This window comes from Arthrobacter sp. 179, assembly GCF_052379645.1.
Classification (GTDB): domain Bacteria; phylum Actinomycetota; class Actinomycetes; order Actinomycetales; family Micrococcaceae; genus Arthrobacter_H.
Genome location: NZ_JBQSYU010000007.1, coordinates 1 through 55,961 on the forward strand (window position 1 = coordinate 1; position 55,961 = coordinate 55,961).

Sequence of the window (55,961 nt, forward strand, 5' to 3'; positions counted from 1 at the left end):
GTGGTGGCTTGGGTGCCTTCGAACGACGAGGCCAGCAGGAAGCCATCGGCGAACTCGTCTCCGCGGAGCTGGCTACCCAGGAGGGAAAGCTCTCCAGCGGGGGCTTGGTGTGCACGACCCCGCTACGCCAGAATGCCTCGTCCTGGCGCATCACCACACAGTTGCGGGGTCGTACATCAGTTCTGCAACTCTGGTTCGGGACCAACGAACGCGTCCTGTTGCTCGCAGGCCCCTCGGCCCATCAGCAACTTCAGGCCGATCCCGAGCTGGCAGCTTTCTCGTCTCACGCGCAGTTGGACTACATTGCCGCAGACGAGACCGCGGCCGTGGTCACTTCCTGGCTGGGTCTCGGCCCCTCCTGGTTCCGCCAGGAATCGGTTTCCATCAGTCGAATCGTCTACGACCAACGAGCTCTTGCCAACGATACCGATATCGCCAGGCCCGACGGTGTCACCCCGGAATTATGGGAGAGCCCGTGGTTGGTGTGGCAAATCGAGCAGCAGGGCGGCCAGCCGTCGACGTTCGTCAACGCCTCGGCTGCCGGCCACTATCAGGTACGTGCTGATTCTGGCCGGGCACTTCTCGAACGCGTTCCCGCCCGCAACGTGTACCGTCATCTGGTTCAACTGTTCTCCATGGATCAGACCGGCCTGAACGTAGGATAAGGCCAGAACCACACAAGAACCCGCGTCCCAGGACCCCTCCCATGGATCGTTTGACCCCCGAGCAGCGCTCCGCTCAGATGTCGCGCATCCGAGGTACCAACACGCGTCCCGAACTCGTTGTACGCCGGTTGGTCCACCACGCCGGGTTCAGATTCCGATTGCACAGGCGGATTTCTGCCGTGGCACAGGCCCAGGCCCGACGTCACCACCCGGATGTACGGTTACCCGGAGGAAAGCTCCCGGGACGTCCGGATCTCGTCTTTTCCGGGCAACGGAAGGTCGTCTTCGTCAATGGCTGTTTCTGGCACCAACACGGCTGTCGGGCCGGACGGCACGCACCAACAACCAATGCGGAGTTCTGGGCCCGGAAGCTCCAGACGAACAGGGAACGCGATGCACGTAACCACTCGGAACTCCATGAACTGGGCTGCAGTGTCCTGGATGTCTGGGAATGCGAACTAGAGGACGCCGACGTCGTCCTCTCGAAGCTCGTCGCCTTTCTCGATGGGGGGGTCGGGCACCCCGGTGGGCGACGGCGATAGATTGGACCGATGATCTACCGCATCCGCCAATCCACCCCCGAAGATGCCGAAGCCTTGGTGGACATGCACGCCGCTGCTCTCGAAGAGAGCTACCGGAGCCTCATGCCCCGGATCGCTTTCCACACCGTCGGCGCCGAGCGGAACGAGCGCGTTCAACGTCGCCGCTCCTTCCTCAACGGTACAGATCCCCACTTCCTTGCCCACGATGGCGCCGGTTCCGTCGTCGGGTTCGCCGAGTCGGGCCCCGGACGCGACGAGCAAAGACCCCGCACGGTGGAGCTATATCGCATCTGCACGCTGGCAGGAACCCATGGAAGCGGGCTCGGCTCCGACTTGCTCGAGGCCTGTATATCAGATGCTGCTGCGTACTTATGGGTCTTGAAGGCGAACCCGCGTGCCCAGGCGTTCTACGCCAAGCACGGCTTTCGTCCGGACGGGGCTCGGAAGCGGCTGCCCGCCGCATTCAACGAGCTGCCAGAAATCCGCATGGTCCGTCCTGCGGGATTTGCCCCGCGGGCCAGCCAACAGTCCAGCTGACCCCTTCCAACAACAGGAACCAGCCCCGGCGGGTCTACGGTGATTTTCCGCGACCTTACCCGTCTAACGCTCAGTGAGATCCGCGACAATGAGTAGCGTTTTTCCTGGAGTCGTTTCGTCCGCGGCAAAAGCCTCGGCGGCCCGCGCCAATGGGAGGGTCATTCCGATGCGCAGGATCACGTGGCCCGCGTCCACGGCGGCAACGAACTGGTCGAGTACGTCGGTGACCGGAACGCTCAGCTGGGTCTGTGCGCTAACCCCTGCGGCTGAAGCGGTGGCTTCATCATGCTGGCTGGATAGTGAGAGCATCGTCCCGCCCGAACGCAGAAGGCCGTAGTACGGTGCCGGATCCAGCCCCGGGGACGCATCCAGGATGACATCGACGGCGGGTAGGTCCTCCCACCATGATTGGTCGGCATAGTCGTGGACTTCCGAGGCCCCCAGCGCGAGAACATCTTCATGATCGGCCGGACCGGCCGTGGCGATGACTTTGGCACCGACGGCCTGTGCCAGCTGGACGCCCAGGCTACCGATGGCGCCCCCTCCCCCGAGGACCAGCACCGTCATTCCTGGAATGATGCGCAGTGATTCGATGGCTTGGAGGGCACTGGCTCCAACTAGTGGCAGGGCCGCGGCTTCGACCAGCGGCAAGGACTTAGGGGCATGGGCTGCGAACACTGCCGGACCCACGGCATATTCGGCGAAGCTACCGGAACCGCCCATGGCCACCCCGGCCTGTCCGATGACGAGGTCACCTACTGAGAAGCCCTCCACCCCGGGCCCGATCTTTTCCACGATCCCCGAATAGTCGGTACCCAGGGTGATCGGGAATTCCAACGGCATGTCCTCGGCCATGTACCCCAACGCAATGCCGGTATCGATCTGGTTGATGCTCGCGGCGGCCACCCGGACAAGAAGGTGCCCCTCGGATACCTCGGTCGGGCCCTGGGTGTCGGCGACAACAACCTGGTCGGTGGGTCCGTAGTTCTGGATCTGGATAGCGGTCATGCTCGGCTCCCGAAGTGGTTTTGGCCGACGGTCCCGAAGGACCATCGACGTGGTTGCTCCACCCTGCCACGATAGGACCATGGCCACCAGCCGTGGACTACTGGATCCCCCTTGGATTCATGAAAACTGCCGTTCGGCATGCCGTTCGTGGTGCAGGCACGGCTGACTCGGCAGTCTGCTCCCGGGGCGCAACCATCTCCCGTCGTTCCCGGTAATCATGGCGGGTGGCCTTTCCTCGCCGGGAAGACCGACGGGCTGGCGAGAGCCCGGCGTCGGCGTCGTCTTGAACAAACCCGACGGCGGGGACACTGTGGAGATCTGACCGACGAGGGAAGGCTGGACCTGACATGTTGCTCGATGGCATCAACCACATAGCGCTCATTTCGAAGGACGTCGAGAGGCTGGGGCGCTTCTACCAAACAGTCTTCGACGCCATCGTGGGCGAAACCCGGGATCACGGGCCGGGTGAGACGATGACCAATATCCGGATCGGACCGGCGACTGAATTGAACGTGTTCGTCATCGCGGGCAATATCGAGGCCGCCCGGCAGACCCCGATGTGGGGGCGTGGGCGTCTTGACCACGTCGGTCTGGCGGCAGCTTCGGCCGAGGCCTTCGAGACCATCCGTGAACGGCTGGTGCAGGCGGGGGCCGGCGACGGAACCGTCAATGACTTCGGCACACAGTTCAGCATGTTCTTCCGGGATCCCGATGGATTGGAGGGAGAGGTCCTGATTCCCAAGAAATAGGGGCTTCCCGGTCAGCCACCCGGATTATGCACGTGGGCACGGCGCTGAGCGACCAGCCGGGCAGCTGGCCTTCGCCTCGACGACCTCTCGGCTTCAGGATCATCCCGCGGGGCGATTAATCACGTCGCCGTCCGACGAGAGATCGGCCTCGGTTCGAATCGGCAGCACTTCGAGACCCGGCGTCCCCTTGAGCTCCTGGATGAGCTCGGTGCTCCCCGCCACCAGCGTGGAGTCGAAGTCGATCTCGGTGGCCAGCAGCCACGAGTGGTCATCGGGCCACAGGATGTTGGGCGACTGCACCCACAGGTCCTCGTCAACCCACGGTGCGCTGCCGGGCCACGTAGCATCGGCGAAGTCATTCGGCCCGGCCTCGAAGAGGACATACGCCCGCCCGGTTCCTTCCTGCAACTCGAATAGCGGCCCGGATGCGTCCCGCCGAGAAAGCAGTCCCGAGCCTGGTTCCGGATTGAATACGGTGTCCCCCCGAAGAGCTTCCACCATCGAACGAGTCCCGGCCATCCAGTGTCGCGCTGACGCCTTAAGCCGCTCGCGCAGCGTGTGATTAATGCCGAGCGCAGTACCCTCGACGGTGGGCCTGGACGGCGATCCGTTGTTCTCATCAACGGCATAGCGGGCAATCCCCGCCGAACTCACCAGACCGCCCCATCCCTCCCAGATCGCGGCGATGCCGGCATCCGGAGTCGAGGTGTGACGGCTAAGAACCGTGGCGACGACCGCCAGCGATGCGACATCAAGGCTGCCGTCGGATGTTCCGCAATAGCGCCAGCCGTCTGCGGCAATCACCCCGTCCGCTCCGCCATAGTCGCGCCGCACCAGCCGCGCGTACTGCGCTTCCGCGTGCATGGTGGTGCCGAACGATGCGGCAGTCTTCGCCCAGGTGGTCAGTTCCGTTTCGAGCGCCGCCCCGATGTCATCGAAATCGTCGAAGTACGTCTCCGCGTTGATATCCAGCCACGACTTCGTCTCATGCGGACGGTCGCGTTCCACGGGGTGGAAGATCCGTACGTAGGCCTCAAAGCCGCGGGGCACCACCGACAGGATGCTGCCGAAGGCCTCGGCTTCCATCGGTCGAAGCCACTTCCCCCGGGCAAGGTCAGGTACGCATTCGAATGTGGCTGGCATGTCATCCTTCTCCTCGTGCGTAGCTACCGACGGCGTCCACACAGCCTATCCGCGGCGCCTGCGCGGCAGCACCGTCCCAGAGCGGGAAGGCACGTACTTCATTCGCGAATTTCGCGTCTGCCCTCGAGAGATGGCGTATTTGGTCATCCGGTACCTTCGAGCTGGGCCTGGACATCCCGAGGTCAGCGGCAGCGGCCTGGAACAGGTCTGTACGACAGTGCCCGCTGACCTTCATGGCACCCAAAAACCTGGTCCCCAGAATTTGGTTGGTCCGAGCCGGAGGTGCACTACGCTGTGAAATACCTCGGAATGTGAAAAGGCCTGCCACACAATGAACCGTAAAAAACTCTCTCGCACAGCCCTCGCCGCCGGGGTCACGATCGCCGTGGTGGCCGCGGCCTTCTTCATCCTCGCGCCCGGGATCGTCGAGCGGGCGCATAATAAGATTGAGCCCGCAGAGTTGCCGACCGTCAGTGCAGAAACCCAGCGGCTGCACGATTCCCTGCAGATCGTGGACATGCATTCGGACACGTTGCTGTGGAACCGCGACATCCTCGAGCGGTCAAATCGCGGGCAGATGGATTTGCCTCGTCTGGACGATGGAAACGTCGCCGTCCAGGTCTTTTCCTCGGTCTCGAAGTCACCAAAGGGCCAGAATGTGGACAACAACACCGCCGAGACCGACAACATCACCCTTCTCACGATCGCCCAGCTACAGCCGCCTCGCACCTGGTTCTCGCTGTTGGAACGCTCGCTGTATCACGCAGGTAAATTGGAACAGGCTGCCGAGGATTCCAATGGCAAGCTCGTGTTCATCCGGACGCGTGGCGATCTCGATCGGGTGATTTCCGACCGGGAATCCGGCGGTGACCTGATAGGGGCCATGTTCTCCGTTGAAGGCCTGCACAACCTGGAAGGAGACATCGACAACCTCGATCGGCTCTACGATGCCGGTATGCGGATGGCCAGTTTTGCGCACTTCTTCGATAACGAAGTCGCCGGTTCGATGCACGGGGTCGACCGTGGAGGGCTGACCGCCCTCGGCCGTGAAGTCTTCGTCGAGCTGGAACGGCGCGGCGTCATCATCGATATCGCCCATACCAGTCACGATGCCGTCGGGGAGATGCTCGACCTGGCCACGAAGCCGGTGGTCCTCAGCCACGGCGGGGTGGACGCGACCTGTGATGTCAACCGAAACCTCAATGACGAGCAGATCCGCGGCGTGGCCGATACCGGCGGGGTTGTCGGCATCGGGTACTTCGACACCGCAGTCTGCGGGTTGACCATCGAAGCCGTCGTCGACGCCATCGACCATGTCGTCGATGTCGCCGGAATCCGGACGGCAGCACTGGGAAGTGACTTCGACGGTTCGGTGACGGTCGGTTGGGACACCAGCGAACTCGCCGCCATCACCCAGGAACTAGTGGACCGTGGCTATGCCGATGACGAAATTGCGTCGATCATGGGCGGTAACACGCTCAGGGTCATGGACAGCGTCCTCCCTCGATAGGGCTGGGGGCGATACGAGGCGGGATCTCGTCAGATTCTTGCGGGGGCGCAGCCTCAGAGGTCTTCGGATGATGGCACCTGCGGCCCGGCGGGGCACGGGTCAGAAGGGGATGTCGTCTCCACCCTCAGTTGGCTGGGCAGAGGCGTAGTGCCACGGATCCGCAGGACCATCATCTGATACCGACCGGGGGCGCTCCCCGCCGGCCAGACGATTCAGCCGGCGACGGCGAGCGCCCTGAGCCTGACTGGTCTTGGCGTAGCGGCCGAATTCCGGACGCTCACAGGATGGGTCGGGAACCTCTTCTGCCCTCCCCCAGGGGGCGCAGGGTGCTTCCGCCGCCTGCTCATCTGGCTCAGCTGGTCCGGGGGCGAAGGCTTCAGGGCATCCAGGGCCATCGGTTGTGGTGATCTCGGGTACGTCAGACCGGGTGGTGCTGGAACGCTCGCGGCTTCCGGTCGCCCATGGCGCGGCAGGGGTTTTTCCCTGCCGGGTACCGAAGAGGCTTCGTGCCACGACACTGCCGTCTGCGCCCTCCTCGAAATCGAGCAGTCCCCAGGACTTGAGCCGATGGCAGCGTCGGCACCTGAGATACAGATTGCCCAGATCAGTGCCGCCACCCTCCTGCCACTCCCGGTCATGGTCCACGTCGCAGTCCTCCACCCGGCCAGGGCATCCCGGGGTGCAACAGCCTCCGTCCCGGAAGCGCAGGGCCGCGCGTTGGGCGGCACTGGGCCGGTACTTGCTTTGTCCGAATTTCACGATGGCCCCGGTCATCGGATCGGTGACGACCCGCCACCAGGTCTTCGCTGCCGCCATGAAACGTGCGGCGGATTCCTGATCGACGGCTCCGCCGCCGAGCACTGTGGGAACTTCTGCCCCGGGCGGTAGTTCGGCCGTACCGACTTGGCTGGGTTTGCTTTCGGTTTCGGCGGTGTGGCCACCCGGCAGACCGGGAAGCATCGTGGCCGGGATCGTGACAAAGACTTCGGGCTGGATCGAGGCCAGCCCCTTCCCCGCGGGACCCTCGAGCAGCAGGTCCATGAACACATCGGCCCGCAATTGCTCCACGGTCCGCAGTTCGGTCGGGTCATCGGTGGCTTCAGTGATTGGCGTCCCCTGACCGGAAGCCGCCGCGCTCTGAGCGGCGGAGGTGCCGTTCCCTTCGGGATGCAGCAGATCGGCGGCAGAGGCCGGATCCGCTTTCAGCACCCTGGCCATGGCATCGATCCTCGAGAAGATGGCGTGGCAGCCGGCCGTGGGAAGGAAGGCGGAGAACCAGGACATCCCGTCAGCGTCTTCATCGAACATGATCCGCCGGTCCCGCATGGCAGTGCGCGAGCGCTTGGTATAGGAGAGCCCGTAGTACTTCTCCAGCAACTGCCGGCCCCGGGTACGCAATTGTGCAGGTGACTTCCCGGGAGCCGTGGCCAGCATGTCTGCGCCGAAATCCCGCCGTGCGGCCCGGGCCTGCTCGTCCAGCCGGGCCTTCTCCCGTTCCCATTCCTCCCGGGTGGCCTGATCGGCTTCCCGGGGCAATGCCGGGAGCGTTTCAGGGACGATGTACTTCACTTGTTCGAGGATCTTCTGGACATGGCCGCTCCCCAGTCGTCCCGAGGCCAGGGAGTCGATGACTTCCGGGGTCTGTAGGACCAGGGTTTCCGCCTGGTCGAGAATGCGCTGCCCTTGTCCGGGGGAGATTCCACAGACCAGCGCGACTTCCAGCGCGGCGCTTTCCGTGGCGGCCTGTTCGGCCATCCGACCGGTACGCAGCGACGTCCCCATCCCGGGTTCCTGGGCCAAATCATCCAACAGGGACGGAACCGCCTGTTGGGCTTCGGCATGGAGCATGGCGGCGGCCTTGAACTTCTCCGCCTCGGCAAACCGGGCCAGGGCCTCGGCGGCTTTCAACCGGGTGGAACCATCCACGGTGGGGCCGGCGGACCGGGAGATGTCCCATCCGTCGACCACCATGCTCGTGTTGTGTTCCATGCCTCCACTCTGCCAGCAGGCGGGACCCCGCTCGAGGGGGTCGTCGGGTGCTGGGGACAGGAGGCTTGCCGGGTGACCTGTGAGGGGATCGTGGGAGGGAAACCCGCATGATCCGAGGCATCCGGCCTCTGATCTCCTTGAATCAGGACAGGATGTCCTTGGTGCTCAGCCGCCCATAGGCCAGGGCGCCGAAAACCAGGACATAGCCGCCCTGCAGCAAGGCGTTCCGGCCGAAGGATCCCCACAGGATCGGTTCACGCAGCAGATCGGCGAATCCGAACCATTCATGGGTGAACATCCAGGGATGCAACCAGTCCAGTTGGGGCAGCTGGCCCAGGATCTGGGCAGCCACCGAGAGCACGGCGGTGGCTGCCATCGCCCCCACGGGAACATCCGTCAGGGTGGAGATGAACAGGCCTACCGCCGCCAGCCCGCAGAGCGATAAGGCAACATAGCCGGCGATCAGCACGATCCGCAGGACCGCGGCGCCGAGGGCAATGGTGTCCCCCGATAGCAAGGTCACCGGCCCCACCGGGAAGAGGGCCGCCCCGATCAGCAGACCACCGATTGCCACCGTCAACGCCGCGGCCAGGCAGAAGGCCAACGCCCCGAGGTACTTCACCAACAACAGGTGGGCCCGGGAGGCGGGAGCAAGCAGCAGATAGCGCAACGTTCCGTGCCCTGCTTCTCCGGCAATGGTGTCTCCCGAGACCACGGCAACGGTCAACGGCAGGAACAGCGGAATGCACATGAACATCCCCACGATCGCCACGAATAGTCCGTTGCCGGCCACCTGGTCCAGGAACTGCGGACCATGGCCCGCGGGAACCTCCGAGGAGGTGAGCCGGACGGCGACGGCGATCAGGACCGGAACAGCCCCCAGTGCCGCGAGCATCGCCCACGTGCGCCTGCGTCGAAACACCATCCCCAGCTCTGAAAGCAACAACGCACTAGTGGGCAAGATCGAACCCCTCCCCCGTCAACGCCACGAACCGTTCCTCGAGGCTGGGCCGCTCAATGGCGAAACCGCGCACCCGTACCCCGGCGGCCACCAGTTCCGCCACGATCTCCTCGGCGGTGGCAGCCCCCTCGGGCATGGCACCTCGCACGACAACGGTGTCCGTTGCCGGGCTCGCCTCCACGGCTGCGCCCCCTTCGGGAACGACGGCGGCGCCTCTTTCAGTACTTGTCGAGGTGCCTGCCGCGGCTTCCACGAGACCGAGACCCATGCGGGCCAGCACGGCGCGGGCGGCCTGTTCATCGGGGGTGTGCAGGACCGCGGAGGCAGTGCCGTCGGCCCGTAGTTCCTCCAGGGTCCCGTGGGCCACCCGGCGGCCGTTGCTCATCACCGCTGCGTGCGTGCACATCTGTTCGATCTCGCTGAGCAGGTGGCTGGAGATGAAGACCGTGGTCCCGGCTCCGGCCATCGAGGCGATCAGGTGACGGACTTCCCGGGTTCCCTGCGGGTCCAAGCCGTTGGTGGGTTCGTCCAGGACGAGTAGTTCGTGATCGGTGGCCAGGGCGTTGGCGATCCCGAGTCGCTGCTTCATTCCCAGCGAGTAGGCGTGCACGGCCAGCCCGGCGGCCTGGGCGAGGCCGACGGTCTCCAAGGCACGGTCCACGCGCCGTCGGCGATCTTCGGCATCGGCCCGGGGATTGGCGGCGTCCAGGCGCAGCAGGTTCGCCCGGCCGGAAAGGAACGGGTAGAAGGCCGGGCCTTCCACCAGCGCCCCGACCCGCGGCAACACGTCCTTGGCGGCGGTCGGCATGGGCCGACCGAGGACGTTGATGGTCCCGCTACTGGGGCTCGCGAGACCCAGCAGCATCCGGATGGTGGTGGTCTTCCCCGACCCGTTGGGACCCAGGAACCCGAAGACCGATCCGTGCGGGACGGCCAGATCCAGATCGGTGACCGCGTGGCGGCGGCCGAAGGATTTGCTCAGCCCGCTGGTCTCGATGGCCAGTTCGCCGGTGTGGGCCGTGCTGGCGGCTGCGTTGGCGCTGCCAGCCGTGGCGGCTGCGCCGGTCACCGGGCGTCGGCCCGGGCCACCGCCTGCAGCCGGGAGGGCTGCACGGCGCCGATGACGGCGCGGCCGTCGTCGGTGATCAGGACGTTGACCAGCGAGGTGTGCAGCAGTTTTCCGCCGTCGACCTCGGTGGCCAGGGCGTTGAGCATCGTGGAGTCCTTCAGCTCTGCCGGGACCTTGTCGGCGGGAATGGTGGTGACCGTATCCCAGCCCTCGCCGTCGACCCCGTCCTTCGCTTCGTCTGCGGGCCAGTGTCCGTCACCGTTCGGGGCGTCCGAGGGCGCCGGGCGTTCATGCGGTGCCCCGAAGGTGTGCTTGGGCCAGTTTGTTGATTTGTCGGTGTGCTTCGGCACCTTCTTCTCGGTCACCGTGGCGCCGGCCGGCGGGGTGAAGTCGAAGCGTGCCGCGTCGGGGGCCTTCGGGGTGAAGGAGGTGAAGGCGACGTTGATGGCCGGGGCGTCCTGATCGACGGCAGCGACGGTGACCGCCAGCGGAACCCCCGTTTCGGCGTCGACGCCGATGGTCACCTCGTCCACGAGGGTCTGCTTGGATTTCGGGTCCAGGACCAGGTTGTAGACGGCCCGTCCGGCAACGGTCGAGCCTTCCTTCACGGAAACCTGCGTCGATCCCTCGGCTGCTGACAGGAAGGTCTCGGCCAGCTCCGCCGGCGTCCGGGGCGCCACGTCGCCCGATGCCGCGGCACCTGACTTCCCTGCGCCGGGGCCCTCATGGGCCGCCGAAGGCTTCTTCGGCAGGGTCATGTGCACTGCCTTCTTCGCCGCCGAATCATAGGTCCACAGGCTGGTGCCATTGAGGATGACGTCCTGCTCCTCCATGTCTCCCAAGACCTGCAGCCGGGCCTGATCGGCACCATCGACAAAGACCCGGGCCTTATGGCTGTCGGAGACCAGGCTCAGTAGTTTCGCCAGTGGTGCGTCGCTGGAGTCACCGGCCCCGGGGGCCCCTGACGGTTCCGAAGCCGGGGCGGATTTCGCCGCGTTCGATGGCCCGTCATCGTCCGAGGGCGCCTGGGCCGGAGGGCCGAAGGAGGCGGGGGCCCCGGCGTCGGGCAGTGCCGGTAGACCCAACCGGGTGGAGGTGCCGAACTGGCCGGAATACGCCTCGAGATCGGACGCGGCCATCAGTTCGATGACCTGTTCGGGCGTTTTGGCCTCCAGCTCCGGGGCGGCCGAAGCAGACACATTGGCTCCGACTGCCACGGCGGCGATCGCTGCCGGAATGGCTACGGCGGGCATCCACTTCTTGCTGGCTGGTTTCATATCACTTTCCGATCGGCACTAACCCCTGCCCCTACGGTACGCCGGGAACCCGGCCGGGGCGAGGCCCGCGGGCCGCTGCTCAGCGGTTTCCGGAGCCCACCGGGGCCTGGGGCTCCGCGACCCGCTGGCCGATCGCCGGGCGGCCGGCCACGGCGATGACCGCCGCCCCGAACACCAGGGCCAGTGCCGCCATGATCCACAATCCGGCGTCCCAGGAGCCGGTGGACAGCCGCAGGGAGCCGACGACGGCGGAGCCGATCGCGGCCAGCACGAACCCGATCCCCTGGGCCAGGGCCGAGAGGGTTCCCGCGGCGGCGGGGCTGGCCGCCTTGGCCACCAGCAACGACATCGCCACCCCGAAGGCCCCGCTTTGCAGCAGTCCCAGCAGGGAGACCAGCGCGAACGCCTGCCCGGGAACGACGACGGTCAACCACAGCACGCCGCCGGCGATACCGACGCCGATGACGAGGGCGGTGACCCGCAGCATGACCGGACGGACCACGAGCATCGGGGTGATCATGGTGGAGATGAAGCCCACGACGCTGAACCAGGCCAGCAGGTTCGCCGCGGTTCCCGCATCCGTTCCTGCTTCGCCCAGCACCGTGGGCAGCCATCCGGCGACGAAGAAATACAGTACGGCCTGCAGCCCGAAGACCACCACGATCAAGGAGGTGGTCCAGCGTTGTCCGGCGGCCCGGGGGACGACTCCGTAACCGGTGGATGATCTACCCGTCCACGCCTCGGAGTCCTCCACCGTTCCGTGCGCTGCGGCACGGCGGGCCAGATAGAGCACGGCGCCTGCCAGGGCCGCCAGCAGGGCCCAGACCCCCAGTGCGACGGCCGCGGAGACCGCATCGGAGAGTTGCCGGGTCAGGGCGGCGCCCAGGGCCGCCCCCACGGCGAACATGGTGGTGGCCACCCCGATCGCCCGGGGGCTTGCCTGGAGTTGCTTGAGGTATTGCGGCATCAGCACGGAGCCGCCCATGATCGCCGCACCGGCGACCAGGGTCCCGGGCAGCAGGAGCACCGGGAAGAGGACCCGCAGCAGCAGGGCGGCGGCGAGCACCCCCATGGACAGCAGCAACGCCCCGTTGACCCCGAATCTGCGGGCCAGCCGGGGCACCAGGGGTGCGCTGAGCCCGAAGGCCGCCACCGGCAGCGAGGACAGGACCACGATGCCGGTATCGGAGACCCCCAGCTGGGCCGGCAACTGGTCCAGGACCGAGGCCACGGAGGTGATGGCCGGGCGCAGGTTCAACCCGACCGCTGCCGCGGCGAACAGTCCCAGCAGCCGGGCGGCGTCGGAACCGGTGGACGGCGGCGACGGGGGCGAGGTATCAGCTGACATGGAGTCCTTCGGCGACGACGCGGCCGTCGTGCAGTACGGTGCGGTCGGCCTCGCGGTCCATGATGGCGCTGGTCACCGTCTCGCCCGGGCAGAGCAGCAGGTCCGCACGGTCCCCCACCGCGAGTCCCGGGCGGTCGGCGACGTCTCCCAGTCGAGGGGCGGTGCGGTCCATGATCGAGGCCCCGCCGATGGAGGCGATGGCGGCGCAGTGGGCGATGTCCTCGTCGCGGCGCAGCTGATGGGTGAAGGCCAGTTGCCAGGTCCGATCCAGCAGATCGCAGTTCCCGTAGGGGCTCCAGTAGTCGCGTTGGCCGTCCTGGCCGAGCCCGACCCGGATTCCTGCCGCGCTCATCGCGGCCAGGTTGAACTGCGGGGCGGTCCGCGCGGGGGCGATCGTGGTCCAGGAGATGTCCAGTTCGGCCATCTGGTCCATCATGGCCGCGGTCACCGTGTCGGAGACGGCCCCGAGCTCGTAGGCGTGGGAGAGGGTGACCCGCCCCTGCATCCCCAGGGCCCGGACGCGTTCGAAGACCAGCTCGGCGCTGAAGACGGCCAGCTGGCCGGGTTCGTGCAAGTGGATGTCGACATCGACGTCGTACTTCTGTGCCAAATCGAAGACCACGTCCAGATGCTTCACCGGATCGCGGTCCAGCTGACAGGGGTCGATCCCGCCCATGACCGAGGCGCCGAGCTTCAGCGACTCCTCCAGCAGGTCGATGGTCCCGGGCTCGATGAGCAGGCCGGCCTGCGGGAAGGCCATGATCTGGACCTCGGCGGCGTGGGCGAACTTCTCGCGGGCGGCGAGCACGGCCTCGAACTTCTCCAGTCCGGCGTCCACATCGATCTGCGCGAAGCTGCGCACCCGGGTGGTGCCATAGGCGATCATGCGTTCCAGGGTTCCGGCGACGCGTTCGGGCAAGGGGACCTCGGCGTGGCGCCAGTTCGCCCGATCGTTCATCATCATCGCCCAGACCCCGGGCCCACCGGTGTGTTCGCGGAAGGGCAGTCCGATCCGGGTGGAGTCCAGATGGACGTGGACATCGGAGAAGGACGGCAGGAGCAGTCGTCCCCGGCCGTCGAGCTGGTCGGCTCCGGCGGATGGCGTCCCGGGCGCGGGGTTGCCGGCGGTCCCGCCTGCTGCCGTATGGGGCCTGATCGCCGTGATGCGGGCGCCTTCGATTTCCACGTCGGCGGCTTCCCCGCCCCATGGCCTGACATTGCGGATCAGCATCGCCGAAACCCCTCTCTTTTCCGTATCCCAAAAGTATCATTCCAAAATAGACCCTCGCGGGGAAGGGGGTCGGGGTGCCGGATATCCTGCGGTTCGGGGGCCGGGACTTCAGCCGGGATGCGGCAGGGCGCCGTCCACGGGCGGTTCGGCGGCGACGATGGCGGACAGCAGCCCGGGGAAGCGTTCGTCGAGGCAGGCGGTGCGCAGCGAGTTCAGGATGGCGGTGCCCCGGTAGCGCTGTTCGATGACCCCCGCCTGCCGCAACACCCGGAAATGGTGGGTGGAGGTCGACCGGCTGACCGGCAGGTTGAAGCCGATGCAGGCCTGGTCCTGATGTCCGTGGGCCAACTGGACCACGATCCGCCGCCGGATCGGATCGGCCAGGGCCGCCAGGACGGCATCCAGGTTCAGTTCACCGGTCTCGGGGTGCTCCAGGGTGCGGGGGGAAGTCATCAACCCATCTTCCGGTACGGGAAATGATTAGCTAATACGAGAACCATCGTACTACGCTGGTCATCGTACTTCATCCCCGATCGATTCGTTTCGTCCCCGATACCCACCGCCGCTCCCCCGGCGCGGCGCACCGCAAAGGACACCATGCTCACCGTCAACGCCTATGCCGCCCCCGCCGAGAACGAACCCCTGGTCCCCACCACCCTGCACCGTCGCGACGTCGGCGTGAACGACGTGCTCATCGACATCAAATATGCGGGCATCTGCCACTCCGACATCCACACCGTCCAGGGCGACTGGGGTGAGCAGCACTATCCGCTGACCCCGGGCCACGAGATCGTCGGGCTGGTCACCGAGATCGGTTCCGGGGTCACCAGCCACCAGGTCGGAGATAAGGTCGGCGTGGGCTGCCTGGTCAACTCCTGCCGCGAGTGCGAGAACTGCCTCAAGGGCGAGGAACAGTTCTGCACGGGCGGCAACGTGGGCACCTACGGCGCCGTGGACCGCGACGGAACCATCTCCCAGGGCGGCTACTCCACCGCCGTCGTCGTCGACGCCGACTTCGTGCTGTCCATCCCCGAGGCCCTGGACTTCGCCGCCGCCGCTCCGCTGCTCTGCGCCGGCATCACCACCTACTCACCGTTGCGGCACTGGAACGTGGGCCCCGGCTCCCGCGTCGCCGTCGTCGGGATGGGCGGGCTGGGCCATGTGGGGGTGCAGATCGCCCACGCCCTGGGAGCCGAGGTCACCGTGCTCTCGCAGACCCTCTCCAAGCAGGAGGACGGCAAGCGTTTCGGCGCCGACCACTACTACGCCACCTCCGACCCGGAGACGTTCACCCGGCTGGCGGGCTCCTTCGACTTCATCCTGAACACCGTCAGCGCCGAGATCGATCTGGATGCCTACCTCTCGTTGCTGGCCCTGGACGGGACGCTGACCAACCTCGGGGCCCCGCCGGCCCCGCTCTCGCTCAACGCGTTCTCGCTGATCGGGGCCCGGCGCTCCTTCGCCGGATCGCTCATCGGCGGCATCCGCGAAACCCAGGAGATGCTGGACTTCTGCGCCGAACACGGCGTCGAGGCGGCCACCGAACTGATCGCGGCCGAGCAGATCAACGAGGCCTACGACCGGGTCATGTCCTCGAAGGTTCGCTACCGCGCCGTCATCGACACCTCCACGCTGGACTAGGAAGGCCCCATGCAGAAGAAACTCATCGCCATCGTCGGCGCCGGACCGGGCGTCAGTGCCGGGGTCGCCCGCAGGTTCGGGGCCGAGGGATTCGCCGTCGTCCTGCTGGCCCGGAGTGCCGAGGCGTTGGACGAGCGCGTGTCCGAATTACGCGCAGCCGGCATCGAAGCCCACTCCCTGGTCGCCGATGTGACGGACCCCGAAAGCCTGCGCCGGGCCTTCGCCACACTGGAGTCCGAGTATGGAACCCCCGACGTCCTGCACTACAACGCCGGGGCCATCACCGTCGGCACGCCCTTGGAGGTGACAGCCTCCGACGTTACCCATGACTTCGCCGTCAACGTCGTCGGCGCGCTGGAATGCGCCCAACTGGTGGCCCCTGCCATGCGGGAGCGTGGGTCGGGCACCCTGCTGTTCACCGGAGGGATGCTGGGGGTAAACCCGGTGGCCTCGAGAGTCTCGGCGGCCATCGGCAAGGCCGGACTGCGCAACCTGGTCTTCACCCTGGCCGATGAGCTGGCCGGGACCGGCGTCACCGTCGGCACCGTCACGATCGGCGGCGTGGTGAAGGCCGGGACGTTCTTCGACCCCGATGCCATTGCCGGCTCCTTCTGGGACCTGCATACCGGGGCGGCCACCGGCGAAGTACAGTTCGTCGAGTCCTGAGCGACGGCGCCCCTAGCGCACGTAGCGCAGGGTGCGCCGGACGATCAGGAAGACGGGGATGGACCCCAGGATCACCAGCATCAGCGTGTAGGGGGCGGCTGCGGTGAAGTCCAGGGACTCCCCGTTGGTGGTGGCCCACAGGCCGGTGGCCAGGGTCTTGGAGTTATAGGGCAGCAGCATCAACGTGGTGGTTAGCTCCTTGCTGGCGTCCAGGCCCACCAGCAGGGCGCCGGTGACCACCCCGGGCAGTGCCAGGGGCAGCGAGACCCGGAAGAACCTGCGGACGCTGCCGGACCCCAGCGAGGCGGCCACGTCGTCGTACTTCACCAGGGCCGCCTGCATGCCGACCCGCTGGTTGCTGACCGCCAGCGGGAGGTAGAGGATCACATAGGCCAACACCAGCAGGGCGGCCGTCTTATACATCCCCGGCAGCAACCGGGTGGCCAAAAAGACCAGGGCGAGAGCCAGGATCGCGTTGGGCACCGAGTGGGCCACCCAGATCGAGCGTTCGGTCAGATGCGAGGACACCGAGGGTTTCCGACTGACCCACCAGCTCACCGGGAACGCCAGGATCGTGGCGAAGAGCGCCGCCCATCCCGCGTAGCCCAGGGTGGAGCCCATCGCGGCGAACACCTCGGGCCAATGCACGACGGCGTCCCGATGCGGCGAGGTCAGCCCGCGCACCGTCATCAACACGGTGGGCCCCAACGCCAGGCCGGGAACGACCAGGGCGGCGAGCATGACCACCGGTTTGGACCCGCGCAACCGCCAGCGGGAGGGCGGGCGGACCGACCCGCTGCCGACCGAGCCGGGGACCGTCCGTCCGGAAAAGGCCCGGTTCGCCAGCAGCACCCCGAAGGAGAAGACGGCCAGCAGCACCGAGATGGAGCGGGCCGAGGAGTAGTCGCCGTAGTCGATCATTTCGGCCATGATCGTCGTGGTCAGGGTACGTTGGCGCAGCTGGACCATGGCCCCGTATTCGGAGAGCACATGCAGCGCGACGATCAGCACCCCGCCGGCCAGGGCCGGGCGCAGCTGCGGGACGACGATCCGCCAGAACACGGAGCTCGAACGGGTCCCGAGGCTGCGGGCCACTTCCTCCTGCGCGGGGTCGGTATTGCGCAGGGCGATCACGGCCGGAAGGAAGACATAGGGGTAGAGCGTCAGCGAAAGCACCGCCGTCGCCCCGGCGAAATTGGTGACCAGATCGGTGTGGGGCACGAACATCAGGTTGGCCGAATAGGCCGCGTAGGCGCTGACGAACCCCGGAACGGCCAAGGGCATGGCGAAGAGCACGGTGAGCAGTTTGCGTCCGGGGATGTCGGTGCGCACCACCAGGCTGGCCGCCGCGACCCCCAGCAGGATCGACAGGACCGAAACCGACAGCGTCAGCCCGATGGTCCGGGCGATATCGGGCACCGTGGTGGGGAAAGCGAAGAGCTGGCGGATGTCGGCCAGGGAGAAACCGGCGATGAACAGATAGCTGACCGGCAGGAGTGACAGCACACCGACGGCGACCGCAAGGGATGCGGTCGCCGTCGGCTTTCCGGTGCGGGTGGGCAAGATCAGCTGGACATACCCAAGGACTTCAGCAGGTTCTCCGCCTCGGCCTGGTCGGCCATGATGTCCATGTCGTAGTCGGGGGACTTCACGTCATCGAGGGATCCGACGATCTTGCTTTCGGTGTCCTTGGCGACCGGGTACTGGGCCCCGGAGACGTCGATGTCGCCTTCGGCAATGAGCTTCTGCCCGCCGTCGGCGGCGGTGAGCCACTGGACGAAGTCGGCCGAGGCCTCCTGCTGGTCGGAGGACTTCATGATCGCGGCGCCCGAGGAGAGGATCAGGTTGCCGGCGTCGGCTTCGGGGAAGTGGTGGATCTTCGAGGTCATTTCATCGACACCGCCGACCTCATCGGCCTTGATCCACCAGTAGTAGTGGTTGGACAGGCCCATGGCGTGCTTGCCGGCTTCGACGGTGTCGCGGACGTTGCCGTTCTTCTGCTCGTTGACGCCGTTCTCCTTCAGCCCCTCCAGGAACGTCTTGGTCTTGGCTTCACCGATGGTGGAGATCAGGTACTGCGTGGTGGCCACGAACGCTCCCGAGGGGGCCCAGGCGAACTTGCCCTTGTATTCGGGGTCGTTGATGTCCATCAGGGTCTCGGGGAGGTCGGCTTCGTCGATCTTCTCCGGGTTGTAGTAGAGCACCCGGGTGCGGGCCGCGTAGGCCACCCACTGGTCCTTCTTCGAGTTCAGCTCGGGCTGGACCTGGTCCAGGGTCTCCTGGTCGATGTCGGTGAGCAGGTCCTTCTTGCCCAGCTGGGCCACCGGGCCCGGATCCTCGGAGAGGAAGACGTCGGCCGGGGCGGCATCGCCCTCGGCTTCGATCTGGCCCACCGTGGCGTCGGCCTGGATGTTGAACTTCACGCCGGTCTCATCGGTGTAGGCCTTCGTCAGGCCCTCGATGAGTTCGGCGTGCTGGTCGGTGTAGACGGTCAGTGTCGTATCTTCGCCCGCGGCGCCGGAATTCGACGCGTTGGATTCGGAATCGGCGCCACCTGCCGAACATCCGGTCAGGGCGGCCAGGGAAACAACTGCGGTGGCGGCGAAGACCCGCCGGGAAAGAGTGGAGAACATACGAATACGTCTGGACCTAACTCGGTTGTGTTGCATGGATGGGTACGGACCGCGCTGGCGCACGGAAGACAGCGGCGTCGTGTGCGCCTTAGTGGAGGGGGCTGTGGGGTGCCGGTGGGCCTAGTAGGTGCATACCGCCCGGTCCACCGACAGCGTCACGGATTGGCCGACGTCGAAGGCCTGGTCCCCCATGACCCGGACGGGAACCCGTTCGGGAAGCTGCGGGATGGCCACCTGCAGGACGCCGTCGTGGCCGTAGAAGGACTGGTCGACGACGGTGCCGACGACCCCGGGCAGGCCAACGCCCTCGCCGGCGCCGCGCACGGTGATGTTCTCCGGACGGATCAGCACGTCGCAGAGCCCCGGGCTGCCGTGCCAGGAGCCGATGGCGAGCTCGCCGAAGGCACAGGAGACGGTGGAGCCGCTGGTGCCGGTGGCCGCCCCGCAGGGAATGTCCCCGTCGACGACGACGGCGTCGCCCAGGAAGCGGGCCAGCTCGATATCGCAGGGACGGAAGTAGGTTTCGCGCGGTTTGCCGGCCTGGACCACTTTGCCCTCGCGCATCACCACGAGATGGTCGGCCAGGGTCATGGCTTCTCCCTGGTCGTGGGTCACCAGCACCACGGTGGCACCGATATCGCGCAACAGGGTGCGTACTTCCTCGCGCAGCGACTGGCGCAGGTAGGCGTCCAGGGCGGAGAAGGGCTCGTCGAGCAGGATCACCCGCGGGTTGGGGGCGATGGCGCGGGCCAGGGCGACGCGTTGCTGCTGGCCGCCGGAGAGTTCATGGGGGCGGCGGGATCCGAGGTTGTCCAGGCCGACCAGTTCCAGGACCTCGGCGACCCGGCGGTTGCGTTCGCGGCGGGGCTGGCCGGTGAGCCCGAATCCGATGTTCTGGGCCACCGAGAGGTGCGGGAACAAGGCCCCGTCCTGCGGGACGATACCGACTCCGCGTTCGTGGGCGGAGACCAGGGAGCGTCCGTTGGCGGCCACGTCGCGGCCGTCGATGCTGATGGTTCCCGCGCTGGGGTCCTCGAAGCCGGCGATGGAACGCAGCAGGGTGGTTTTCCCGCAGCCCGAGGGGCCCAGGATGGTGGCGAATTGGCCTTCGGCCACGTCGATATCGACCTGGTCCAGTGCCTGCGCCGGCTCTTGTCCGGCGCGTCCGGAGAAGGTCTTGCTCAACCCACGAATCTTCAACACGCCTTCAGGCTACCCGAGGAAGGTAACCCATACCTAACGAAGGTGACGCTTCCTACATCACGCCAGTGTGCACTTATTCGCTGACTTGCCGTTTTTTAACCGTGATAGGTGATTTCCACGCGACGGTTGGCCGCCCGGGTCGACGGATCCTTGGGGTCCTCGCGCTCCACCGGCTGGGTATCCGCATGGCCTGCGACCTTGGTCTTGAGATCCGGGCGCTTCGTGGACACCACCGTGGCCACGGACTTCGCCCGGTCGGTGGATAGCTTCTGATTGTCCACCTTCCCCTTCACCGAATCCGTATGCCCGTCGATCCGGATCCTGGCCCCCTTCGGAACGTCCTTCACGAGCTTCTCGATCCGCTGCGCAGCGGTCCCCGGCAACGTGGAGCTGTCGGGAGTGAAGAGGATGTCGGTCGAGAGGGTGATCGTCGTTTCTTCGTCCTTGGTCTCCACCTGTTCGACCTCTGAGACCGCCCCCTTGAGTTTCCAGGTGTGCACTCCTCTGGTCGGATCCCAGACATGCACCGACTTCGCCAGTTGACCCTTCGTGGGCTCGGGCAAGTCCTCGGACTGGGTGGTGTCCGCGACGGCGATCACCGGGGCCACCATCAACGTGGCCAGAACAACGGCGGATCCGCGCAGTGCGCGCCTGGTCATCGTCCTCATCGTTCGATCGGCACCTTCGTGAACTCGGGCATGTCACCGAACAGCCTCAGATCCACCTCGTCGATCTCGTCCTCGGGGGCGGCATACATCCCCCACCAGATCACCGGCTCGCCATTGGTGGTCTTGGTATGCAGGCGGTCGACGGTCCACAGGTCACTCAGCTGGCGAATGACCGAGTACTCCTTGAGGTTCTCCCGGTCGATCAGTAACGGATCCAACGCGCCCTCTCCAGTCAGTTCGTAGATGGGCAGGGTTTTCGACTCGCTCACGGAAGTGAAATGCGGAGTCAACACCAGGGTGAGCTTCATCGTCTCCCCCTGCACTTCCAGGGATTGGACCCCGAAGGTGACCTTGTCCTTGGTCCCGGGAAGCTGGTATTCCTGCTCGGCCAACACCTTGCTCGTATCCATCTCGGCGATACCAATGTCCGAGTCTTCCGCCACGTCCTGGCCATCATCGCCGGAGGTACCGGACGACGACGGGGACGAGGAACCGCTGGTCCCGGTGGTGGACTGCGGGGAGTCTCCAGCGCTGCAGCCAGCCAACAGCATCGCGGCGACGGCAGCCGTAGTGATCAGGGGCCAGGTCTTCTTCATCAGGTCTCCGGGGTTCGAGTGCAGATACGGGCCGTGCCACATCCATGGACTGTTCAAGGTACTAACTATTATGTTGCGGGTCACCATTGCTCCATCACGTCGCTGCCATGGACTGGCGGGTCATTGCTGGATGGGCACATTGGTGAAGTCGGGCATATCTCCGAAGATCCGGAGGTCCACCGAATCAATCCCGTCCTCGGGCGCAGCATAGATTCCCCACCAGATGATGGGCTCACCGTTGGTGGTATTGCTCATGGTGTCCACTTGCCACCGTTTATTGAACGTATCGCTAACGATCGAATACTCCTTATGGTGTTCCCGGTCGATCAACCGCGGGCTCAGGTACCACGGATCGGTGATCTTGGAGATCGACACCTGGTCCGTCTCCCCCAAGGAGGAGAACTCGGGCGTCAGCACGAGAGTGAGCTTCATGGTGTCCCCGTCCACGACCAGGGATTTAATCCCGACCGTGACCTGGTCATTGGTACCGGGAAGCTCGTATTCCTGCTTGGCCAGCACCTGATGCGAGTCCCCCGGGGCCGCTTCGCCCGCCGAGGCGGTCGCGGGCGCCGTCCGGGAGGAGGCTTCAGCATCTTCCGGATCGGAATCACCGCCGCTACAGCCGACGAGGAGGGCTGCGGACAATGTCACGGTGGTGATCAGGGGCCAGGTGCTTTTCATCAGGTCTCCGGGTCTGGGTGGTGGTGCGGCCCATCCGCACCCCAAGAACACTCAATATACTAACCTCGTCCACCGATTCAACCAGAGGGCCGTCGTCACCACGGTGTAGCGCGAAGCCCTTTCATCAGGAACGACGGCCGGCGGTGGCCTGCGGCGTGGTGAGGTCCCTGATGCGCTCCAGGGCGTGCTGCACCACCTCGGCATCGGGTCCCACCGGGTCGGTGACAAGCCGGTCGATCACGGGCATCAGCGCGGTGGCATCCTCGGCCACGAGCCGGTGGCCGGCGTCGGTCAGGATGATGTCGAAACTGCGGCGGTCGGCCTGGCTCTGGGACCGCGTCACGAGCCCTCGGGCCTCAAGCCGGTCGACCAAACCGGTCGTCCCGCTGGTCGACGTCGAGGTTTGCGCCGCCAGGTCGCGCATCGACAGGCGGTGCTGGTCACTGCGCGCGAGCCGAAGCAAGGCGTCGAATTCCTTGCCCAGCAGGCCATGGGCGGCGTGGACCTCGTCCATCGCCTTGGCCAGTCCGCGCTGGACTTCGAGGAGCAGGCCCACCAGGGTCAGGCGGTCGTCGGTCAGGGCGGGAGCCGTTCGGTTCGTCGGGGTGGAAGCCATGCTGCCATCGTCCCACAGGTAGTCCGTTGACGGACTACTCTTCGGCGTGCACACTGTTAGTACGCTAACGGACCATCCACCCAAGGAGCATCATGTTCAATGCACCCCGCCCCACCCCCACCGTGACCGTCTGGTCGGATATCGGTTGCCCCTGGGCGACCCTGGCCCTGGCCACCCTGCGCACGGCGATCGAGCAGCGAAACGCAGCGGTCGACATCGACCATCGGGCCTTCCCGTTGGAGTTGTTCAACGCCGGCCCCACGCCGCAGGACATCGTCGATCCGGAGATCGTCGCCATCGCCAGCCTGCTGCCCGAGTTGGGATGGAGTTGCTGGTCGGCCCCGGCATCGTCCTACCCGGTGACCACCCTCCCGGCCATGGCGGCGGTGCAGGCGGCCAAGCATCCCGACGTCGGCGGACTACGTGCCAGCGACCAGCTCGACGCCGCACTGCGGCAGGCGTTCTACATCGACCACCGCTGCATCAGCATCCATTCGGTCATCCTGGATACCGCGCGGACCTGCCCCGATCTGGATCCCGTGCAACTGGAACGACAGCTGGCCCAAGGAGCCGGCATCGCCGCGATCCACCATGACTTCGAGCAGGCCCGCTCCCTGCCGATCCAGGGCAGCCCCGTCGTCGAGACCGCCGACGGCGCGCGTCACCACAACCCCGGGGCCACCTATCATTGGACCAGCCCGCCCCCGACCGGATTCGCCCGGCTGGAGCACTACGATCCGCAATGGGCCGAGGACCTCCTGGATCAACTCACCCCCGGCCGGCGGTCCGAGGCCGACGCCGGCGCCCCTCCGGCCGGGGTCCCCTCACGCTGGTAACGTGACGAGCCGACGATCGACGGAGGATCCATGCCGCACCACCCCCGGGGCCGCACCATGCATATCGGTGAACTGGCCGAGCGGACCGGCCTATCGCTGCGCACCATCCGGCATTACGACGACGTCGGCCTCCTGCCGGCGAGCGCGCGCACCGAGGGCGGTTTCCGGGTCTTCGCCGAGACGGATTTTGACCGCCTGATGCACATCAAGGCCATGAAACCGCTGGGGTTCAGCCTCGAGGAGATCACCGAACTGCTCTCCGTCATCGAGGAGGCCGCCCCCGGAGCCCAGCGGGCCGAACGCGCCGGACATTTTCTGGAACGCGCCCGTCACGAACGCGAAAAACTGGCCCGCTATCTGGTCCAGGCCGATGAGCTCATCATCGAGCTCGAATCCCTGACCGGCCGATGAGCCTCCCCGACGATGCGAACCCAACCCTCACGTTAGGGTAGAGTTCGCTCCGGCCCTTTTCACGGTTGGTCCCCCGAAACCAGCCCGAGGCACCGCCGGTGCTTTCCCGGCCGCGCAGCGCAGCGCACCCCTGACATCCCCGCAGCATCCTGAACGCCGCACCGTGACGATGACCCGAACGGAGGCCCGCGTGGCCATCGACACCCCCAGCACGACGCTGACGCCCGAAGAGCGCCAGTCGGTCCTGCGCACCTTGAAGTCCCCGCGCCTGCTCAAGACCGAGATCCTGGCCGGGCTGGTCGTGGCCTTGGCGCTGATCCCCGAGGCCATCGCCTTCTCCATCATCGCCGGGGTCGATCCACGCGTCGGATTGTTCGCCGCTTTCACCATGGCCGTCACCATCGCCTTCGTGGGTGGGCGTCCGGCCATGATTTCCGGCGCCACCGGTGCCATCGCCCTGGTGATCGCCCCGCTGGTGGCCAGCCACGGGACCGACTACTTCATCGCCGCCGTCCTGCTGGCAGGACTCCTGCAAATCGTGTTGGCCGTCCTCGGGGTGGCGAAGCTGATGCGGTTCATCCCCCGCCAGGTGATGGTCGGCTTCGTCAACGCGCTGGCCATCCTGATCTTCTCGGCCCAGGTCCCCGAACTGCTCGGCGTTCCGTGGCTGGTCTACCCGCTGGTGGCCCTGGGCCTGCTCATCGTCTTCGGCCTGCCGAAACTGACCACCGCGGTCCCCGCCCCGCTGGTCGCCATCGTCGTGATCACCCTGATCACCGTGTTGACGTCCATGAACGTGCCCACCGTCGGTGGCAAGGGAGATCTTCCCGATTCCCTGCCGGGCCTGGTCTTCCCGAACGTCCCGCTGAGTTGGGAAACGCTACAGATCATCTTCCCGTTCTCCCTGGCGATGGCCTTCGTGGGTCTACTCGAATCGTTGATGACCGCCAAGCTCGTCGATGACGTCACCGATACCCGCTCGAGCAAGACGCGCGAGTCCTGGGGCCAGGGCGTGGCGAACATCGTCACCGGGCTCTTCGGCGGCATGGGCGGTTGCGCCATGATCGGCCAGACCATGATCAATGTGAAGGCCTCCGGCGCCCGAACCCGGATCTCCACGTTCCTGGCCGGTGCCCTGCTGCTGGTCCTGGTGGTCGCCCTGGGCGATATCGTGGCCCTGATCCCCATGGCCGCCCTGGTGGCCGTGATGATCTTCGTCTCCGTGGCGACCTTCGACTGGCATTCCATCAAACCCTCCACACTGCGGATGATGCCCAAGAGCGAAACCACCGTCATGGTCGTCACCGTGATCGGCACCGTGGCCACCAACAACCTCGCCATCGGCGTCGGCGTCGGCGTGCTCACCGCCATGGTGCTCTTCGCCCGCCGGGTCGCACACTTCGTCACCGTCGATCGTGATCTCGAGGAACACGACGGCGAACAGCTGGCCACCTACCGGGTCCACGGCGAACTGTTCTTCGCTTCCTCCAACGACCTGTACACCCAGTTCGACTACGCCGGGGACCCCGAGCGCGTGGTGATCGACCTGCATGATTCCCACCTCTGGGATGCCTCGACCATCGCCGCGCTGGACTCCATCACCGAGAAATACGAGAAGTACGGCAAGGCGGTCTCCGTCCAGGGGCTGAACACCGCCAGCCTGGAAATGCGCCGGCGGATGGCGGGCAAGCTCGGCGGCTAGCCGACCTTCCTCCAAGTCCGGTGCATGAGCCGGGGGCTAGAGTCCATAGCAGGCGTGGACATGAGGTTCATGCGAACTGCTCGTCTCCGGAGGTCCCGATGCCCAGCACATCCACGGTTTTCACGAATGCCCAGGTCTTCGACGGGGTGGCCTTCCTTCCGGAGCCGGCAGACGTCGTCTTCGTGGACGGCCGCGTGGCAGCTGTCGGCCCCGGCGCCGGGGATGCGGCCCCACATGCCTCGGCCACCGTCATCGACTGCACGGGCAAGACGGTGCTGCCCGGGATGATCGACCTGCACATCCATGTCACCTCCTCGAACCCGGGTTCGTTGCACGCCGTTGCCGAGCCGTTCTCACTGCAGTTCTACGAGTCGGTGCACAACCTCGAGGCCACGTTGCGGGCGGGGATCACGTCGGCCCGCGATGCCGGTGGTGCCGACCTGGGCGCCCAGGTAGCCCAGGCTTCCGGGCTCATCCAGGGGCCCCGCCTGCGTCTGGCGATTTCGATCATGTCCCAGACCGGCGGACACGGGGATTTCTGGCTGCCTTCGGGGGTCTCGGCCCCCGCCCTCGGTCCACACCCCGGACGGCCCAGCGGGGTGGCCGACGGGGTCGAAGAAGTGCGCAAAACGGTGCGCACGATGCTGCGCGCCGGGGCCGACCAGATCAAGATCTGCTCCACCGGCGGGGTCCTCTCCCCCGCCGACGATCCCCGCCACTCACAGTTCAGCCCCGAAGAGATCCGGGTCGTCGTCGACGAAGCCGAAGCCCAGGGCAAGTACGTCATGTCCCATGCCCAGGGCACCGCTGGAATCTGCAATGCCCTCGATGCCGGCGTGCGGACCATCGAACACGGCATCTATCTCGACGACGAGACCATCCAGGTCTTCCTGGACCGGGGCGCCTACCTGGTGCCCACGCTGGCCGCCCCGGCAGCGGTCATCAGGAAGGCCGAGGCCGGAAACAGTGGCCTACCGCAAACCGTGATCGACAAGGCCTACCGGGTCCACGAAGACCACCGGGGCTCGGTCGCCCGGGCCATTGCGGCCGGAGTAAAGATCGGCATGGGCACCGATTCGGGGGTCGGTATCCATGGCGAGAACCTCGAGGAGCTGGCCCTGCTGGCCGACGCCGGGATGTCACTGCAACAGGTGTTGGCTTCCACCACCTCGGTGGCGGGGGAACTGATCACCCCTGAGCACTCGGTGGGTCGGCTGGCCGAAGGCTATCTGGCCGACGCCGTCGTCCTGAACGGGAAACTGGAATCCACCGACCAGCTCGCGGATCTGCACTCCATGATCGAGCGGGTCTTCCAGGACGGCGTCGAGCAGTTCGGCCCGGAATCCCGGCCCCGGAACTGATGTCGCTGCGGTGCAGCGCGTGGCATGCTGATCACATGAAACGTGCCGCGTCGATCCTCCGGCACAGCCACCACCGACAGCGCCGCGGACCGGTTCCCCGAGGACGTCTCCACGGTCACCGTTCAAGGACGCGACCTAGAGAACGGTTACGGGGGCTCGACCCTGGAGGTCAGCCTCGGGAACTGAGGGGCGGGTGCGCTGGACCTTGCGTGCTGTCGCCAGTCTGGCCAGGACCAGGACGGTGACGACGGTGACGGCCACCGAGAGGAGCAGATCCAGGAGGCCGACATCATCGGCGTTGGCGTCGGCGACCCCGAAGGCGACGAAGGCGAAGATGCTGGCATTGGTGACGATATGCAGGGCGATCGCCGCCTCCAGTCCCCCGGTACGCCAGCTCAACCAGCCGGCGGCGATCGCGAAAACGGCGATGTCGAGCTGACCCAGCAGCTCGTAGTCGTGGCCGAGCACGAACAGCGGCACCGGCAGCAGGATCGCGAAGGCCGGATGCCGTAACCAGCCACCAAGGGTCTGCATCAGATAGCCGCGGAAGACGTACTCCTCGGCAGCTGCCTGAAACGGGACCACCAGCAAGGCGGCAGCCAAGACGGCCAGGGTCCTGCCGCCGTCGTACATGAATTCCCCGCCCTCTTCGGTGCCGGGCAGGAACTGTGCCACCAGTTGGGCGATGACGTTGATCCCCAGCGCGGCGCCCAGACACCAGAGCAGCCAGGTCCAGCGCAGTCGCCCGGTGACCGAGGAGAGCAGACCGACGGGCCGTGTGCCCACGATCAGCGTGGCCAGCCAGAGGGCCGGAATCATCAAGGCCAAGGAGACGAGCAGGGGGATCAAGACGAAGGGGTCGTTCATGTCCGGGACTCCGGAGCCCAGCAACACTCCGTCGATGATGCGTTCGAATCCGGGGCTCAGCAGCCCGACGATGACGACAGCCAAGAAGGCGGCGATCATGAAGCCCACATAGAGGCCGACCCCGATCAGCCCGACCAGCAGCGGCTTCCACCACCGGTATCCGGCCCCGTCGCGGGCCAACCGGTGGTAAGACATGGGCGAGGCGTCGCCGGTCTCGGTAGTCGGCGATGGCTGAGGTGTGTTGGTGCTCGTCATGAACCCATCCTTTCCCATATCCCGCCGTCACCGCATCGACCGTCGGAACGAAAAATATCGGGCCTAAAGGATGAGTGCCAAACCGACCGTGGGGAGGATGTCTGCGCAGTACCGGCTGGATAGGGTTGAGCCTATGACCACCGCCGAACTTTCTGTCCCACCGCAGTCCCGCCTCCGCCGGGCCTGGAGCGGTACCTGGCGTCTGGTGGTCGCCGTGCTGCTCGGGATCGTCGCCTTCGCCGTCGTCTATGCCCCGGTCTTCGAACTGGACCCCTCAGGGCCTGCCGGGGAAACCTTCGGTGTGCTGATCTTTGTGGACCTGGTCTTGGGGCTCCTCTGCTTCCTCCTGTATCCCTTCAGGCATCGGGCACCGCGCACCCTCACCATCCTGCTCGTGGTTTTCGCCTCGTTCTCCACCCTGGGCTCGGCCGCCGCGATGCTGGCTCTCGTCTCCTTGGCCACCCGGCGCCGCTGGGCGGAAATCATCATCGTCTCGGTGCTGTTCATGGGCGCCTCGTTTCTTGTGGAAACCAGCATGCCCCTGCTGCCCGGGGAGGAACCCCTGGAGCCCTGGTGGCTTGTCGTCCTTTTCGTCGTCATCTTCACCGCCGTCCTGGTCCTGACCGGGATGTATATCGGTGGGCGCCGACAGTTACGGGCCGCTCTGGAGGCTGAGTTGGCCAGCAACCGGCGCAGCCAAGACGCCCAGTTGGAGCAGGCCCGGGCCAACGAACGCACCCGCATTGCCCGGGAAATGCACGACGTACTGGCCCACCGGCTCTCCCTGGTGGCCCTGCATGCCGGCGCTCTGGAATACCGTACGGACCTACCGGCCGAACAAGTCAGCGAGGCCGCCGGGGTGATTCGCGCCAACGCCCATCTGGCCGTCAGCGAACTCCGCGAGGTCCTGGGTGTCCTGCGTGATCCGGCGACCGTCTCAAACGAACCAAACTCCACGACTCCCCCGCCCACGCTCGGACGCCTCGAGGCCCTGCTCGCCGAAAACCGCGAGGCCGGAACCCCCACCGTCCTGGAGGGGAACCCGCCCGGAGCCACCGAACTGGAGGCACTGGATGAAACGAGCAGCCGGACCGTGTTCCGGGTCCTGCAGGAGGGGCTGACCAATGCCCGCAAGCACGCCCCAGCGCAGACCGTCTACGTGCGGTTGGCCGGTAACCCGGGTGGACGGCTCACGGTGTCGCTGCGCAATGGCCTCACCGACAGGACCCGTGCGCTAGTGCCAGACGTCAAAGCCACTGGCCCCAACGCTGCCCCGGCCTCGGGCATGGGACTGACCGGACTCTCGGAACGCGTCAGATTGGCCGGTGGATCGCTGAGCGCCGCGGACGACGGCGAGGGTCACTTCGTCGTGGAGGCTTGGGTCCCATGGAACCGGTAGATACGAGCATCAAGGTGGTGCTGGTCGATGACGAGAACCTGGTGCGGGCCGGGCTACGGCTGATCCTGAACGGGGATCCGCTGATCGAGATCGTCGGCGAAGCCGGCGATGGTGTTGCGGCATTGGACGTGATCCGCGATGCCCGGCCCGACGTCGTCCTCATGGATGTGCGCATGCCGACCATGGACGGGCTGGCGGCGACCCGGGAACTGCTCGCCCGGGACCCCGAGCTGAAGATCCTGGTGTTGACGACCTTCGACACCGACGACCTGGTGTTGCAGGCTCTGGAGCTCGGTGCCAGTGGCTTCCTCCTCAAGGACACCCCGCCGGCCCGCCTGGTCGAAGCGGTGCATCACGTTGCCGGCGGCGGGTCCATGCTCTCCCCCGCGGCCATCGGACATCTGGTCACCGCGGCCACCGCCCACCGGGGCCAGGCACAAGCCGATACCGAAGCCACCCGCAAGATGGCCCTGCTCACCGAGCGTGAACGAGGCATCGCGACGGCTGTGGCCCGGGGGCTCTCCAATGCCGAGATCGCCGAGCACCTCCACATCAGCATCACCACGGTGAAAACCCATGTGGGGCGGGTGCTGGATAAGCTCGGCGCCGAGAACCGGGTGCAGATCGCCCTGCTGGTTCACGACGCCGGCCGGGGCCTCAGCTCCTAGCTTCGCCCGCAGTGACGGTGCGGGCTACCGCTCAGCCGGAACACACACCGGTGGATGCCAGTTCCAGTTCCACCGCATCTGCGGCGCACCGGTCCCCGGATAGCGCGGCGGCCACGGAGCGGACCTGTTCGTAGCCGGTGGCCAGCAGGAACGTCGGTGCCCGGCCGTAGCTCTTGGCCCCGACCAGGTAGAACCCGGATTCGGGGTGGGCCAGCACGGACTCCCCGTGGGCCGGGACGGTGCCACAGCTGTGGAACTCGGGATCAATCAGCGAACCCAGTGCCCGGGGTGCCTCGACCGCTGGATCCAGGTCCAGGCGCAGTTCGGCCAGCGGCCGCAGATCGGGCCGGAAGCCGGTGGCCGGAACCAGCGCGTCGACGATGAGTTCCCGTTCGTCGGCTGTCAGGACGCTCAACCGTTCCCCGGAAACCAGCCGGGTGATCGAGAAGTTCTCTTCGATGGTGACGTCGCCGGATTCGACCAGTCGGCGCAGGCTGGCCCCGAGTTGTCCGCGGGCCGGGAGCTGGTCTGCGGCTCCGCCGCCGTAGAGCCTGACCGGGTCGGCGGTGCCGCGCAGTCCCCACAGGATGCGGGTTTCGGGGTGGCGTTGGCGCAGCCGGCCCAGGCTGATCAGGGTGTTTGCTGCCGAATGTCCGGCACCGAGGACCATGACGGTTTTGCCCGCCAGCCGGTCTTGGTCCTCGCCGAGTGGGTCAGGTAGTGGGGAGGTGATGAACCCGCACCTGCGGGCTTCGGCCTCGCCGAGGGCTTCGAGCCCCGAACGTCCCACGGGGTTCGGGGTCCCCCAGGTTCCTGAGGCGTCCAGGACGGCCCGGCCCAGGATCTCGGTCTCCCCGCCGGGTGTGGCGACCCGGATCAGGAACGCGGTGGCTTCGCGGCCTGCGGTCCGGGTGCGGTCGAGACCTTTTCCGTCGTCGTGGACGCGGGAGACGTGGGTGACGCGGTGGTTATACCGGATGCGGGGCGCCAGTTCGGGGTGTTCGGCCAGTGGCACCAGGTACTCGGAGACGAGTTCGGCACCGGTGGGCAGGTGGGCTGCGCGAGGTGTCTGCCAGTCGGCGGCGTAGCCGGGGGCCGGGGTTTCCAGGAGCCGGCGGGCTGCCGGGTCAATATTGTAGCGCCAGGTGGAGAACAGTTTGATATGCCCCCAGTTGCTGATGGCCGCTCCCGGGGTGGCACCGGCTTCGAGCACCAGCACCTCCTGGTCTCGTTCGCGCAGCTGGGCGGCGGCGGCCAGGCCGATGGGTCCTGCACCGATGATGATCACCGGCAGGGTGTTTTCACGATCCATGCTGTGTTCCTCCTGCTTGCTGTTGCGTTCTTTCCAACGGTTCGACCCCCGGCAGCAGCTCGGCGATCAACGTCTGGACCCGGGAGTGGATGTCATCGCGGATGGGCCGCACGGCGTCCACTCCTTGTCCTGCAGGATCGGCGAGCTGCCAATCCTCGTAGCGTTTGCCGGGGAAGATGGGGCAGGCGTCGCCGCAGCCCATCGTGATGACGACGTCGGATTCCTGAACTGTCTCAGTCGTCAGGACCTTGGGCTGTTGGGTGGAGATGTCGATGCCGATTTCGGCCATCGCCCTCACCGCTGCCGGGTTGACGCTCTCGGCGGGTTGGGAGCCTGCCGAACGGACCTCGATGCGGCCTGCGGCCAGCTGCTGCAGGAAGCCGGCGGCCATCTGGGAGCGTCCGGCGTTGTGGACGCAGACGAACAGGACGGAGGGGATGTGAGTCTGGCTCATGCGCTGACCTTTCGTGGGGTACCGGTGGTGAAGAATTTGCGGGACCACAAGGCCACATAGACCAGCCCCACCAGAACCGGCACCTCGATCAGGGGCCCGACGACTCCTGCCAGTGCTTGACCGCTGGTGACCCCGAAGGTGGCGATGGCGACCGCGATGGCCAGTTCGAAATTGTTTCCCGACGCGGTGAAGGCCAGCGTGGTGGTGCGTTCATACCCCATGCCCAGACCACGCCCGATGAGCATCCCGGCGCCGAAGACGACGGTGAAGTAGATGAACAGCGGTATCGCGATGCGGACGACGTCCAGGGGTTGGCCGATGATCGTATCCCCCTGGAGGGCGAAGAGCACGACGATGGTGAACAACAGGCCGTAGAGGGCGAAGGGACCGATCTTCGGCAGGAAGGTGCCCTCATACCAGTCGCGGCCCTTGGCTCGTTCACCGAAGGTCCGGGTCAGGAATCCTGCCACCAGCGGGATGCCCAGGAACACCAGGACGGAGAGGGTGATCGTCCAGACGGAGAAGCCCGCGCTGGTGGTCGGCAGGCCGAGCCAGCCGGGTAGGACCTGGAGGTAGAACCAGCCCAGCGCGCCGAAGGCGACAACCTGGAACACCGAGTTGATGGCCACCAGGACGGCGGCGGCTTCACCGTCTCCGCAGGCCAGGTCGTTCCAGATCAGGACCATGGCAATGCAGCGGGCCAATCCCACAATGATCAGCCCGGTGCGGTATTCGGGCAGATCGGACAGGAAGATCCAGGCCAGGGCGAACATGAAGGCCGGGGCCAACAGCCAGTTCACGACCAGGGAGGTGACCATCAACTTCCTGTCGCCGATGACCCTCCCGGTTTCGTTATAGCGGACCTTGGCCAGGACCGGATACATCATCACCAACAGTCCGATGGCGATGGGCAGGGAGACCCCGGCGACCTGCAGGGAATCCAGCGCTTCCCCCAATCCGGGGATCACCCGTCCCAGTCCGAGCCCGACGGCCATGGCCGCGAGGATCCAGACGGCAAGGTACCGGTCCAGGGTGGAGAGCTTCTTCGTGACGTGTCCGGTGTCGGCGGGCACGGCGGTGCTGTTCATAGTGTGGGACTCCCAGGGTATATATCGACGAACATCGATGTGTCGAGTATGGTGGTCGATATCGACAGATGTCAATCTCCCGATCGGGAGCGCCAGAAAGCAGGGCAGCTCATGTCCACGTCAGCCACCGGCCAGGTCCCAAGGGGCGCCGGCCCGGCATCCACTGCCACGAAACCGGCACCGGGGTGCGCATCCTCCCCCGCCCGTATTCCACTGGAGATCGAGGAAGCCGAAGCGCTGTCCGCCTCGTTCAAGGCGCTCGCCGATCCGAGCCGGCTACGGATCCTGTCCATCGTGGCTGCCGACACCAACGCCGAGACCTGTGTCTGCGATCTGTCCGAGCCGCTGCAGTTGGGCCAACCCACGGTCTCCCACCATCTGAAGATCCTGGTCGACGCCGGCTTCCTCCACCGTGAGAAGCGCGGGGTCTGGGCCTACTACTCCCTGGTCCCCGGGGCCTTGGATCACGTGGCGGAGACCTTGGCCGCGGGGCTCTAACCGCTTCATTCGTTTTCACGCATCCGCGTAGGCTCAGCACATGATGACTCCCCGGCTGCAGTCCCTCATCGAAACCTTCGATGCCATCCCCCACCCCGACTGGGTCACCATCGTCCTGACTTCCTGCCTGAAGCGGTTGGGTTCCGGCGGCCCGACCGCGTGGGAATGCGTCGAGGTGTTCGACGCTTGGGTGGACAAGGGCGCGATGTTCATCGTCTACACCTCCCCCTGGGGACCCACTGTCGGGCTAATGCGCGGTGCAGAGGATCCGGACTGTGAGGATCCCGTCGAGCAGGGTCAAAACATTGCAGATGTCGACGTCGCCGAGCCGTTGGGGACCTACATCGACCGTTTGACTTTCGACGCGAATGGACTGGGCTGGTGGGGCGATCCGCTGGTGGGAACCGTATTGGAAAATGGGAGCGCCTTTTTCTAACGGCGTTTAGGTCTTCTTCACCAGAGCCTTCTGCAGCACTTCGGCGAGGTGGAGGCCATCGACTCCTGTGCCTTCGGTGATCTGCGTGCGGCAGGAGAACCCATCGGCCAACACCAGGTCCCCTGCTTCCCGGGCTCGAATTGCTGGGAAGAGTTCGCGTTCGCCCAGGGTCTTGGACAATTCCGCATGCCCCGGCTCGAAGCCCCAGTTGCCCGCTAGGCCGCAACAGCCGGTTTTGATCTCTTCTTCACGCACGCCCACACTCCGCAGCACCGTTGCCGCGGGACCATGGTCACCCTGCGAGCGTTCATGGCAATGCACTTGGCTGACCGCCGTGGCGTCCAATTCCTCGAAGGGCCACTCAGTGCCGGACTCTCCGTTGGCCGGGACCCGGTGTTCGATGAGCCCGCCCAAGGACACGACGGACTTCGCCATCAGGGCCGCCCGGGGATCATCCGGCAGCATCTCCGGCAGATCGTGTGCCAGCAGGACGGTGCAGGAAGGTTCCAAACCCACCACCGGATATCCAGCGCGAAGATAGGGCTCCATCACATCCAAGGTTCGGGTCAGCACCTTCTGTGCCATATCGAGTTGTCCGGTTGAATGCCAGGTCAGCCCGCAACAGACGAATCCCTGGGGCATGACCACGGTGTAGCCCAAGGCTTCGAGCACCTCGACGGCGGCCAGCCCCGGCCCCGTGTCCAAATGATTGGTGAACGAATCGGGCCACAGCACCACAGTGCCTGCATCGCGGGTCCCCACTCCGGCACGGGGGCCATTGGATGGCTGACGACGGGCGAACCACGATTGGAGACTAGACGGCGCGAAGGAAATCATGGCTCGGCTGGGTTCGATGCCCCCAAGTTTCTTGACCAGCTTCTCCACTGTGCCGATCCCCAGCAGGCGGTTGGTCACCGAGGCCATCCCGGGGATCCGGTGCAGCACATGGGTCAGCAGCGGCAGCCAGCCCATGCTGTAGTGGGCCATCGGCCGGATGCGCCGCTGGTAGAACTTATGCAGGAATTCCGACTTATAGGTCGCCATATCCACGTTGACCGGGCATTCACTGGCACAGGCCTTGCAGGACAGGCAGAGATCCAAGGCATCCTTCACCTCGGTGGAACGGTAGGCCTGGGGCAGGGATTCGCCCCGGAACATTTCAGAGAGCACCCGGGCGCGGCCGCGGGTCGAGTCGACTTCGTCTCCCGTGGCTTGAAAGGAGGGGCACATGGCCCCTTCGTCGGATCGGCAGGCACCGACCCCGACGCAGCGGTTCACCGCGTTCACCAGTGAGCCGCCGTCACGGCTCAGGGCTTGGACGGGAAGCAGCTCGAAACTGCGTTGGCCGGGACCGGGGCGGACCCGATCGTCAACGACCTCGGGGTCAACCAAGACCCCGGGGTTGAAGATCCGTCCCGGGTCCAGGATGTTCTTGAAGGTGCGGAAGGCCTCCAGGGCTTCGCGGCTATAGATCCGGCGCAGCAGTTCGGAGCGAGCCCGGCCGTCACCATGCTCCCCTGACACCGAACCGCCATAACGGGCAATCGTGTCGGCGGCTTCCTCCATGAAGGAACGAAAGTCGGCGACCCCCTCATCGGTTCCTAGCGTGAAGGAGAGCCGGATGTGGACGCAGCCCTCACCAAAGTGTCCGAAAGGGATTCCGCGCAGCCCGTGCCGGTCCATCAAGGCGTACAGATCACGCAGGTAATGGGCCAAATGCTTCGGTGGCACCGCCGAGTCCTCCCAGGAGGGCCAAGCCTCCCCACCGTCGGGCAGGCGGGTCACGATGCCGGCGGCGGCCTCACGGATGCGCCAGAGCGCCCGGGCCTCCGCATGCTCGGTGACCACAATCGATGACGTGGCCGTAGTGACCGAAGCAACGAAGTCTTCGGCATTTCCCCTGGCCTGCTCGACCGTATCGCCGACGGCCTCACAGAACAGCCAGCCTCCGGCGTCCTGCCCGCCGGCCGGATCATTGACCCCGGGCAGCTCCGAGCCCGCCAAGTCCTGGCCGGGGCGTGAACGCAAGGCTTCGAGCAGGTCGTAGCCCATGCCTTCGGCGGTCGTCATCCCGGTACCGCGGACCACGGCCGCGGCCTCGGCGGCATCGAAGACGGTCTCGAAGGCCAGCACGGCCAGCGCGCTGGCCAGTGGACGCTTGACCAGCTTCACGGTCATCTCGGTGATGATCCCGCAGGTCCCCTCGCTGCCGGCCAGGGCCTTGGCGGCGTCGAAGCCGTTCTCGGCCAGCAGGTAGTGGAGCCCGTAGCCGGAGACCTGGCGCGGGAACTGCCCCAGGTCGGTCCGCAGGGTCTTCAGGTTCCCATCCCGCAGCGCCAGCAACTTGGCGTTGATTTCGGGATCGTCGGTACCGTCGGGTCCAAAGACGACTTCCCGGCCGTCGGCGAGCATCAAGGTCACCGATTCAAGGTTCTCCGCCGCGGTCCCCCACTCCAGTGAATGTGAACCGCAGGCATTATTGGCCACCATTCCCCCAATGGTGCAGCGGCTATGCGTGGAGGGATCCGGGCCGTAGGTCAGCCCGAATTCCCCGGCTGCATCGCGGAGCTGGTCGCAGATCACCCCTGGCTGGACCCTAGCCGTTCGCGCCTGGGGGTCAATGGAAAGAATCTGGTTGAAGTAGCGGGAGGTGTCGAGTACCAGCCCTTCCCCGATGCCGTTGCCGGCCACCGAGGTTCCTCCACCACGCATGGTGATCGACCAGTTCTTTTCGCCGGCCAGGGCGACGGCACCGCGGAGATCTTCAACGCTGCGCACTTCCAGTACTGCCGCGGGAAGGCGCCGATAGATCGAGGCGTCCGAAACGTAGGCGGCCCGGGTGGTCATGTCCGTGCGTAGTAGTTCATGGATCGTTCCCGGGGGCACCGCCTTGAAGGGGTTTGGCGCTAGTTGTTCCACTGCTGCTCCTCACGATCACGACTTGAATTAGAGTAACATGTTACTTATGAGCATCCAGCCTTCGGCCCCCGGCACCACGAGCAACAGCCCGGGAGCCGGGAACGCCCCTCCCGTCAGGAGGTCGTTGACCGAGCAGGTCATGGACTTCGTGCGCACTGCCACAGCCTCGGGGGATCTGCGTCCCGGCGAGCTCTACAGCGTCTACCAACTGGCTGAACGTCTGGGTTTCTCACGATCCCCGGTCCGTGACGGCCTCCTGCGGCTCGAAGAAGCCGGTTTGGTGGAGTTCGCCCGCAATCGCGGCTTCCGCATCATCCCCACCACCCCGCAGGACGTGGCCGAGATCTTTTCGATTCGCCTGGCTTTGGAAGTCCCCGCAGCGCGTCGGGCCGCGATGGCCTGCAGCGATGAACTCGCTACCGCCCTGAAGGCACTGGAGGCCAGCATGGCCCGTGCTGCGCGGGCGGGCGATGACGAGTCCTTCTTCGCCGATGACCAGTACTTGCATGACCTGCTCCTCGAAGCGGCCGGAAGCCATCGCGCCCGGGAGGTGGTCAACCGCTTGCGGGTATCAACCCGGCTGCTGGGGGTCTCCACCGCCGGCAGACAGCGGACCTACGAGGACATCCTGAACGAGCATGCGCCCATCGTGGCAGCAGTCATCGCCAACGATCCACAGTGCGCTGGGCAGCTGATGAGCGAACACCTGGCCACCACAGGACGGCTACTTCTGGCCCAGGCTGCTGCTCGGCAGGACCTCGATATCGACGCCGCCCGCCTCTGGGATGAACTGACCCGGGGCTACTAGCCAGCAGCTCCGGGCCAAGCATTTTTGTACACTCGGGGCATGACACAGACTTCACCAACGGAAGATGCCGCCGGCATGGAGGATTTCACGGGCCAACGGTGGATCGTCACCGGGGCCGCCGGAAGGATCGGCCGCCCCCTCCGTCGGGCCTTGGCCGAGCTGGGAGTCAACCTGGTCTCGGTCGATGTGGCCGACACCGAGCCGGTGGGGCCCACGGACACCGTGGTGCGGGGCGATGTCGAGGATCTCAAGACACTCGAGCAGACCTTTGCGTCAGCGGATGGGGTGATCCACCTCGGCGGCATTTCGGACGAAGCGGACTTCCATGACCTCGCACAGGTCAACATCGTCGGGACCTACCATGTGCTCGAAGCCGCCCGCCGGGCCGGTGTGCGCCGGGTCGTCTTCGCCAGCAGCAACCGACTGACCGGCTTCTACGACGTGGATACCGAGCTGACGGTCGACATGCCTGCTAGGCCGGATGGTTTTTACGGGGTCTCCAAGGCCGCCGGCGAAGCGTTGTGCCAGCTCTACTCCGATAAATTCGGCCTGAGCACCATCGCCTTGCGCATCGGAACCTACCTCTCCGAACCCGCATCACCGCGGCATATGCGCACCATGCTCAGTCCCGGGGATGCGGTGCGCGCCTTCACGGCGGCCATGCGCACACCGCAGCACCACGGCGTCTTCTATGCGGTCTCCAAGAATTCGGAACTCTGGTGGAACCTTGACGCCGGCAAGACCCTGGGTTTCGTTCGCGTCGATGATGCGGCAGAGCATGGTGTCCTCGAGGCCATCGACCCCGGGACCCCTCAAGGCGGTAGCTTCGCCTCCGCCGAGTATTCGCTGGACAGGATGAGATCCGAGGGCGTCGGCGACTGAGGCCTCGGCGGCAGCTCCCTCTAGCGTGGAGCCTCATCCGGCTGCCGGGTTTCCATGAGGCTGCCGTTCAGGATGGTCTCCAGGGTTTCAACCACCCGGCGGACCGAGCGGCGCTGCATATGGCTGGCTTTGGCCAGGGTCACCAGCGACCTACTCGATCCCGAAGCCAGAGCCAGCGTCTGCAGGCGCAGTGGGTGGACAATCTGCATCAACGGCGTGGTGATCGACATCCCCACCCCGGCCTCCACCAGCGCGAGTACGAGGGCGGTATCGGTGATGCTGTGCACATCATCCAGCTGGGCGCCCTGACTCAGGCACGCCTGCCGGGCAGCACTGCCAAATGCCGTTTCAGCCGGAGGCAGGATCCACGTTCGTTCTCGGGTCAAGTCCATTCCCGGGTGGAGCCCGGCATGGTCATTGCCGGCCAAAAGCATCGGTTCGGTATGCAGGACCACTCGCTCCAGATCTCTGCCAACCATGTCCGGTAGCTGGGAGTACTCGACGGTCAAGGCAACATCCACCGCGCCCGATCTGACGTATTCAGCGTCGCGTTCGACATCGATTTCATGAAAGATCACCTCCAGATCCGGATCGGTGACGCGCAGCGCATCAATCAGCGGCTTGCAGGCGATGGCGCCGACCGTGGCGAAGATCCCCAAGGTGACCACCGATTCGCTGCCTTTCGAATCATCATCCACGCTGCGCACCGCATCCTGCTCTGCCGTCAGGAGCGGGCCCACATGTTTGAGCAGTTTGATGGCTCATCCGAATCCAGGGTGTAGTCGGGGTCTGAACCCGCCGGTCTCGAGCAGGGATCTGGCGATGTAGTTGGTCAGGTTGCGGAACCCCAGCGCCGAGCCGCGCAGGTGCTCGAGCCTGCCGTTGATCGCCTCGGTGGGCCCGTTGGAGGTGCTGGGCCGGTCGAAGTAGGCCAGGACGTCGGCGGCGCGCTTCTTCAGCGTCCTGCCGAGCTTGGTGATCTCGACCAGGGCCTTGGGGACGCCGGTGCTGATCGAGTCGATGAGCCGGGCCATCAGCTCGCGGCCGTGGCGCCGGTTCTCGTGGTGGTAGGCGGCGATCATGCGCTGGTAGACGCTCCAGGTGACCTCGACCTCGACGTGGGCGTCGTCGGCGAACAGGGTGTCCAGTCGGTCCTTCTGCTTGTCGTTGAGCAGGTCGGCGCCGGTGGACAGGGTCCGGCGGGCGGCATAGAGCGGGTCGCCCTTGCGGCCGCGGTGCCCACAGATGGCCTGCTGAACTCGCCGTCGGCACTCATCGAGCGCCTCGCCAGCGAGGCGCGTGACGTGGAAGGGATCTAGCACGGTCACCACGTCGGGCAGTTCCTCGACGGCGGCGGTCTTGAACCCGGTGAAGCCGTCCATCGCGACCACCTCCACGCCGTCGCGCCACTCCTGCGGGCGGTCGGCCAGCCAGGTCTTGAACGCCTGCTTGGAGCGTCCTTCGACCATGTCCAGCAGCCGTGCCGGGCCGGTGCCATCTCGCACTGGGGTGAGGTCGATGATCACGGTGACGTACCTGTCGCCGCGACGGGTGTGCCTCCACACGTGCTCATCGACCCCGACGACCTTCACCCCCTCGAAGCGGTGCTCCTCGTCGATCAGCACCCGCTTGCCCTCGGCCATAACGGCGTCGTTGGCGGTGTCCCAGGCCACCCCGAGCCCCTCGGCGACCCGAGCCACGGTCAGGTGCTGGACCACGATCCCTTCCAGCGCCCACCGCAGAGCGCGCCGAGACAACTTGGCCCGGGGCTCGGCCGCGGCGGTGGTGTCCTGGCGCCACACATACCCGCAGCCGCTGCAGCGGTAACGGCGCACGACGACCTCCAGCGTCGTGGGCCGCCAGCCCAGTGGTTCGTGGGCAAGCCGTCGGACCACGGTGTCACGTGGTCTCCCTTCGCAGCCGCAGCGCCGGCACCACTGGTCGGGCTCGACCACCTGACAGGCCAATACGGCACGATCCGGCTCGAGTCGCTGCCCGGTGACAACGAGGCCGAGTTCGTCGAGGCGGCAGAAGGCAGTCAGGTCGGGGCTGGCGAACGCATCAGCGCGCCCGCCGACGGTAGCGTCGTGCACGTCGAGGTCTTTCGGGCTGAGTGTGTAGGAGCTCTCATCCTCGGGAGACCTCGACCCTCACCCCGACACCGACGCGCCGGCCCGCCGCGCGACGTGCGCTACACCCTCATCTGGGAAGAGCCTCCGAACCTACCGGAGTCCGAAAGTACCGCGGTCCGAAACTATCTGATGCGCATCTTCTACAATGAGGATGCGCGTATGCACATGCATACGCACACGCACACTCCTTGGACGCCGTAGCGAGCTTCCGGGCAGACGGTCGCAGACGTCGTCCCCCTGGCTCGTTTCCCCGCCCATCAAAAAATGAACGACCGCGGACTAGCTCGGATCAAGGCGACATCCCCTCAGCATCATGACGCGCTTGTGATGCAACTGAATATAGGAAGCTTAGAGATGACGCAACCAGGACAGACCACCACGACTTCGCACGAAGCGATCGATGCGTTCAAGAGAATCGTCGGCGACGAACATGTACTGACCTCTGAGCGTGCCACGATGCCATTCAGCAAAGGCTATCGATTCGGCGGAGGACCAGTCTTCGCCGTGGTGCGCCCCGGCACGCTGGTCGAGATGTGGCGGGCGCTGCAGGTATCCGTCGACAACAACCTCATCGTCATCCCGCAGGCATCGAACACGGGCCTGACTGGTGGATCCGGCCCCGGCTTCCAAGACTACGATCGCCCCATTGTGATCATCTCGACTCACCGCATCGATGAGGTGCACCTCATCAACGACGCGCGCGAGGCGATCTCGCTCGCGGGCACCCCGCTGACACACCTGACCGACGCGCTCGCCAAGCACCAGCGCGAGCCGCACTCGGTGATCGGGTCGACATCAATCGGCGCCTCGGTCATCGGCGGCATCGCGAACAACTCGGGCGGCAGCCAGATTCGCAAGGGTCCGGCATTCACGCGCGAAGCGATCTTCGCCCGCGTCAACGACGACGGCAAGGTCGAGCTGGTCAATCACCTGGGCATCTCGCTCGGAGACGACCCTGAGGTCGCACTCGACCGTCTACAGCGCGGCGAGTGGTCTCCCGAGGATGTCACCCCAGCTCCCGAAGACTCGAACGAGACCGAGTACGCCGAGCACTTGCGCAAGATCGTGCCTTCGCCTGCTCGCTACAATGCGAACCCCGAGTACCTGTTCGAGGCTTCCGGCTCGGCCGGCAAGCTGATGGTGTTCGCGGTGCGCACCCGCACCTTCCCTCGCGAAGTGCACCCGACCGTGTTTTACATCGGCACGAACAACACGCACGAGCTCGAAGAGATCCGTCGGTTGTTCCTCGAAGCCGACATGCCGCTGCCTATCTCTGGTGAGTACATGGGCCGCAGTGCCTTCGACTTGGCCGAGAAGTACGGCAAAGACACCTTCGTCTTCCTGAAGTTCATGAGTCCAGCGCTGCAGACGCGCATGTTCTCGTTCAAGACGTGGGCCAACGGCTTGTTCTCGAAGATTCCCGGCATTGGTCCGACCTTCGCCGACACGGTATCGCAAGCCATGTTCAGCGTGCTGCCCAACCAGCTGCCCAAGCGCATGATGGAGTACCGCAACCGTTTCGAGCATCACCTGCTGCTCACCGTCAGCGAGTCGCAGAAGGCCGCGAGCGAGAAGATGCTCAAGGAGTTCTTCGCAGAGCCCGAGCACACTGGTGAGTTCTTCATCTGCACGTCTGATGAAGAAAAGAGCGCGTCGCTCAACCGGTTCGGCGCGGCCAGTGCCGCCACTCGCTACGCCGCGTTGAAGCGCCGGCACATCGCAGGGCTCATCCCCATCGATGTGGCCCTGCGTCGCGACGATTGGAACTGGCTCGAGGTGCTGCCGGAGGAGATCGACGACCAGCTTGAGGTCAAGGCGTATTACGGGCACTTCTTCTGCCATGTGATGCACCAGGACTATGTCGCCAAGCAGGGCGTGGATCCCGAGGCGCTGCACGACCGCATCCAGCACCTGCTGGAGGAGCGCGGCGCGAAGCTGCCCGCCGAGCACAACTACGGTCGCATCTACAAGCTGCCGGAGTCCATGGAAGAGCACTTCAAGGAGCTCGATCCGACGAATACGTTCAACGCCGGTATCGGCGGCACGTCGCCGCACAAGGACTGGGCCTAAGTCCCCAAGGTAGCGCGACGCCGTGAGAGCCTGAGCGATGTCTTATCCATCTCGGGTGGACCTAGGTGTATGAGGTCATGACGTTGTCGACACGTTCGTGGACTCGGGTGGCCGGGGGCTGATCAGCGCAGGCGGTGTGCGGCCGATGATAGTTGTAGTGGTGGACCCAGACGCTGATCGCTTCGCGCCGTTCGTCTTCGGAATAGAAGGCGTGGGCGTAGAGGCATTCCTCAGAGAGGATCCGCTGGTAACGCTCGACTTTCCCGTTGTGCCTGGGCGTGTAGGGCCGGGTCCGCTGATGCCGGGAAGCATGCGCGTTCACGGTGCGGACGAAGGTCTTGGCGCGGTAGTTGGTGCCGTTGTCGGTGACCACCCGGACGAGGCGATTGATGCCGTGCGCAGCGAAGAACGCTCTCGCCCGGGAGAAGAAACCGATGGTGGTTGCCGCGGTCTCGTTCTCCAGGGCCTCGGTGTAGGCGAGGCGGGAGTAGCCGTCGATCGCAGAGTGCAGGTAGGTGTAGCCCACGCGCTTTTTGCGCGCCTTTGCATGGCCGCGGCCATGGAGTCGCCATCCGCCGCCGTCGGGGATCTGTCCGACCTTCTTCACATCCAGGTGGAGCATGTGGCCCGGGAAGCGGGCGATGATCTTCCCGGGCTCGCGGTTGTTCTCCCCGGTCGGGTCGAGGTCACGGCGGCGGGAGATCCCGAGGCGCTGCAGCCAGCGTCCGATGGTCCGGACGCAGTAGTGGTGGCCGCGGCTGGCTAGCTCGAGGGCGATGCGGCGGGCCGACCATTTGTGCTCTCGCCGCCAGGCGTCGATGAGTTCGAGGACCTTGATCGGTGGCCTCGAGGGTCGCCTGGCCGGAGCGCTTGTGCGGTCTTCCAAGGCTTTGGCACCGTCGGCGCGATAGCGGTGGACCCATTTCGTCAGAGTCGAGCGGGCGACGCCGGCTTCGGCAGCGACGTGGGCGATGGGTCGGCCATCATCTTCGACACGTTGGACCAGGCGGAGTCTTCCGGCAGGGGTCAGCGGCGAATTACGGTGGGTCATGGAACGGGTCTCTTCCGGCAGATGGACGGCTTCAGCACCACCCATCGTGCCGGTCAGGGACCCGTTCCTTCATCCCCGCTCCGTGACTACAACGTCATGACCCGCAACACCTAGGGCTCGACTCCCTAGGTCCACCGGGACGGATGAGTCGAGACATCGGTCAGAGGCTGGGCAGGCCATAGAATCGCGTGGCGGCGAGGGCCGCGCCCGGTCCGAGAACGGGTCATCGCCTCACGCCGTCAGCTGACCCGCGACGGCCGGCACACCGGCGAAATCCTCGCCACCGGCCACATCGACGAGCCCGGAGGCTATTGCTGAAACACATTGCCTGAACATATTGGTGGAGCTGAAGGTGTGTAGGTTCAGGACATCGTTCATAGGTGAGTCGGGACATCGTTCATAGTGGTCCGTGACGATGAGGGATGTCTAAAGCGCGTCTGATTGTTCTGGCCGTCACGCAGCGGCAGCAAACGCAGGCCGAGGTCGCCCGCCGCTACCGGGTGTCCTGGCGATGGGTCCACGAACTGATCCGACGATACGAACAGGGCGGTTGGGACGCGATCGAGCCCCGAAGTCGGCGCCCCCGCAGCAACAGTGCCGCCACCGCCGAACCCGTGCGAGCCCGCATCCTGGCCCTGCGTCGCGTCCTCACGGACTCCGGACTGGACGCTGGCCCGGTCACCATCGCCTGGCACCTCGAACACGAACACCCGCGCGCCCCGTCGACCTCCACGATCCGCCGGATCCTGCACAAAGCAGACCTGATCACCCCAGAACCGAAGAAGCGCCCCAAAAGCAGCATCCACCGGTTCGAAGCAGACCAACCCAACGAAACCGGCTCATCCGAATCCAGGGTGTAGTCGGGGTCTGAACCCGCCGGTCTCGAGCAGGGATCTGGCGATGTAGTTGGTCAGGTTGCGGAACCCCAGCGCCGAGCCGCGCAGGTGCTCGAGCCTGCCGTTGATCGCCTCGGTGGGCCCGTTGGAGGTGCTGGGCCGGTCGAAGTAGGCCAGGACGTCGGCGGCGCGCTTCTTCAGCGTCCTGCCGAGCTTGGTGATCTCGACCAGGGCCTTGGGGACGCCGGTGCTGATCGAGTCGATGAGCCGGGCCATCAGCTCGCGGCCGTGGCGCCGGTTCTCGTGGTGGTAGGCGGCGATCATGCGCTGGTAGACGCTCCAGGTGACCTCGACCTCGACGTGGGCGTCGTCGGCGAACAGGGTGTCCAGTCGGTCCTTCTGCTTGTCGTTGAGCAGGTCGGCGCCGGTGGACAGGGTCCGGCGGGCGGCATAGAGCGGGTCGCCCTTGCGGCCGCGGTGCCCACAGATGGCCTGCTGAACTCGCCGTCGGCACTCATCGAGCGCCTCGCCAGCGAGGCGCGTGACGTGGAAGGGATCTAGCACGGTCACCACGTCGGGCAGTTCCTCGACGGCGGCGGTCTTGAACCCGGTGAAGCCGTCCATCGCGACCACCTCCACGCCGTCGCGCCACTCCTGCGGGCGGTCGGCCAGCCAGGTCTTGAACGCCTGCTTGGAGCGTCCTTCGACCATGTCCAGCAGCCGTGCCGGGCCGGTGCCATCTCGCACTGGGGTGAGGTCGATGATCACGGTGACGTACCTGTCGCCGCGACGGGTGTGCCTCCACACGTGCTCATCGACCCCGACGACCTTCACCCCCTCGAAGCGGTGCTCCTCGTCGATCAGCACCCGCTTGCCCTCGGCCATAACGGCGTCGTTGGCGGTGTCCCAGGCCACCCCGAGCCCCTCGGCGACCCGAGCCACGGTCAGGTGCTGGACCACGATCCCTTCCAGCGCCCACCGCAGAGCGCGCCGAGACAACTTGGCCCGGGGCTCGGCCGCGGCGGTGGTGTCCTGGCGCCACACATACCCGCAGCCGCTGCAGCGGTAACGGCGCACGACGACCTCCAGCGTCGTGGGCCGCCAGCCCAGTGGTTCGTGGGCAAGCCGTCGGACCACGGTGTCACGTGGTCTCCCTTCGCAGCCGCAGCGCCGGCACCACTGGTCGGGCTCGACCACCTGACAGGCCAATACGGCACGATCCGGCTCGAGTCGCTGCCCGGTGACAACGAGGCCGAGTTCGTCGAGGCGGCAGAAGGCAGTCAGGTCGGGGCTGGCGAACGCATCAGCGCGCCCGCCGACGGTAGCGTCGTGCACGTCGAGGTCTTTCGGGCTGAGTGTGTAGGAGCTCTCATCCTCGGGAGACCTCGACCCTCACCCCGACACCGACGCGCCGGCCCGCCGCGCGACGTGCGCTACACCCTCATCTGGGAAGAGCCAGTTTGATCCCGGCATCGGAGAGCGTCACGCCCCGCCCGTCCTTGATGAACAGGGCGGAACCGACTTCCTGCTGCAGGGCCTTCATCTGCTGGGAAACGGCCCCGATCGTATATCCGGCATCGTCCGCGGCCGCCGTCATACTGCCGGTGCGGGCGACGGCTGCGAATAACTTGAGTTGGTGGAGCGTCCAGTTCATGCCTCGACCCTACCTATAGTTTCACTAAAGCAATTGCTCAAAAAACAATAGCTTGTGTAATAACCGCTCTCGGGGGATGGTGATTCCAGAAGAAAACATGACGTGGGTCACTCCCACGGTTCACATAGGAAGGAGGGGACATGGCCAGTTTGCTCACCGACCTCACCCCAGAGCATTCGACAGATCTACCGGAATCCGCCGACGTCGTGGTGATTGGCGGCGGCGTCATCGGCATGAGCGTCGCCTACCACCTCGTTGAAGCCGGAGTTCAAAATGTCGTTCTCCTCGAGCGCGGCGCCTTGGGGGCCGGTTCTTCTGCCAAGCCCCTCGGCGGGGTGCGAGGTACGTTCTCCGACCCGAACAACATCCGCTTGGGTCGCCACAGCCTGGCCAAGTTCCGCGACTTCGAGTCCACCCACGGCATCGACATCTCCTTCCGCGAGGTCGGTTACCTTTTCCTGTGCCGGACCCCCGAAGAACTTGCGGCCTGCGAAGCCAGCGTGGAGCTACAGAACAGCCTCGGCGGCAACAGCCGCATGGTCAGCCCGCACGAAGCCCAACGCATCAATCCATACATCGCCCCCGGGGCCTTGCTCGGCGCCCAGTTCTCCCCCGAGGACGGGCTCGCCTGCCCCCGCAGCGTGGTCGACGGCTACGCATCGCTCTCCAAGGAACTCGGGCTCGTCATCGCTGACCGGACGCAGGTCACCGGCATCGAGGCGTCCAATGGTTCCGTCGAATCCGTGCAGACCTCGCGCGGGACCATCCGAACCACCTCGGTGATCTGCTGCGCCGGGGCATGGTCCGCCTCCATCGGGAACATGGTCGGCGTCGACCTGCCGGTGGTGCCGGTCAAGCGCCAGATCGGCATCACCCGGCCCGACGGCGGCCCCACTCCCCCGGTGATTCCCTTCACGCTCGATCTGGGCACCACCATGTACTTCCATAACTACGATGACCAGTTGCTGCTCGGCATCTCGAACCCCGGACAGGAAAAGGGCTTCGACCGTGATTTCAGTTTCGACTGGGTCCCGGACTTCAACGCTTCGGCCGAGATCTGCGCACCGGCGCTGAGCGATCGCGAACTGGAGCACGGCTGGGCCGGCCTCTATGAGAACACCCCCGACAGGAATGCCCTGATCGGGGCCTCCGAAGACGTGCGCGGGTTCTCCTACGCCACCGGTTTCTCCGGCCACGGCTTCCTTCAGGCCCCTGGCGTCGGGGAGATCATGGCCGATCTGCATCTGGGCCGCGAATCATTCATGGACGCCTCCGGGTTCTCCGCGGAACGCTTCAGCTGCCAGAACGTCCCGCAGCTGAACGAAGTCCACATCATCTGACCAGCCCCCACCCCGACCACCACACCTCGGAAAGGAAGAACACGTGCCGTTTCTGCACACTTGGCAACTACGAGCCGAATTCGCCCTGCGCCTGTCACAGATGTATGGCGAAGAGGTTCCGGCATACAACACACTGGTTGAGGTCTCCAGCCACGTGAACCAAGACTTCATGGATCGCCACGGATCCGACGCCGAACGGCTGGGCACCTTGGAGCGGGTCACCGCCGAACGCCACGGCGCCATCCGCGTCGGCTCACCTCAAGAGCTGGCGTCAGTCGCCCGCGTCTTCGCAGCCTTCGGCATGCATCCGGTCGGCTTCTATGACCTCCGCGATGCCTCGTCGTCCTCGGTCCCGGTCATCGCCACCGCGTTCCGGCCCGTCGATGAGGACGAGCTGGCCAAGAACCCCTTCCGGGTTTTCACCTCGCTGCTGGCTACCGAAGACCCCCGCTTCTTCAACGAAGAACTCCAACGCGAGCTGCGGGAGTTCATCGACTCTCGCAGCCTGTTCCCTGATGGCCTGCTGGAACTGGCCGACCGTGCCACCGTCGGCCAGGGTCTGGACAGCGATGAGGCCGAACGGCTGCTCCACCTGGCCACCAGCGTCTTCCAACTCTCCAGCGAACCGGTCGATGATGCCTGGTACCGCAAGCTCGAGGCCATTTCTGCGGTCGCTGCGGATATCGGCGGAGTGTCAAGCACCCATATCAACCACCTCACCCCCCGCGTGCTGGACATCGACGATCTCTATCAGCGCATGGAGGACCGCGGAATCAAGATGATCGACGCCATCCAGGGCCCGCCGCGCTGGAACGGCCCGGATGTGCTGTTGCGCCAGACCTCGTTCCGCGCCCTGGACGAGGAACGAACCTTCCGTTTCGCCGACGGGAGCGAAGGACAGGGAAAGCTGCGTGTCCGCTTCGGCGAAGTCGAGCAACGAGGAGTCGCCCTGACCCGGAAGGGACGCGACCTCTACGAGGAGATGAACGCCGAAATCGACCGCCGAATGACCTCCGGGGACAGTCGCTCCCGGGTATCCGAAACGGTGTGGCAGGAAATGCTGCCGGGCACGGATGCCGAATTGGCAGCACAGGATCTGGCCTTCTACACCTACTCATCCAGCGCGTCGCAGGGCGAGGTTCCGGACGGCGCCAGCCTCGCCGAGCTGGTCACTGCGGGAACCGTGGAGCTCAATCCCATCGTCTACGAGGACTTCCTTCCCCGTTCGGCAGCTGGGATCTTCCAGTCCAACCTGCGCGAGGCCGGCCAACGTGACGATGCCCAGGAGGGAACCCTCTACGACATGGACCGACTTTCAGAAATCATCGGTCTTCCCATCAAGGATCCGGTGGACCTGTACCGGGCCCAACAGGACGCCTCGCTTTCCGAACTTGAAAAACAACTCGGTGTCACCCTTCGGCAATAGCCCGGAGAACACGAAACACACGTAACCCACGCAGAAAGAACCAGGAGTCACACCATGCAGACCACCGAAACCCGCCAGGACAACCTCCTCCAGTCAGTCGAATCCGCTTTGACCGCCTGCGGCGTCACCGTCACCGAGGGTGAGGGCATCGGCGCCCGTTCCCCGCTGACCGGCCAGACGCTGAAGAACCTGAAGAAGAGCACGGAAGCCGATCTCGAATCCATGATCGGCCAGGCCCAGGAGGCCTTCACACAGTGGCGCGATACTCCGGCGCCGGTCCGCGGCGCCCTCGTCAAACGCTGGGGCGAGCTGCTCACCGAACACAAGGAAGACCTCGGTGTCCTCGTCACCGCCGAGGCCGGCAAGATCACCTCTGAGGCCAATGGCGAAGTTCAGGAGATGATCGATATTTGCGAACTCGCCGTCGGGCTCTCCCGTCAGCTCTTCGGCAAGACGATGCCCTCCGAGCGCAAGGGCCACCGGCTAATGGAGACCTGGCACCCGCTCGGTGTCGTGGGCATCATCACCGCCTTCAACTTCCCCGTCGCCCCCTACGCCTGGAACACCGCCGTCGCCCTGGTGTGCGGCAACTCGATCGTCTGGAAGCCCTCCGAGATGACGACGCTCTCGGCACTGGCCACAGATGCCCTGCTCGCACGGGCCGTGAAGGAAACCGGGGCACCTGCCGGTCTGCACCACGTGCTGCTCGCCGACCGTGAACTGGGATCCAAAATGGTCTCAGACTCCCGCTTCCCCCTGATTTCGGCCACGGGGTCGACCCGCATGGGACGGACGATTGCTCCCCGGATCGCCGAGCGCTTTGGCAGCAGCATCCTGGAACTCGGCGGCAATAACGCGGCCATCGTGGCGCCATCGGCCGATCTCGATCTCGCCCTGCGCGGTGTGGCCTTCGCCGCCGTGGGCACCGCCGGCCAGCGCTGCACCAGCATGCGCCGTCTGATCGCGCACGAGTCGGTCGCCGACCAGCTCGTCGATAGCCTCGCCAAGGCCTACCCGACCCTGCAGATCGGCAGCCCCATGGAACCCGACACTCTCGTCGGCCCCCTGGTCAATCAGGGTGCCTACGAGAACATGCAACAGGCCATCAAGAACGCCCTGGCCGAAGGCGGCGAACTGGTCTGCGGTGGGGATCGCGTGCTCGCCGACGAGTACCCGGATGCGTTCTACGTGGAACCGGCCATCATCCGCATGCCCTCACAGACCGCCACAGTGAAAGAGGAAACCTTCGCCCCGATCCTTTACGTGATGACCTACACGGATCTGGACGATGCCATCGAGATGCACAACGCGGTCCCGCAGGGCCTGTCCTCGGCGATCTTCACTCAGGACCAGGGTGAGGCCGAGCGCTTCATCAGCTCCGCCGGCTCCGATTGCGGTATCGCCAACGTCAATATCGGCACCTCGGGCGCGGAAATCGGTGGTGCCTTCGGCGGCGAGAAGGAGACCGGTGGTGGCCGTGAATCCGGTTCCGACGCGTGGCGCGGGTACATGCGCCGGGCGACCAACACGGTGAACTACTCCGGTGAACTGCCCCTGGCCCAGGGGGTCGAGTTCCTCTAGAACCACCGAACACCCTACAGGCACGGCCCACGTCCGGGCCGTGCCGGCCACGGCCACACCGGCGAACTTCAGCACACCGCAGACCAAGGAGTAGCAACGACATGTTTGACCTGATCGATGACTGGGGCCCCGAGAAAGTCGTGCTCGTCAGCGACACCAAAACCGGGATGCAAGGCGTTCTGGTCATCGACAACTCGGCCCGGGGCATGGGCAAGGGCGGCACCCGCATGCAGCCGAACGTCAGTGTCCAGGAAGTCGCCCGACTGGCCCGGACCATGACGTGGAAATGGGCTGCCGCCGACCTCTTCTACGGTGGGGCCAAAGCCGGAATCAAATTCGATCCCACCTCCGCGGACAAGGAAGCTGTACTGCGTTCCTTCGTCAAGGCGCTGCGCAACGAGGTCCCCCGCGAATACGTCTTCGGGCTCGACATGGGGTTGACGGAAAACGACGCCGCCATCATCAACGACGAGCTCGGCGATCGGGGTGCCGCCGTCGGCACCCCTGCCGAACTGGGCGGGGTCGCCTACGACCGGCTCGGCGTCACCGGCTTCGGGGTGGCAGAGGCCGCCGACCAGGCAGCAACCGACGTGGCACTTCCGGGCAAACGGGTCGTCATCCAAGGCTTCGGGGCAGTGGGCCACGCTGCAGCCAAGCGCTTCGACGAACTGGGGTACACCGTCGTCGGACTCTCCACCGCCGTCGGTTCCATCCACGCCCCGGACGGACTCGACATCGACCGGCTGCTGGCCCAACGCGCCGAACTGGGAGACCAGTTGGTCGATGAGTATCTTCCCCAGCGCATCGCCCCGGGCTCGGAGCTCTTCCTGGACTGCGACATCCTGGTCCCCGCCGCCCTGCAGGACGTGCTCACCAAAGACAACGCCGGTGATGTCCGGGCCCGGCTGGTGACCGAGGGGGCGAACCTGCCGTCCAGCGACGGGGCGCGGGCACGCCTCCGGGCCCAGGGAACCGCAGTGGTCCCGGACTTCATCGCCAACGCCGGAGGCATCGTCGCCGCCGCCTACGCGATGGAAGGGCGCTACTCTGCCTTCCGCCCGGATACCGCCCCGATCATGGCCACGGTCTCCGAGAAAATCCGTAGTAATACCTCCACGGTGTTGGGGCAGGCCCGCCTGCGCGACACCACCACCCATGAAGCAGCCTTCGCCATGGCCAGAGACCGGGTCCGCGCGGCCATGGATCTGCGCGGCGCCCGGCTCGGCGGTGCGCAGCCTCGAGAAAGGGTGAACATCAAGCTCTAGAGGGCAGAACTGCTCGGGGCGCGATCAGGTGCGGCCACCGGGGTACAGACCAGACCTAGTCAAAGGATCCACGCAATGAACCTCCCCCTGAATGCCGTCCCGGTGGCGGCCAGCATCGATGAAACGCTCGAGAACGCCATCGGGCCGGCCGTCGAATGGCTGGAGAACATCGTCTTCGCCTCTTTCCCGTTCTTCGGCACCGAGCTTCCCTTTTTGATCATCTGGCTGTTAGCCGGCGGCATCTTCCTGACCGTGCTCCTGAAATTCCAGCCGATTATCGGAATGCGCCATATGATCCAGATCGCGCGTGGACGCTTCAACCGCTTCAGCGATCCGGGCGAGACCACTAGTTTCCAAGCCCTGGCTACCGAGCTCTCCGGGACGGTCGGGCTCGGCAACATCGCCGGTGTGGCCGTGGCGATCACCATTGGCGGTCCCGGCGCAACCCTGTGGATCATCATTGCCGGTTTCCTCGGGATGAGTCTGAAGATGGCAGAGGCCACCTTGGGCGTCATGTTCCGCCGGATGAATAAGGACGGCACGGTCTCCGGCGGTCCCATGTATTATCTCGAAACCGGACTCGCCCACATCGGCAAACCCAAGACCGGTCGGGTGCTGGCCATGTTGTATGCGCTGCTCATGATCTTCGGTGCCATGGGTGCCGGCAACATCTTCCAAGCCAACCAGGTCACCGCCCAGCTGACCGCCGCCACCGGTGGAGAATCCAGTTTCCTGGACGGCCGGGGTTGGATCGTCGGTGTTGTTCTGGCCGTCGTCGCCGCCGCCGTGATCTTCGGCGGAATCCGCAGCATTGCGCGCTGGACGAGTAAGCTCACGCCCATCATGGCCGTCGTCTACGGCCTGTCGGTGATCGTGATCCTGATTGCGAACATCAGCGAGCTGCCCCATGCCATCGTGCTCATCTTCGAGGGCGCCTTCACGGGTAACGGTGTGGCCGGCGGTGCCGTCGGCGTGGCCATCGTCGGTATCCAGCGCGCGTTGTTTTCCAACGCGGCAGGTGTTGGCTCGGCGGGTATCGCCCACTCCACGGTCAAGACCAAGCGTCCGGCTCAGGAAGGCTACGTCGCCTCCGTGGAACCCTTCATCGACTCGGTCATCATCTGCACCATGACGGCCCTGGCCATCATCGTCACCGGCCAGTACGCGGAAACCTCCGCAGACGGCGTGGGACTCACCTCGGTGGCGTTCGGCACCGTTGCTGCCTTCTTCCCGTACATCCTCACCCTGTGCGTCCTGCTCTTCGCGTTCTCCACACTGCTGAGCTACTCCTACTACGGCAAGAAGGCGGCCGGTTACGTCTTCGGCAACAGCAAACGTGTGGAGCGCATCTACGACGGTGCATGGATCGTCATGATCGTCGTCGGATCGTCGGTGTCGCTGGATACCGTCGTCGCCTTCTCGGATGCCACCTTCTTCCTGCTGACGGTGCCCAATATCCTGGGCATCTACTTGCTCTCCGGTGTCCTGCGCCGCGAGATCCTTGGACACCGGGCGGATCTCGACGCTGGCCGGATCCCCGAGGTGGCCGAGCATGAGCGAAGCACCGTGGCCAACATCGACCAGAAAGCATAGTCCTCGGACGCGTTGCAGAAGGAGAACACCCATGACTGGTAGTGACGGACTCGACCTCGCACAGGACTTCCTGCCCACGGCAACACCGGATCTCTTCGGCCCCGAACGGTGCCGGGAACTGGTGAACACCCGGCAGGCTGTTGACGCCATGAAGGAGACGCTGCTGGCCGGTTTCGACCCGGAACACGATGCTCCGCGGACGCGGGTGGCCACGGATACCGGGGAGATGCTGCAGATGCCCTCGACCTTCGGGGACTACGTGGGGACCAAGATCCTGACGTTGACGCCGGGGAACGTGGTCGAAGAGCTGCCGATGATCCAGGGGGTCTACGTCCTCTTTGCCGGAAGACAACAGAATCCGGTGGCCGTCCTTGACGGTGCCACGCTGACGAATATCCGCACCCCCGCGGTCTCGGCCTTCGGCGCACTACATCTGGTCACCAAGACAGGTCCGCTGACGTTGACGATCGTGGGCACTGGGGTCCAGGCCTGGGAGCATGTGCTGGCCTTGACCTCGGTGCTGGACATCGGCGAGATCCACATCGTCGGCCGGGACCCGGGCAACGTCAAGGAGCTTGTCGAGCAGGGGTGCAGCCGGGGTTTCAGCGTCCAGGCCAGCGACGCAGCCGACGCGCTGCCGGTCTCGGATGTGGTGGTCTCCTGCACCAGCGCCAAGGAACCGCCGTTCGACGGCGCGTTGGTGGCTGACCACGCCGTGGTCGTCGCGGTGGGGTCCCACTCCCCCGAACGCAGGGAGCTCGACGACGGCCTGTTGGCCCGGTCCGGCATTGCCGTCGAGTCACTGGATAGTTCGACCCGGGAGGCCGGGGAGATCATCCAAGGCCTCGACAGTGGGGCCATCTCCGACCGGTCAAGCTTGGTCACCATGCGCCAGCTGGCCGAAGGGCACACGCTGCCCGAAGGCCAACCGAAAATCTTCAAGACCACGGGCATGCCCTGGCAGGACCTGGCCGTGGCCTCGGCGATCTATGAGGGGGCAGCAGCCAAAGTGAAACTGTCGTCCACCCAGAGAACTGACAGGACATGAGATTCCCCTGACCAGAGTGTTCGTCGACGACCAAGCGAAGGCTGAGCGGTTCTCAACCGAGGTGCTCGGCTTCGTGAAGAAGAACGACCTAGCGGTGGGTACCGAAGGCGCGGAGCTGCGTCTGGAGCCCAGCGGTCATCCCGCCGCCAAACCATTCAAGGAGGCCTTGGTCGCCGACGGGATCCCGTTCACCCAGTTCGCCGTCGCGGATGTCCAAGCCGAATACGAGCGCCTCCGCTCCCTCGGGGTGCGCTTCACCCAGGACCAATGACCATGGGGCCGGTGACTACCGCGGTGTTGGACGACACCTGCGGGAACCTCATCCAGATCGCCACGCTGCCTGATTAACCCCGCAGGTACAGCACGTGGCATAAAGGACGACGGCGATGTCTGTCTAACGCCGACGTCTTGCGAACTCGTCCCCATTTTTTCCAGCCCATTCTGCTTCGTAGCGGCTGCTGCGAGCTACTCCAGCGATATAACAAGAGCATCGAGTTTCATGCAGCGCGGTCTTGGTCGGGTTCTTCACGTATGGGAACCTCAACGTTCTCCAGAATCTTTCCCCCGCGAAGCCAGCCACACCACGGATTCTCGGATAGATTGTCCCTGTGGCTGTCACGTATACTAGGGATATCGTTCCCTGAGTCTGGCGGCGGCCAAATGGGGAGGAAAACATGCCCGCGGATTGGTACAGCCCAGTTCTCGTCTTCCTGGGAACCGCTGCTTGGCCAGCGGCATTCCTACTCGCCATGTGGCTTTTCCGCAGCCCCATCGGACGATTCATCGACGAAATCACCCAGCTCGAGATCATGGGGAATAAGGCAACAAGATCTGGCAACCAACTTTCAGAATCGCTTCGGCAGGATGCTCTCGAGGGCCTCGGAGGAGTCGAGGGCTCGGCTGATCCGGGCAATACCCCCAAGGACGATGTCGCCGGCGCTGCGGTCGCCCAAACTCAATATCCGAGCTTCACGCAACGAAAAGCTCGGCAGAACGCAGCGCAAAGCGAAGCTGATGAGAAATCCGAACAGCAGCTGCTGCAATTTCTCGGTGACCAGATCTACCAGAAACTGCTCAACACGAAACGGCAAGATAATACAAGATCTCCAGCGGTCAGCGCGGAACTCGTCCGGACGGCCTACAGCGATCTGCGCCTCGGTGTGCGCTATTTGGGACAGCATCGGTTGGGTGCCGACAAGATCAGTGGAAGCAGTTGGCCGCTTGCTTCCGCCGACGAGATCCTGAAGCGCTTAAAAGCGCCGCAAGAACAGATCGATCTGACCCGCCAAATCCGCCGGTTAGAAGGCCAAGTAAAAAGCAAAGCCGTTCGCGTCGA

At 65.5% G+C, this 55,961-nt stretch carries 53 protein-coding genes and 1 pseudogene (1 of these 54 running past the window's edge); 27 read left to right on the forward strand and 27 right to left on the reverse strand.

All coding sequences use genetic code 11. The features are described 5' to 3' along the window. The 3 genes from ACT3UE_RS06120 to ACT3UE_RS06130 form a co-directional block, all read left to right on the forward strand. A partial coding sequence (locus ACT3UE_RS06120) for a hypothetical protein (protein ID WP_444566400.1) occupies positions 1–665 on the forward strand: 665 nt, incomplete at its 5' end. A 41-nt stretch (positions 666–706) separates the two neighbouring features. Continuing rightward, complete coding sequence (locus ACT3UE_RS06125) at positions 707–1,207, forward strand: very short patch repair endonuclease (RefSeq protein ID WP_444566401.1); 501 nt, start codon at positions 707–709, stop codon at positions 1,205–1,207. Between the two features lie 9 nt (positions 1,208–1,216). Continuing rightward, the gene (locus ACT3UE_RS06130; protein ID WP_444566402.1) at positions 1,217–1,744 is read left to right on the forward strand and encodes a GNAT family N-acetyltransferase; all 528 of its coding nucleotides are present in this window, start codon (positions 1,217–1,219) and stop codon (positions 1,742–1,744) included. Between the two features lie 63 nt (positions 1,745–1,807). Here ACT3UE_RS06130 and ACT3UE_RS06135 read toward each other — a convergent pair whose 3' ends face one another. Then, complete coding sequence (locus ACT3UE_RS06135) at positions 1,808–2,752, reverse strand: NADP-dependent oxidoreductase (RefSeq protein ID WP_444566403.1); 945 nt, start codon at positions 2,750–2,752, stop codon at positions 1,808–1,810. A 347-nt stretch (positions 2,753–3,099) separates the two neighbouring features. Here ACT3UE_RS06135 and ACT3UE_RS06140 point away from each other — a divergent pair, with 347 nt between their 5' ends. After that, positions 3,100–3,501: a VOC family protein gene (locus ACT3UE_RS06140; RefSeq protein ID WP_444566404.1), complete on the forward strand. Its 402-nt coding sequence runs from the start codon at positions 3,100–3,102 to the stop codon at positions 3,499–3,501. Between the two features lie 99 nt (positions 3,502–3,600). Here the strand turns inward: ACT3UE_RS06140 and ACT3UE_RS06145 are convergent, their stop codons facing one another. Further along, on the reverse strand, positions 3,601–4,644 hold the full coding sequence (locus tag ACT3UE_RS06145; RefSeq protein ID WP_444566405.1) for a hypothetical protein: 1,044 nt from the start codon (positions 4,642–4,644) through the stop codon (positions 3,601–3,603). Positions 4,645–4,975: 331 nt separating this feature from the next. Here ACT3UE_RS06145 and ACT3UE_RS06150 point away from each other — a divergent pair, with 331 nt between their 5' ends. Beyond that, positions 4,976–6,154, forward strand: coding sequence for a dipeptidase (locus ACT3UE_RS06150; protein ID WP_444566406.1), 1,179 nt, complete (start codon positions 4,976–4,978; stop codon positions 6,152–6,154). Between the two features lie 99 nt (positions 6,155–6,253). On the opposite strand, the gene ACT3UE_RS06155 is transcribed toward ACT3UE_RS06150, so the two are convergent. From ACT3UE_RS06155 to ACT3UE_RS06185, 7 genes are all read right to left on the reverse strand, one after another. Next, on the reverse strand, positions 6,254–8,143 hold the full coding sequence (locus tag ACT3UE_RS06155) for a DUF222 domain-containing protein (RefSeq protein WP_444566407.1): 1,890 nt from the start codon (positions 8,141–8,143) through the stop codon (positions 6,254–6,256). A gap of 142 nt (positions 8,144–8,285) precedes the next feature. Then, positions 8,286–9,104: an ABC transporter permease gene (locus ACT3UE_RS06160; protein WP_444566408.1), complete on the reverse strand. Its 819-nt coding sequence runs from the start codon at positions 9,102–9,104 to the stop codon at positions 8,286–8,288. Then, complete coding sequence (locus ACT3UE_RS06165) at positions 9,094–10,107, reverse strand: ABC transporter ATP-binding protein (RefSeq protein WP_444566469.1); 1,014 nt, start codon at positions 10,105–10,107, stop codon at positions 9,094–9,096. The genes ACT3UE_RS06160 and ACT3UE_RS06165 overlap by 11 nt, the downstream gene beginning before the upstream one ends. 62 nt (positions 10,108–10,169) lie before the next feature. Further along, positions 10,170–11,450 carry a LolA family protein gene (locus ACT3UE_RS06170; protein ID WP_444566409.1) on the reverse strand — a complete coding sequence of 427 codons (1,281 nt, stop codon included), beginning with the start codon at positions 11,448–11,450 and terminating at the stop codon, positions 10,170–10,172. 79 nt (positions 11,451–11,529) lie between these two features. Next, entirely contained in the window at positions 11,530–12,798 is a 1,269-nt protein-coding gene (locus ACT3UE_RS06175) for an MFS transporter (protein ID WP_444566410.1), read from the reverse strand. Next, positions 12,788–14,029, reverse strand: coding sequence for an amidohydrolase family protein (locus tag ACT3UE_RS06180; protein WP_444566411.1), 1,242 nt, complete (start codon positions 14,027–14,029; stop codon positions 12,788–12,790). Before ACT3UE_RS06180 ends, ACT3UE_RS06175 begins: the two co-directional genes overlap by 11 nt. A gap of 108 nt (positions 14,030–14,137) precedes the next feature. Continuing rightward, a complete protein-coding gene (locus ACT3UE_RS06185) occupies positions 14,138–14,482 on the reverse strand; it encodes an ArsR/SmtB family transcription factor (RefSeq protein WP_444566412.1) in 345 nt (114 codons plus the stop codon). 144 nt (positions 14,483–14,626) lie between these two features. Between ACT3UE_RS06185 and ACT3UE_RS06190 the strand changes: the two genes are divergently transcribed. After that, positions 14,627–15,670 carry an NAD(P)-dependent alcohol dehydrogenase gene (locus tag ACT3UE_RS06190; RefSeq protein ID WP_444566413.1) on the forward strand — a complete coding sequence of 348 codons (1,044 nt, stop codon included), beginning with the start codon at positions 14,627–14,629 and terminating at the stop codon, positions 15,668–15,670. 9 nt (positions 15,671–15,679) lie between these two features. After that, on the forward strand, positions 15,680–16,336 hold the full coding sequence (locus ACT3UE_RS06195; RefSeq protein ID WP_444566414.1) for an SDR family NAD(P)-dependent oxidoreductase: 657 nt from the start codon (positions 15,680–15,682) through the stop codon (positions 16,334–16,336). Positions 16,337–16,348: 12 nt separating this feature from the next. On the opposite strand, the gene ACT3UE_RS06200 is transcribed toward ACT3UE_RS06195, so the two are convergent. From ACT3UE_RS06200 to ACT3UE_RS06230, 7 genes are all read right to left on the reverse strand, one after another. After that, on the reverse strand, positions 16,349–17,899 hold the full coding sequence (locus tag ACT3UE_RS06200; RefSeq protein WP_444566415.1) for an ABC transporter permease: 1,551 nt from the start codon (positions 17,897–17,899) through the stop codon (positions 16,349–16,351). Between the two features lie 2 nt (positions 17,900–17,901). Further along, positions 17,902–18,969 (reverse strand): extracellular solute-binding protein, encoded by a 1,068-nt coding sequence (locus ACT3UE_RS06205; RefSeq protein ID WP_444566416.1) that lies wholly within the window; start codon positions 18,967–18,969, stop codon positions 17,902–17,904. Between the two features lie 120 nt (positions 18,970–19,089). After that, complete coding sequence (locus ACT3UE_RS06210; RefSeq protein ID WP_444566417.1) at positions 19,090–20,172, reverse strand: ABC transporter ATP-binding protein; 1,083 nt, start codon at positions 20,170–20,172, stop codon at positions 19,090–19,092. A gap of 95 nt (positions 20,173–20,267) precedes the next feature. Next, positions 20,268–20,831 carry an OmpA family protein gene (locus tag ACT3UE_RS06215; protein ID WP_444566418.1) on the reverse strand — a complete coding sequence of 188 codons (564 nt, stop codon included), beginning with the start codon at positions 20,829–20,831 and terminating at the stop codon, positions 20,268–20,270. Positions 20,832–20,836: 5 nt separating this feature from the next. Then, positions 20,837–21,478: a hypothetical protein gene (locus ACT3UE_RS06220; RefSeq protein WP_444566419.1), complete on the reverse strand. Its 642-nt coding sequence runs from the start codon at positions 21,476–21,478 to the stop codon at positions 20,837–20,839. 78 nt (positions 21,479–21,556) lie between these two features. Further along, positions 21,557–22,117: a hypothetical protein gene (locus ACT3UE_RS06225; RefSeq protein WP_444566420.1), complete on the reverse strand. Its 561-nt coding sequence runs from the start codon at positions 22,115–22,117 to the stop codon at positions 21,557–21,559. A 124-nt stretch (positions 22,118–22,241) separates the two neighbouring features. Continuing rightward, positions 22,242–22,733 (reverse strand): MarR family winged helix-turn-helix transcriptional regulator, encoded by a 492-nt coding sequence (locus tag ACT3UE_RS06230; protein ID WP_444566421.1) that lies wholly within the window; start codon positions 22,731–22,733, stop codon positions 22,242–22,244. 92 nt (positions 22,734–22,825) lie between these two features. Here ACT3UE_RS06230 and ACT3UE_RS06235 point away from each other — a divergent pair, with 92 nt between their 5' ends. The 4 genes from ACT3UE_RS06235 (at position 22,826) to ACT3UE_RS06250 (ending at position 27,043) form a co-directional block, all read left to right on the forward strand. Further along, positions 22,826–23,569, forward strand: coding sequence for a DsbA family oxidoreductase (locus tag ACT3UE_RS06235; protein WP_444566422.1), 744 nt, complete (start codon positions 22,826–22,828; stop codon positions 23,567–23,569). 30 nt (positions 23,570–23,599) lie between these two features. After that, complete coding sequence (locus ACT3UE_RS06240) at positions 23,600–23,980, forward strand: MerR family transcriptional regulator (protein ID WP_444566423.1); 381 nt, start codon at positions 23,600–23,602, stop codon at positions 23,978–23,980. Positions 23,981–24,149: 169 nt separating this feature from the next. Then, entirely contained in the window at positions 24,150–25,682 is a 1,533-nt protein-coding gene (locus tag ACT3UE_RS06245) for a SulP family inorganic anion transporter (RefSeq protein ID WP_444566424.1), read from the forward strand. Positions 25,683–25,780: 98 nt separating this feature from the next. Beyond that, complete coding sequence (locus ACT3UE_RS06250; protein ID WP_444566425.1) at positions 25,781–27,043, forward strand: amidohydrolase family protein; 1,263 nt, start codon at positions 25,781–25,783, stop codon at positions 27,041–27,043. A gap of 135 nt (positions 27,044–27,178) precedes the next feature. On the opposite strand, the gene ACT3UE_RS06255 is transcribed toward ACT3UE_RS06250, so the two are convergent. Then, positions 27,179–28,165, reverse strand: coding sequence for a lysostaphin resistance A-like protein (locus tag ACT3UE_RS06255; RefSeq protein WP_444566426.1), 987 nt, complete (start codon positions 28,163–28,165; stop codon positions 27,179–27,181). Positions 28,166–28,298: 133 nt separating this feature from the next. Between ACT3UE_RS06255 and ACT3UE_RS06260 the strand changes: the two genes are divergently transcribed. Together ACT3UE_RS06260 and ACT3UE_RS06265 are read left to right on the forward strand one after the other, a co-directional pair. Next, the gene (locus ACT3UE_RS06260) at positions 28,299–29,564 is read left to right on the forward strand and encodes a sensor histidine kinase (RefSeq protein WP_444566427.1); all 1,266 of its coding nucleotides are present in this window, start codon (positions 28,299–28,301) and stop codon (positions 29,562–29,564) included. Beyond that, positions 29,552–30,232 carry a response regulator transcription factor gene (locus ACT3UE_RS06265; protein ID WP_444566428.1) on the forward strand — a complete coding sequence of 227 codons (681 nt, stop codon included), beginning with the start codon at positions 29,552–29,554 and terminating at the stop codon, positions 30,230–30,232. The genes ACT3UE_RS06260 and ACT3UE_RS06265 overlap by 13 nt, the downstream gene beginning before the upstream one ends. 31 nt (positions 30,233–30,263) lie before the next feature. On the opposite strand, the gene ACT3UE_RS06270 is transcribed toward ACT3UE_RS06265, so the two are convergent. Genes ACT3UE_RS06270 through arsB form a run of 3 tightly spaced genes read right to left on the reverse strand, consistent with a single transcriptional unit; the run spans position 30,264 to position 33,086 of the window. Next, positions 30,264–31,544: an FAD-dependent oxidoreductase gene (locus ACT3UE_RS06270; RefSeq protein WP_086995635.1), complete on the reverse strand. Its 1,281-nt coding sequence runs from the start codon at positions 31,542–31,544 to the stop codon at positions 30,264–30,266. Continuing rightward, entirely contained in the window at positions 31,534–31,998 is a 465-nt protein-coding gene (locus ACT3UE_RS06275; RefSeq protein WP_086995638.1) for an arsenate reductase ArsC, read from the reverse strand. The genes ACT3UE_RS06270 and ACT3UE_RS06275 overlap by 11 nt, the downstream gene beginning before the upstream one ends. Then, entirely contained in the window at positions 31,995–33,086 is a 1,092-nt protein-coding gene (gene arsB, locus ACT3UE_RS06280) for an ACR3 family arsenite efflux transporter (RefSeq protein WP_443358288.1), read from the reverse strand. Before arsB ends, ACT3UE_RS06275 begins: the two co-directional genes overlap by 4 nt. Before the next feature lie 111 nt (positions 33,087–33,197). On the opposite strand from arsB, the gene ACT3UE_RS06285 reads away from it, so the two are divergent. Both ACT3UE_RS06285 and ACT3UE_RS06290 read left to right on the forward strand, forming a co-directional pair. Next, positions 33,198–33,584 (forward strand): ArsR/SmtB family transcription factor, encoded by a 387-nt coding sequence (locus tag ACT3UE_RS06285; RefSeq protein ID WP_096224287.1) that lies wholly within the window; start codon positions 33,198–33,200, stop codon positions 33,582–33,584. Between the two features lie 40 nt (positions 33,585–33,624). Further along, positions 33,625–34,020: a hypothetical protein gene (locus ACT3UE_RS06290; protein ID WP_443384118.1), complete on the forward strand. Its 396-nt coding sequence runs from the start codon at positions 33,625–33,627 to the stop codon at positions 34,018–34,020. A 6-nt stretch (positions 34,021–34,026) separates the two neighbouring features. Here the strand turns inward: ACT3UE_RS06290 and ACT3UE_RS06295 are convergent, their stop codons facing one another. Further along, complete coding sequence (locus ACT3UE_RS06295; RefSeq protein WP_444566470.1) at positions 34,027–36,867, reverse strand: FAD-binding and (Fe-S)-binding domain-containing protein; 2,841 nt, start codon at positions 36,865–36,867, stop codon at positions 34,027–34,029. 118 nt (positions 36,868–36,985) lie between these two features. On the opposite strand from ACT3UE_RS06295, the gene ACT3UE_RS06300 reads away from it, so the two are divergent. Together ACT3UE_RS06300 and ACT3UE_RS06305 are read left to right on the forward strand one after the other, a co-directional pair. After that, positions 36,986–37,747, forward strand: a complete 762-nt coding sequence (locus tag ACT3UE_RS06300) for a GntR family transcriptional regulator (RefSeq protein WP_086995650.1) — start codon at positions 36,986–36,988, stop codon at positions 37,745–37,747. A gap of 39 nt (positions 37,748–37,786) precedes the next feature. After that, positions 37,787–38,629: an NAD-dependent epimerase/dehydratase family protein gene (locus ACT3UE_RS06305; RefSeq protein WP_444566429.1), complete on the forward strand. Its 843-nt coding sequence runs from the start codon at positions 37,787–37,789 to the stop codon at positions 38,627–38,629. A gap of 20 nt (positions 38,630–38,649) precedes the next feature. Here ACT3UE_RS06305 and ACT3UE_RS06310 read toward each other — a convergent pair whose 3' ends face one another. After that, positions 38,650–39,369, reverse strand: coding sequence for a LysR substrate-binding domain-containing protein (locus ACT3UE_RS06310; RefSeq protein ID WP_444566430.1), 720 nt, complete (start codon positions 39,367–39,369; stop codon positions 38,650–38,652). Positions 39,370–39,390: 21 nt separating this feature from the next. Beyond that, a complete protein-coding gene (locus ACT3UE_RS06315) occupies positions 39,391–40,722 on the reverse strand; it encodes an ISL3-like element ISPfr3 family transposase (protein ID WP_301526061.1) in 1,332 nt (443 codons plus the stop codon). 393 nt (positions 40,723–41,115) lie between these two features. Here ACT3UE_RS06315 and dld point away from each other — a divergent pair, with 393 nt between their 5' ends. Further along, on the forward strand, positions 41,116–42,831 hold the full coding sequence (gene dld, locus ACT3UE_RS06320; protein ID WP_013161533.1) for a D-lactate dehydrogenase: 1,716 nt from the start codon (positions 41,116–41,118) through the stop codon (positions 42,829–42,831). 61 nt (positions 42,832–42,892) lie between these two features. Here dld and ACT3UE_RS06325 read toward each other — a convergent pair whose 3' ends face one another. Both ACT3UE_RS06325 and ACT3UE_RS06330 read right to left on the reverse strand, forming a co-directional pair. Beyond that, positions 42,893–43,882 (reverse strand): IS481 family transposase, encoded by a 990-nt coding sequence (locus tag ACT3UE_RS06325; RefSeq protein ID WP_444566431.1) that lies wholly within the window; start codon positions 43,880–43,882, stop codon positions 42,893–42,895. 231 nt (positions 43,883–44,113) lie between these two features. Continuing rightward, complete coding sequence (locus ACT3UE_RS06330) at positions 44,114–44,260, reverse strand: hypothetical protein (RefSeq protein WP_006822818.1); 147 nt, start codon at positions 44,258–44,260, stop codon at positions 44,114–44,116. A gap of 44 nt (positions 44,261–44,304) precedes the next feature. On the opposite strand from ACT3UE_RS06330, the pseudogene ACT3UE_RS06335 reads away from it, so the two are divergent. After that, a pseudogene (locus tag ACT3UE_RS06335) lies at positions 44,305–44,730 on the forward strand (helix-turn-helix domain-containing protein); the annotation flags it as partial. Here ACT3UE_RS06335 and ACT3UE_RS06340 read toward each other — a convergent pair. Together ACT3UE_RS06340 and ACT3UE_RS06345 are read right to left on the reverse strand one after the other, a co-directional pair. Continuing rightward, on the reverse strand, positions 44,722–46,053 hold the full coding sequence (locus tag ACT3UE_RS06340; protein WP_301526061.1) for an ISL3-like element ISPfr3 family transposase: 1,332 nt from the start codon (positions 46,051–46,053) through the stop codon (positions 44,722–44,724). The pseudogene ACT3UE_RS06335 and the gene ACT3UE_RS06340 overlap by 9 nt on opposite strands. A gap of 106 nt (positions 46,054–46,159) precedes the next feature. Further along, the gene (locus ACT3UE_RS06345) at positions 46,160–46,372 is read right to left on the reverse strand and encodes a helix-turn-helix domain-containing protein (protein ID WP_444566432.1); all 213 of its coding nucleotides are present in this window, start codon (positions 46,370–46,372) and stop codon (positions 46,160–46,162) included. Between the two features lie 140 nt (positions 46,373–46,512). Between ACT3UE_RS06345 and ACT3UE_RS06350 the strand changes: the two genes are divergently transcribed. The 8 genes from ACT3UE_RS06350 to ACT3UE_RS06385 form a co-directional block, all read left to right on the forward strand. Next, a complete protein-coding gene (locus ACT3UE_RS06350; RefSeq protein WP_086995658.1) occupies positions 46,513–47,712 on the forward strand; it encodes an NAD(P)/FAD-dependent oxidoreductase in 1,200 nt (399 codons plus the stop codon). A gap of 43 nt (positions 47,713–47,755) precedes the next feature. After that, positions 47,756–49,138, forward strand: a complete 1,383-nt coding sequence (gene hglS, locus ACT3UE_RS06355) for a 2-oxoadipate dioxygenase/decarboxylase (RefSeq protein ID WP_086995661.1) — start codon at positions 47,756–47,758, stop codon at positions 49,136–49,138. A 54-nt stretch (positions 49,139–49,192) separates the two neighbouring features. Continuing rightward, positions 49,193–50,719, forward strand: coding sequence for an L-piperidine-6-carboxylate dehydrogenase (gene amaB / locus ACT3UE_RS06360; protein WP_086995664.1), 1,527 nt, complete (start codon positions 49,193–49,195; stop codon positions 50,717–50,719). 101 nt (positions 50,720–50,820) lie between these two features. After that, positions 50,821–51,984, forward strand: coding sequence for a Glu/Leu/Phe/Val family dehydrogenase (locus ACT3UE_RS06365; RefSeq protein WP_096224284.1), 1,164 nt, complete (start codon positions 50,821–50,823; stop codon positions 51,982–51,984). Positions 51,985–52,059: 75 nt separating this feature from the next. Beyond that, positions 52,060–53,577 (forward strand): alanine/glycine:cation symporter family protein, encoded by a 1,518-nt coding sequence (locus ACT3UE_RS06370; RefSeq protein WP_096224283.1) that lies wholly within the window; start codon positions 52,060–52,062, stop codon positions 53,575–53,577. Positions 53,578–53,608: 31 nt separating this feature from the next. Beyond that, complete coding sequence (locus ACT3UE_RS06375; protein WP_158225949.1) at positions 53,609–54,625, forward strand: ornithine cyclodeaminase family protein; 1,017 nt, start codon at positions 53,609–53,611, stop codon at positions 54,623–54,625. Positions 54,626–54,686: 61 nt separating this feature from the next. Beyond that, entirely contained in the window at positions 54,687–54,896 is a 210-nt protein-coding gene (locus tag ACT3UE_RS06380; protein ID WP_444566471.1) for a VOC family protein, read from the forward strand. A gap of 403 nt (positions 54,897–55,299) precedes the next feature. Further along, positions 55,300–55,961, forward strand: partial view of a hypothetical protein gene (locus ACT3UE_RS06385; RefSeq protein ID WP_096224281.1) — the 5' portion only. The gene runs 106 nt beyond the window's last position; only the first 662 of its 768 coding nucleotides appear in the window; its start codon is at positions 55,300–55,302; the stop codon falls past the right edge of the window.

What these genes read in the sequence shown, in the direction of transcription:
- ACT3UE_RS06125 (WP_444566401.1), top strand. Translation starts at nt 707, where the DNA reads ATGGATCGTTTGACCCCCGAGCAGCGCTCCGCTCAGATGTCGCGCATC.
- ACT3UE_RS06255 (WP_444566426.1), bottom strand. Translation starts at nt 28,165, where the DNA reads ATGACGAGCACCAACACACCTCAGCCATCGCCGACTACCGAGACCGGC.
- ACT3UE_RS06195 (WP_444566414.1), top strand. Translation starts at nt 15,680, where the DNA reads ATGCAGAAGAAACTCATCGCCATCGTCGGCGCCGGACCGGGCGTCAGT.
- ACT3UE_RS06235 (WP_444566422.1), top strand. Translation starts at nt 22,826, where the DNA reads ATGTTCAATGCACCCCGCCCCACCCCCACCGTGACCGTCTGGTCGGAT.
- ACT3UE_RS06130 (WP_444566402.1), top strand. Translation starts at nt 1,217, where the DNA reads ATGATCTACCGCATCCGCCAATCCACCCCCGAAGATGCCGAAGCCTTG.
- ACT3UE_RS06270 (WP_086995635.1), bottom strand. Translation starts at nt 31,544, where the DNA reads ATGGATCGTGAAAACACCCTGCCGGTGATCATCATCGGTGCAGGACCC.
- ACT3UE_RS06135 (WP_444566403.1), bottom strand. Translation starts at nt 2,752, where the DNA reads ATGACCGCTATCCAGATCCAGAACTACGGACCCACCGACCAGGTTGTT.
- ACT3UE_RS06350 (WP_086995658.1), top strand. Translation starts at nt 46,513, where the DNA reads ATGGCCAGTTTGCTCACCGACCTCACCCCAGAGCATTCGACAGATCTA.
- ACT3UE_RS06150 (WP_444566406.1), top strand. Translation starts at nt 4,976, where the DNA reads ATGAACCGTAAAAAACTCTCTCGCACAGCCCTCGCCGCCGGGGTCACG.
- ACT3UE_RS06345 (WP_444566432.1), bottom strand. Translation starts at nt 46,372, where the DNA reads ATGAACTGGACGCTCCACCAACTCAAGTTATTCGCAGCCGTCGCCCGC.
- ACT3UE_RS06325 (WP_444566431.1), bottom strand. Translation starts at nt 43,882, where the DNA reads ATGACCCACCGTAATTCGCCGCTGACCCCTGCCGGAAGACTCCGCCTG.
- ACT3UE_RS06305 (WP_444566429.1), top strand. Translation starts at nt 37,787, where the DNA reads ATGACACAGACTTCACCAACGGAAGATGCCGCCGGCATGGAGGATTTC.
- ACT3UE_RS06205 (WP_444566416.1), bottom strand. Translation starts at nt 18,969, where the DNA reads ATGTTCTCCACTCTTTCCCGGCGGGTCTTCGCCGCCACCGCAGTTGTT.
- ACT3UE_RS06245 (WP_444566424.1), top strand. Translation starts at nt 24,150, where the DNA reads ATGACCCGAACGGAGGCCCGCGTGGCCATCGACACCCCCAGCACGACG.
- ACT3UE_RS06180 (WP_444566411.1), bottom strand. Translation starts at nt 14,029, where the DNA reads ATGCTGATCCGCAATGTCAGGCCATGGGGCGGGGAAGCCGCCGACGTG.
- dld (WP_013161533.1), top strand. Translation starts at nt 41,116, where the DNA reads ATGACGCAACCAGGACAGACCACCACGACTTCGCACGAAGCGATCGAT.
- ACT3UE_RS06295 (WP_444566470.1), bottom strand. Translation starts at nt 36,867, where the DNA reads ATGACCACCCGGGCCGCCTACGTTTCGGACGCCTCGATCTATCGGCGC.
- ACT3UE_RS06260 (WP_444566427.1), top strand. Translation starts at nt 28,299, where the DNA reads ATGACCACCGCCGAACTTTCTGTCCCACCGCAGTCCCGCCTCCGCCGG.
- ACT3UE_RS06290 (WP_443384118.1), top strand. Translation starts at nt 33,625, where the DNA reads ATGATGACTCCCCGGCTGCAGTCCCTCATCGAAACCTTCGATGCCATC.
- ACT3UE_RS06175 (WP_444566410.1), bottom strand. Translation starts at nt 12,798, where the DNA reads ATGTCAGCTGATACCTCGCCCCCGTCGCCGCCGTCCACCGGTTCCGAC.
- ACT3UE_RS06285 (WP_096224287.1), top strand. Translation starts at nt 33,198, where the DNA reads ATGTCCACGTCAGCCACCGGCCAGGTCCCAAGGGGCGCCGGCCCGGCA.
- ACT3UE_RS06375 (WP_158225949.1), top strand. Translation starts at nt 53,609, where the DNA reads ATGACTGGTAGTGACGGACTCGACCTCGCACAGGACTTCCTGCCCACG.
- arsB (WP_443358288.1), bottom strand. Translation starts at nt 33,086, where the DNA reads ATGAACAGCACCGCCGTGCCCGCCGACACCGGACACGTCACGAAGAAG.
- ACT3UE_RS06145 (WP_444566405.1), bottom strand. Translation starts at nt 4,644, where the DNA reads ATGCCAGCCACATTCGAATGCGTACCTGACCTTGCCCGGGGGAAGTGG.
- ACT3UE_RS06370 (WP_096224283.1), top strand. Translation starts at nt 52,060, where the DNA reads ATGAACCTCCCCCTGAATGCCGTCCCGGTGGCGGCCAGCATCGATGAA.
- ACT3UE_RS06230 (WP_444566421.1), bottom strand. Translation starts at nt 22,733, where the DNA reads ATGGCTTCCACCCCGACGAACCGAACGGCTCCCGCCCTGACCGACGAC.
- ACT3UE_RS06140 (WP_444566404.1), top strand. Translation starts at nt 3,100, where the DNA reads ATGTTGCTCGATGGCATCAACCACATAGCGCTCATTTCGAAGGACGTC.
- ACT3UE_RS06275 (WP_086995638.1), bottom strand. Translation starts at nt 31,998, where the DNA reads ATGAGCCAGACTCACATCCCCTCCGTCCTGTTCGTCTGCGTCCACAAC.
- ACT3UE_RS06265 (WP_444566428.1), top strand. Translation starts at nt 29,552, where the DNA reads ATGGAACCGGTAGATACGAGCATCAAGGTGGTGCTGGTCGATGACGAG.
- ACT3UE_RS06250 (WP_444566425.1), top strand. Translation starts at nt 25,781, where the DNA reads ATGCCCAGCACATCCACGGTTTTCACGAATGCCCAGGTCTTCGACGGG.
- ACT3UE_RS06240 (WP_444566423.1), top strand. Translation starts at nt 23,600, where the DNA reads ATGCCGCACCACCCCCGGGGCCGCACCATGCATATCGGTGAACTGGCC.
- ACT3UE_RS06155 (WP_444566407.1), bottom strand. Translation starts at nt 8,143, where the DNA reads ATGGAACACAACACGAGCATGGTGGTCGACGGATGGGACATCTCCCGG.
- ACT3UE_RS06220 (WP_444566419.1), bottom strand. Translation starts at nt 21,478, where the DNA reads ATGTGGCACGGCCCGTATCTGCACTCGAACCCCGGAGACCTGATGAAG.
- ACT3UE_RS06185 (WP_444566412.1), bottom strand. Translation starts at nt 14,482, where the DNA reads ATGACTTCCCCCCGCACCCTGGAGCACCCCGAGACCGGTGAACTGAAC.
- ACT3UE_RS06365 (WP_096224284.1), top strand. Translation starts at nt 50,821, where the DNA reads ATGTTTGACCTGATCGATGACTGGGGCCCCGAGAAAGTCGTGCTCGTC.
- ACT3UE_RS06170 (WP_444566409.1), bottom strand. Translation starts at nt 11,450, where the DNA reads ATGAAACCAGCCAGCAAGAAGTGGATGCCCGCCGTAGCCATTCCGGCA.
- ACT3UE_RS06190 (WP_444566413.1), top strand. Translation starts at nt 14,627, where the DNA reads ATGCTCACCGTCAACGCCTATGCCGCCCCCGCCGAGAACGAACCCCTG.
- ACT3UE_RS06330 (WP_006822818.1), bottom strand. Translation starts at nt 44,260, where the DNA reads ATGAACGATGTCCTGAACCTACACACCTTCAGCTCCACCAATATGTTC.
- amaB (WP_086995664.1), top strand. Translation starts at nt 49,193, where the DNA reads ATGCAGACCACCGAAACCCGCCAGGACAACCTCCTCCAGTCAGTCGAA.
- ACT3UE_RS06215 (WP_444566418.1), bottom strand. Translation starts at nt 20,831, where the DNA reads ATGACCAGGCGCGCACTGCGCGGATCCGCCGTTGTTCTGGCCACGTTG.
- ACT3UE_RS06300 (WP_086995650.1), top strand. Translation starts at nt 36,986, where the DNA reads ATGAGCATCCAGCCTTCGGCCCCCGGCACCACGAGCAACAGCCCGGGA.
- ACT3UE_RS06225 (WP_444566420.1), bottom strand. Translation starts at nt 22,117, where the DNA reads ATGAAAAGCACCTGGCCCCTGATCACCACCGTGACATTGTCCGCAGCC.